We start from the raw sequence: 57,319 nt of genomic DNA, 5'->3' as shown, positions 1-57,319 counted from the left end.
TTTATCTTGAGGATGCCGTGTATAAAGACCCTGAAGGAGCGGAGTATTATTACAATAAAGCCCTTAAAATGGGTAAAAGTAAGTTAGAGAAGGCACGCATTTACTATTACATTTCTCAGCAATACAAGAATCGTAGTGAGGGCATAAACTCTAAGAGTGATCGCAAAAAGGCGGCGGCTCATTACAAAAAGGCGATAAGCCTTGCTGAAGAAGTCTTTGGCGCAGAGGCTTACGATCGCTTAGTGTCTATGTGTTGGGGGGATTTTGACGATACACAGCTTTTAGAATGGTGTTTAAAAGCCATAGAGCTGGCAACACGCATCTTTATGGCCATGTGGCAAAAAGGTATCTTACGGGCAGTGGGTGCGTCAAGGACGAGCAAAAAGCCCTAGAATACCTTAATAAGGCGATAGAGGTGAATGCTAGGGATTATACAGCCCACTTTAATTTAGCCGAGCTGTATTTTGAGGGCGGCGAGGTGGTGGGGCAAGACTACGCCAAAGCCCTAGAGCATTACAGCATCGTCGCCAATGAGGCAGATTGCGAAGAGCCTTGTTACGAGGAAACCTTTCGTCGATTAAGTAAAATCTACGACAAGGGCTTGGGCGTAACACCCGACCCCCTCAAGGCGTTTGAATACCTTAAAAAAGCTTTCGGAGAGTGGGAATGGGGGGATTAAAAATTCACTACATAATTAGCAAAGGCCACAATGTTGCGTTTGAGCACAGAGGAATTGTTGAGCAAAGAGGCAAAGAAGGGCAAAGAATTCTTACCGGCTTTGGTGATGAGATAGGGGTCTGTGATGAGCGGGATACGCACGCCGATCTCATAGCCTTGGTGTGGGGTGAATTGCCCTCTTAAGCCCGCATTGATGGAAATCTGTAAATGGACAGGGTTAAAATCAATGTTGCCACCCATGGGCTTGATGAGACCAGGAAGGGTTTTTTGCGCAAAATCGTTCATGGTTAAACAGCCACTGCTAGGGTCGCCAAATTCTTTAGTGGTCGCGCATACGCCATTGGTATAAACCTTGCCCAAGCGCCATTGGCTCGCGCCCACCACAGCTCCGCCAAAAATCCCAAAACTGCTATGGTCGTTGTCGTAAAAATTAACCATGGCATCCATGCCACCGCCGTAGAAATATTCAGCAGCAGAACTACGGATGTTGACGCCACCAGATTTATGTGTGCCGCCACCAGCTTGGGCACTTGCCATTGCGTAAAGGCGTAAGCCAAAAAAGCCGAAGAAATGCTTATAGCCAACTTCGATATCTCCACCAAAGATACTTCCCGGGACTTTTCCGGATTTGCCAAAGATGGGGAAGGCAAATTTAGAGTCGGTGGTGAAGTAAGAATACTGGAAACCTAGCCCGATAAAGGGAGCATTTCTCTCTGCATGTAAAGAAGCCACTGAAGAAGCTAAGGCCAAACCTAAACCATCCCCCTAACCTTAAAACCAAAAAACATAAAAACCTTTCAAAAAAACTAAAGGTTTTTACTCTAGCAAAAACTCTCAATTTTTGTCAAGTTTGTTAGGCTAAGAGTAGCTGCGAGATGGACTTACGCAAATGCAACAAGGGTTCAGAGCCATTGGCTAGGGCTTTGAGGCATAGGCTGAAGTAACCCTCGGGCAGTTTAGAGGCTAAAGTGCTGACCCCCACTTGCCCTTCAAAGTTCTCTAAAAAGCCGAGCAAGGTGTCCTTGTCTAAACGCTTGGTGAAAGCCACTAGGTTTAGATAGTGGGTGTAGTTGCCAAACATGCACGGGTTTTTTAAATCCATCTTGCTAGGTTCTAAAAGCGTGTTATCCACAAATAAAGGGTGCGTGCTGTTTTCTTGCGAATAGGCAATGTTGAGTGTGGAGTGCAAACGATTAAAGGCAAAGGCTTCGCCGTGCGCAATGCGTCCGGCGGTGATGATTTCGCTATAAAGCAGTTGGGCGTTTTCATGTAGCACGATTTGGCTGTGGTTTTGAAAATGCGCGTTAGCAAAGGGGATAATAGGCAGGGGGCTAAAGTCCAAAAGCGCATTTTCTCTAATCTCTATGCGGGTTTGGCGGCTGGCATAGCCATCTTCCGTGTCTTGGATTTTCTCAAAGCTTTGGCTTGAGAGTTTGAGCTGGCAATCTTGCCCCACTTCTATGTCTATCTCGTGCGCGTCCCCCTTTAGCATCCCTGGGCTCACGGCAATCAGCATGATCTCAGCGAGGCTATCTCTTGCGTAAAAGGGGGGCATGAGCTTAAAAGGCGGGGTGAAGTAGTTGTCGGCAATGACACACTTGCCATTCAGCCCCATTTTGGTTTTGAGCTTCAGCCGTGAGGCTTGGGCGTAACTACTCTTATGCTCCATTTTAATCTTCTAACAAGGCGTATTTTTGAATCCAAGAGATCACCTGATCTAAGCCGTCCTTGCTTCTAATGTTGGTGAATAAAAAGGGTTTGTCCCCACGCATTTTTTTAGAGTCGCGCTCCATCACGCCTAAATCCGCTCCGACATGGGGGGCTAGGTCAATTTTGTTGATGATGAGTAGATCAGAGCGGGTGATGCCCGGTCCGCCTTTTCTGGGGATTTTATCCCCTTCAGCCACATCGATCACAAAGATCGTAAAATCGGCAAGCTCGGGGTTAAAGGTGGTGGAGAGGTTGTCCCCCCCACTCTCAATAAACATCAATTCAATGTCGGGGAAACGATTATGCATTTCTTCCACCGCTTCTAGGTTCATGGATGCATCCTCGCGAATAGCGGTGTGCGGACAACCCCCCGTTTCCACCCCGATAATTCTTTCACGGGGCATCACAGAGTTTTTACACAAAAACTCGGCATCTTCTTTGGTGTAAATGTCGTTGGTGATCACACCTATGCTGTAATTCTGGCTCATTGCCCTTGTCAGGGCTTCGATCAAAGCCGTTTTTCCACTGCCCACAGGGCCACAAACACCGATTTTTACCATTTTGTTCCTTTAAGTAAGTTGGAGTTAAGACATATACAAGCGGGAGTAAAGTTGCTCGTGTTGCATCGCCTTGATGTCGTTTTGGACACTTGCCGCACATAAATGGCTTTCCTCCAAGCCCTCTAAAGTGGCGAGCAGGTCGCTAAAAGTTTCTTGCAAGGCGAGTAAAATCCTTTGCCCGTCATTTTGGGCGAGGGGGATGGTTTTGACGCAGTTGATCGTCATATTGGAGCTTTGGGCGTAAAGGTAGTGCTTTAAGGCGGTGTCTAAACTAATACCCATACACGCACAAAACACCCCATAGCTTGTGGCATGTGTGGGCGTGGTGGCTGCTTTGGCGTAGGCTCTAAAGAAGCGCACAAAGGGCAGGTCTAATTGCAAAATCGTTTTTAAAAAGCGATTACCCAGCTTTTGGTTCGCACTTCTTAACTCTAGTGGGGGGGTAGCTAGGCAAACCTTTTCTTCAATGTCTAAAATATGCCCCAAGTGGGGGTCTTGATTCTCTAGCCCTTTTAAGGCGTGCTGGTAGCTCAGTTTCAAGCTTAGCAGGTCGCTGTATAAAAACTGCGTGCCTAGATTGGCTTTTAAATACTCTAGCGCGCTCTCTTTGTCAAACACTTCTTTGTGCTGGATATAGGTTTCTAGCCCAAAGGAATGGGTGTAAGAGCCAATGGGAAACACGGCATCGTTGATTTGGAGCAGTAAAAAGTCGGTGTGCATAGAAATCCTATTTTTTAATCACAATCTGTAAGTCAGTGCTGTCAAAGAATTTGAGCGGAGCAGAGGTTTCGCTGTGGGGCGATGCACTTGCAGAAATGCGCTTAGAAGCGTCTAATTTGCTTTTTAAAACCGCATGTTTCACGCCCAGCTTTTCAAACAAGGCTTGTATAGGCTTTTCGTATGGGGTTTTAAAACTCAAATCTTCCTCACCATAGTATAAAGAGGCGTGGCGGTTACCCACTTCATAGCAGATTTTTGCCACTTCGTGCATGTTAGAGGCGTAGGCGCAAAGGACATCGGTGGGCAAAATGTTGATGGCGATGGTCGTTTGGGAATCTTGGAATAAAATGTCCCCATCGGACAACCCCATTTTAGGGGGATTTTCTAATTTCATCACCACTTCCTCCCCCCCTCTTGTCTTAAAACGCCCCATGCGCTTCTGGCTATCAAACCATTCTAGGTCAATGTAATCCACAGCCCCGCTTTGTGGGGCTCTAGTGTGGAGATTGCCTAAGATAGCCCTAGCGTGCATTTCTTACGCCCAGTGTTGGATGAAGAGAAGCCAAGCAGGAATCCAAGCTGTAACGATCCCTTCAACGATGGCGAGCCAGGGCACAAAATTGCCGAGTTTAATTTTAGCCACTTCCTCAATCCAACCGGTTAACCAGAGCACGCCCCAAGCAAGCCAAATGAACGCCCACCAGTCGCCCTCAGTGATTCCTAACATTTTGTGATCGTCTAGGGCATCAGAGTAGTGGGAGAGAATGGCTGCAGGGATGGTATTGATGGTAACAAACAAGCAATACCAACCATAGGCGCGCCAATCCAAGTTAAAGGTGTTGTTGATGGCAGCATAAAGGTAGGTGAAGCCAAACAACAAGCCAGTTGCAGGGCCATAGAAGTTAATCAGATGGTGCGCCACTTGTTGGATATTTTCTGCACCTTCCACAGGAGGAGTCATGTGGAAAGTGGAGTAAATGATCGCCACAATGTTGCAAACGATGGAGAGCCCGCCCACAAAGTAGTTCATCACTGCTTTGCTTTTGGGGTCTACGCCAGTGAGCCCACAAACGCCGTTGCTGATCAACACGATCGCAACATACAATAACACGAGTCCTAACATTCCTATCCTTATTGTGAAATAACCAGAGCGTTTATCGCTGCATAACGAAAAACCTCAAGGAGTCTTCATTATAAAACAATAAAGTAAATCAAACCCCCTAAACAACAAAAGCCCCGCTTAAAAAAGCAGGGCAAAAAATTCCCCCCCTTCGATCGACACTAGAATAGATTGTAGAGTTGCGCCAAGCTCAATTTGTCCGCAGCGTGGGAGGTAACCTCGTTGCCATCCACTTTCACTTTGTAGGTTTCAGGGTTGACTTCGATGTGTGCGGTAACATCGTTGAATTTGAGGTCTTTTTTGGTGATGTTGCGGCAGTTTTTCACAGGCAACACGATTCTTTGCAAGCCCAACTCATGTTTAATGCCGTTTTCATAGGCCACTTGAGACACAAAGGTGATGTTTGTATCAAATTTGGCTTTCCCGTGGTGGCCAAACATTTCGCGATAATAAACAGGTTGAGGGGTGGGGATAGAAGCGTTGGCATCGCCCATTTGAGAAAGTGCAATGAAACCGCCTTTGATGATCATGTTGGGTTTAATGCCAAAGAAGGCGGGGCTCCAAAGCACCAAGTCGGCGTATTTGCCCACTTCCACAGAGCCGACATACTCAGAAATGCCGTGTGTGATGGCGGGGTTGATGGTGTATTTGGCGACATAGCGTTTGATGCGGAAATTGTCGTTGTCGCCTTTTTCTTCAGGCAAGCGGCCAAATTCTTTTTTGTTTTTGTCCGCTGTTTGCCAAGTGCGGGTGATCACTTCGCCCACACGACCCATGGCTTGAGAGTCGGAGCTGGTGATGGAGAAAATCCCCATGTCGTGGAGTTTGTCTTCAGCCGCAATGGTTTGGGGGCGGATACGAGAGTCGGCAAATTCCACATCTTCTTTGATGTTTTTATCCAAGTGGTGGCACACCATCAACATGTCCATGTGCTCAGCTTCTGTGTTTTTAGTGAAGGGGATGGTGGGGTTTGTGGAAGCTGGGAGGATGTTAAATTCGCCCGCCATTTTGATCACATCGGGAGCGTGTCCGCCGCCAGCACCTTCAGTGTGGAAGGTATGGATGGTGCGGCCAGCGATGGCTTCTAGGGTGTCTTCCACACAACCGGCCTCATTCAAAGTGTCGGTGTGGATCGCCACTTGCACATCGTATTTGTCGGCGATGTTGAGAGCGTGGTGAATCGCTGAAGGAGTGCTGCCCCAGTCTTCGTGGATTTTAAAGCCAATCGCACCGGCTTCTAGTTGGTCAATGAGAGCAGGTTCAAAAGACACATTCCCCTTACCAAGGTAGCCAAGGTTCATGGCGTATTCTTCAGAAGCGCGGAGCATTTCTTTTAAATTCCAGCGGCCGGGAGTGATGGTGGTGGCGTTGGTGCCATCAGCTGGTCCTGTACCGCCCCCGATCATGGTGGTGATCCCGCTGGCAAAAGCTGTGGGGATTTGTTGAGGAGAGATGAAGTGGATGTGTGTGTCGATCCCACCAGCAGTAACGATCAAACCTTCCCCAGCAAGAGCTTCTGTAGCAGGGCCTACGCAGAGCCTATTGCAAACGCCGTCTTGTAGGTCTTTGTTGCCCGCTTTGCCGATGCCATGGATTTTGCCATTTTTAATGCCAATGTCGGCTTTGTAAATGCCGGTGTAGTCCACGATGAGGGCGTTTGTGATGACTAAATCCAATTCGTGGCTGCTAGGGCTGTTGGTTTGGCCCATCCCATCGCGGATGGTTTTCCCGCCCCCGAATTTGATTTCTTCGCCATAAGTGGTGTAATCGTGTTCAACTTCTAGGATTAGGTCAGTGTCGCCTAGTCTCACTTTGTCGCCCGTAGTGGGGCCATACATAGAAACATATTCTTTGCGAGAAATTTTTTTCATCGGTCTTCCTTTCCTTATTTATTGTCGCAACCGCAGTTGATAGTGCCAAAGCCGTGGGCTTTAGCGCGTTTTAGGGCGAGTTTTTTACCATCGTGGTCAGCTTGGCGATCCACAAGAGCGTTGAAGCCGTAGATGCGTTTGTTGCCACCAATGTCGATCAAATCCACGGTTTTTTCTTCACCAGGTTCAAAGCGCACGGCTGTACCAGAAGCGATGTCTAAGCGTTTGCCATAGGCTTTTTCGCGATCGAAATCCAAAAGTTTATTGACTTCAAAGAAGTGGAAGTGTGAGCCCACTTGCACAGGGCGGTCGCCTTTATTTTTCACTTTGAGTTGGATCGCGTGTTTGCCAGCGTTGAGGGTGATGTCTTCGTTTTTGAGGATCACTTCACCGGGACTTAGTTTATCACTGCCGGCCTCTACTGGGGTGTGGATGGTAACAAGTTTAGTACCATCGGGAAAGCCTGCTTCAATCCCCACTTCATGGATCATGTGCGCCACGCCGGGCATCACATCATCGGCTTTGAGTAAAGTCCTGCCTTCTTGCATCAAATCTGCCACGCTTTTTTTACCCGCGCGGGCTTCTTCCATTACATGCGCACTGATCAAAGCTACGGCTTCGGTGTAATTCAACTTAATGCCTTTAGCCTTGCGTTGTTTGGCTAATTCTCCCGCATAATGGAGCATCAATTTATCTAGCTCTTTAGGGGTAAGCTTCATCCTAAACTCCTCGTATAAAATGGTGTTATTGAATAGCGCAAGCTATCAACGGGGCAGATTTTAGTATCTTTTGGCTAACGATTGTTAATATTTTGTTATCCAAAGATAATATTATTTATTCTTTGTTAATCTTATTCACAGAAAACATTAAAAAGGGGGAAAATGGCGGAGAGAAAGGGATTCGAACCCTTGAAGGCTTGCACCTTACACGCGTTCCAGGCGTGCTCCTTCAACCACTCGGACATCTCTCCAAGAAAAGCTTTTATTCTAGCATATTTTGCCTAAAAAACCTAAAGCTCTAAAAATGCTCTAAACACCACCCCATCTATTCTCATTTTTAAGGCTTGCTCAATTTGCTCTTCATTTACAATCACCCACAAAATCCGCGAATCGCTCAAATAGTCGTCCGCTAAATTTTGGTAAGTCTTAGGTTCGCTCTCCACTAAAATATAGCGGGGCTTAAAATTCTCCATCAATGCCCACTCCAAAGGGTTAGCCACGAAAACGCCATATTTCACCCCGTTTTGGGTGCAGTGGCTAGACAAATTAAGGGCTTGCTCATCTGTGGCGTAAAAATACACAACCTCGTTAGCCAAAGTTTGGGCGATTTGGGCGACTTCTGTAACCCGCACAAAGGGGCTTGTGGCGATTTGTGGATGCCCGAAAATCAACATGTGCTCTCCTTTAAACACGCTTTGGAGCAATAGACACAGCCCTTAGCGTGGATGGCTTCTTGGCTTGTTACATAGGTCTTGCAATGGGCGCACTCGAGCATGTCTAGCCCTGTGTTGGGGTCGTTTTTGGGCGCGGGGGCTTTCACCTTAGGCCTTAGCCACAAAAACAGCCCCACGACAATGGCTAGCAATAATAACAATCTCAATTTGTCCTCTTGCGGTAAAAATACACCCGTTTTCCATAGGTGAAGCACTCCTCGGGCAAACAAGCGATTTCAGTGCTTAAATGGCTCCCCTTGTAAAAAAGAAAATGCCCGCCTTTCTCCAAAAAGGGTGCGCTCAAGCTCAATAATTCTTGTGCGCCCATCAACGCTCTAGAAGTGATTAAGTCCACTTTTAAGGGGGACAACTCTTGTATCCTCAAGCGTTTCAACACAACATTTTTTAAATCTAAATGCGCCTTTACATGGTGCAAAAACGCCATTTTTTTAGCATTTGGCTCAAGCAAGATAAAATGAGCACTAGGGCAGGCTAGGCTTAGGGGGATCGCAGGAAAACCCGCCCCCGAGCCTATATCTAAACAACTTTGAAAGGGCTTGATAAAATCCAAAACTTGCAAGCTATCTGCAATGTTGCGCTCTATGTCTTGGCGGTTTTTCACTCCGCTCAAATTATGCACCCCGCCCCACTCTAAGAGCAAGTTTGTAAATAAGTCTAATTTAGCCCTCATAAAATCAACATCCCATCGCCATAAGAATAAAAGCGGTAGTTGTGCTCTATGGCGATTTGATAGAGTGCTAAACATTTTTCTAGCCCCAGCATAGAAGCGACCAGCATGATTAAAGTCGATTCAGGCAAGTGGAAATTTGTCAGCAGTGCATGGGCGTGTTTCACGGGGTTACCCGGGTGCAAAAAGAGATGACAGGGGGCATTGCCAAAGCCTCTTTTGTAATGCTCGATTGCCCTTAAGGCGGTCGTGCCGACACATAAAATATAGGGGGAGTTGTCTAGGGCGTTTTGTGCCTGCGGGGACACTTCTACAAACTCGGCATGCATGGGGTGTTTTCTAATGTCTTCACTCTCCACGCTTAAAAAAGTCCCCGCCCCCACATGCAAGGTGATGAACGCATACTGATAGTTGCTTAAAAGATAATCTTTTGCCTCTTGGGAAAAGTGTAAAGAGGCGGTGGGGGCAGCGATCGCGCCTAGATTTTTGGCAAACACGCTTTGGTAATCCTGTTGATCTGCGTTTGTGTCGGGGCGTTTTAAATAGGGGGATGGGCATATGCCCTAGTAATTCAAGCATCACAAGCACCCCGCCCCACTCCAACACTTCCCCCTTGTGCCTAAATTCCAGCACCCTTAAGCCTTTTTCTAGCACTTCTAAGACTTCGCAAGAATAATCTTGCCCTAGCTCAAGCATCAGCCCGGGGCGCACACGCCCACGCATTTGGGCTAGGCAAGTCGTGAGGCTATGGGCGTGGTGGAGCAAAATCTCTACTTGGCGTTGGTGGGGCGTGTGGGCGAATAAGCGGGCTTTCATCACCTTCGTGTCGTTGAGCACCACTAGGGCATCTCTTGGCAAAAAGCTAAAGATTTCTTTAAAAGTGGTGTGGGTGAGCTTGTTGCTCGAGCGTTCATAGACCATTAATTTAGCATTTTCTTTGGGCTGTATGGGGTGCGTGGCGATCAAATGCGGGGGCAAGTCGTAGGTGTAGCTGGTACGCTTGAACTCTTTGGGGATACTAGGCACTTGGGGTGTCATCGGGGGCTTCTTTAGGGGCGGGATTTACCATTTTAGCGATTAAAATAGACAAGCCATACAGTCCGATTAAAGGCAGGGCCATTAAAATTTGGCTCATCACATCGGGAGGGGTGATGATCGCCGCCACAACGAAAATCACCACAATGGCGTATTTGAAGTGGGCTTTAAGCGTGGCATCGGTGATCAAACCCACTTTGGCTAAAAAGAACGCCAAAACGGGCAACTCAAACGCCAAACCAAAGCCCAAGATCAGACGGGTAAAAAAGCTCACATAGCTAGAAGCCGAAATGTTCGCCTCAAACATCGTCCCCCCAAAGTTTGCCAAATAGTGCATCACAAAGGGGAAGACCACGAAGTAGGAAAAACACGCTCCTGCTGCAAACATCACGCTCCCAAAGAACACAAAGGGCAAAACAATTTTTTTCTCATTTTTATACAGCCCGGGGGCGACAAAGAGCCACGCTTGCCAAAAAATCACAGGCATAGACACGGCTAGGGCGGTTAAAAAGCTCACTTTAATGGCGACCATCACCCCCTCAATGGGCGAGATTTGTATGAGTTTGCCATGGTAGGACGCTCTGATCCACGCGAAAATTTCTTGCCAAAAGCTAAAGCACAGTCCAAAGGCAAGCACCAAACAAGCGACAGAAATAATGAGTCGCTTGCGCAGGTCTTGCAGATGCGGTTTTAGATCTTCAAGCATCGGGTAGGGCTTTTGGGGGTTTTTGGGGTTTTTCTAGACTCACTTTGGGTTTTTCTACCTCTTCTGTTTTTTCTTCTTCGGGGGCATTTAGGCTCTCTAGGGGGTTAGATTTAGCGATGCTCTCCACGCTTTTTTGCAATTCTTGCACTTCGGGCATTTGGGGGATGTTTTCTAATTCTTGCTTCAAATCCCCTAGGGGTTTGGCTTGTTGCTTAAAAAGCTCTTGGTATTCAAGAGCTTCTTTTTTCAACTCTTCTAAGTGGATTTCTTTATCTAGGCTCTCTTTGGCTTCGTTTAAACTCTTTTTCACCGCCCTAAAAAGGCGGGCTAAATTCAACATGGCTTGGGGGAATTTGTCTGGCCCCAAAAAAATAATGGCAACCACCACAATCACCACCAACTCAAAAAAACCCATCCCAAACATCGATCGGCCTACCTGTAGTAAAAATCCCCATTATAGCACAGCCAATTTTTAACCTTTTATGCGTTTATAAGCCACATTTTGCTATAAAGACCAGTTCCTAAGTGCTCATCCAAGTTGTAATCCATTTTTAAAGCGAGGATCTCATGGAAAATAAAGACAACAAAGTTCAAAAACCCTCAAAAAATTCCACCAAACGGCCGAGTGCTCAAGAAGAGTTAGAACAACTTTTTAAAGAAGAGCAACCTAGTGTTTCTTACGAACGCATCATTGAAATTTTGCAAAAAATCCCTAGCACTTCTCAGCTTAAAAAACTCAAAGAGTGGGCGCAAAAATACCATAAGACCTTTATCCACTCCTCCGAGTACGCCCACACTTCGTTATCCTCTTTGGAGCGCAGGGCGGGGCGTAAAAAATCCAAGCAAATTGAGGAAGAGCCCGAAGAAAACTTAGACTTTAAAGAAAAAGAGTTGCCCGAGTGGTCCAGGAGCGATAGCCCCGTGCGCATGTATTTGCGTGAAATGGGCGAAATCCCCCTTCTTAGCAAAGAAGAGGAGGTGCATTTAAGCAAGCAAATCAAGCTTGGCGAAAACATTATTTTGGATGCAATTTGCTCTGTACCTTATCTCATCGACTTCATTTACAATTACAAGGACGCGCTCATCAACCGCGAAAGACGAGTCAAAGAGCTGTTTAGGAATTTTGATGATGAGGGGAGCATGCCCAAGAAAGATGAAGAGGGTGAAATGGAGGAGGGCGAGAGCGAGGAGGAAGACAGCCTTGAAATGAAAAAAAATGTGTCCGAAAAAGACAAAAAGCGGGTGGAAAAAGTCCTAGAGAGTTTTAAGGCCCTCAGCAAGGCGAAAAAGGATTGGCTCAAATCCTTAAACACCCCCAAAGAAGAGCAAGAAGACTCGCTTTTACACGAATTGACTTTAGCCTACAAATGCCGCATTTTGAAGGAAAAGCTTTATGACCTAGGGCCCACAAGTAAACTCATCGGTGAATTGGTCAAGGCGATGGAGACTTCACTCAAAAGCGGAGATGGCTTTGAAAAAGAATTAAAACGCTTGGAGTACAAACTCTCTCTTTTCAATGAAAGCTTGATTGAGAACCACAGAAATATTTTAAAAAACATCACCACCATGAGTCGTGAAGAGATCGCTGCGATGGTGCCCGAGTCTACAATGGTGAGTGTTTATATGGAAATCAAAAAACTCTTTCAGACCAAAGAGGCAAGCGAGGATGGCTTCAACTTAGAACCCACCAAATTGAAAGAGATTTTAAACCAAATCAAGCGAGGTAAGCTCATCTCGGATAAAGCTAAAAATAAAATGGCGCGCTCCAATTTACGCTTGGTGGTAAGCATCGCTAAACGATACACTTCAAGAGGCTTGCCTTTCTTAGACTTGATCCAAGAGGGCAACATTGGCTTGATGAAAGCGGTGGATAAGTTTGAGCATGAGAAAAACTATAAATTCTCCACTTACGCCACATGGTGGATCAAGCAAGCCATCAGTCGTGCCATCGCCGACCAGGCCCGCACGATCCGTATCCCCATCCATATGATTGACACGATCAACCGCATCAACAAAGTCATGCGTAAGCACATGCAAGAAAATGGCAAAGAGCCGGATTTAGACCTCGTGGCTAAAGAAGTGGGCTTGCCTTTAGATAAAGTGAAAAATGTGATCAAGATCACCAAAGAGCCCATCAGCTTAGAGTCGCCCGTGGGCAATGATGACGATGGCAAATTTGGGGATTTTGTGGAGGACCGCAATGTCGTAGGCTCCATGGATCACATCATGCGCGAGGACTTAAAGGCACAGATTGACGGCGTGCTTGACCAACTCAATGAGAGAGAAAAGTCGGTGATTCGCATGCGCTTTGGGCTTTTAGAAGATGAGAGCGACCGCACGCTTGAAGAGATTGGCAAAGAGCTCAATGTAACTCGTGAAAGGGTGCGCCAAATCGAGAGCAGTGCCATTAAAAAGCTAAGAAGTCCCCAATACGGGCGTTTGCTTAGAAGTTATCTACGCATATGAGCCTTTTGTTTTTATGTCTGGGCAACATTTGTCGCTCTATGCTCGCACGGGGGATCGCCACCCAAATTATCCAAGAGCAAAAATTGCCCTTGATCGTGGATGGGGCGGGCATTTCTAGCTACCACGAGGGCGAGTCAGCCCACCCGCCCATCATCGCCCTAGCCAAGAGGCATGGCATCGATTTAACCCCCTTTAGGAGCAAACCCATTAGCCAAGAGCTTGCCAGCCGATTTGATTGCATTGTTGCGATGGATGAGAGCAACATTAGATCCTTAAGAGAGCTGGGCGTTTTGCACCCCAATGTTTGCAAACTCGGGGATTTTGGCCTACAAGGTGTGGATATTCCAGACCCCTACACCTATACACAAGAAAAGGACTTGGAAGAAGTTTATGCCTTGATCGATTTGGGGGTGAAAAATCTCCTAAACAGCGTGCATGCTTAAAGGCACTCTTGCCCTTTTAGCCCTCTTGTCCCTTTTAAACGCCACTTCTTTAAAATTGCTAGGTTTGCCCCAAGAGGCAGGGCATTATCTGCCCCACCACACCCTGCCTGTCCCGTCTAAAGCCAAACTGAAAAAATCTTATCTACAACAATGGTACGCCCCGTGGACAGACATGCAAGCGATGGAGGACTTAGACGAAGTTTTTTGGATGCAAGACACCTTACGCAAGGTGGGCTACGACAAAAACCTACAGCCCTATAGCTTAGAAAAATTGCAAGAAATCCTAAAAGACATGGACATCCCCCACTACCCAAGCGTGGGGCTTAGGGCGGTGGTGATCGCCGATGCCAATGTACGGGCTGTGCCTAGCGATGCACCCTATTACCTAAAAGATGGGCAGCCCTTTGACCGCTGGCAAAACTCTTTGATTTTTGCCGGCACACCCGTTTTGATCACCCACTACAACAAGGCAAAGACCTACGCCCATATCCAAAGTTCTTTTGTCTTTGGCTGGGTGCGCTTGGACAAACTCGCCGCTATAAGCTCCGAACAAATGCAAACTTTTTTACACTTCAAACACTACTTAACCCCCACAAAGGATAAAATCCCTTTAGCCAATGGCAGCACAGCACACATGGGTGAGATTTTCATCAAAGTCCCCCACCACTTTAGACAGGTCTACACCTACGCCAAGGACTCTAAAGGCTTTGTGCGTTTTGTCAAAACCCCCTTAAACTCCCCACACTTCACCTCCTTCCCCCGCCCCTTCACGCAAAGGGCGATGGCGGTGGTGATCGATGCCATGCTCGGCCAACCCTATGGCTGGGGTGGGGCAGAGCAAAAGCGCGACTGCTCGGCGTTTACAAGGGATAGCTTTGCAAGTTTTGGGATATTGCTGCCTAGAAACTCTTTAGCCCAAGTGCGCTACGCCAACAACATGGTGGATTTAAGCCGCTTACCCCCTAGAAAAAAGGAAGCCTACATCATCAAGCATGCCACGCCCTTTGCCACGATTTTATGGCTCAAGGGGCACATCATGCTCTATTTGGGCGCAAAGAACCACAGGGCGATTGTGGCGCACAATGTGTGGTCTGTAATGGTGTCTAAGAACAACGCTTACGACATTAGAAAGACAGCGATCACGAACCTAGACATCGGGCATAAAAACGCCAAAAACCCCCCTACCTTCTCACTTTTAGCTCGGATTTTAGGCATGTCGGATTTGTACCACTATGCGTTCAAACCATCTCAGCACTTGTGAAGGGCTTAAATGCGCCAAGACTTTGGGCTCGCTTGGCTGGTGTTGTCCAAAGGGGGGAGTCTGATGCCCACTCTATGTCCCTACAGGCGGGGTTTGACAGAGTTGAAGCCTCTCCTGCATTCTGCAGGCCGCACACATCGTCTGTCCCAAGGCGTAACTTTTGGCACTCTCTACGCTCGATATAAGCGCATGCGGACACCACACCACACCTTAGAGGCATCCGTTCCACCCGCTGAAACAAACGGGTTGCGTTTGTTAAGGGAGATTTTTTGCCAAAGAGGTGCTAAAGCGCTTAAAGGTTTTCATATATAAATGTGCTAAAATCGCCCTTTACTGCTGGTAAAAAAGGATAAGAATGAACCATGAATTTGATGTGGCGATCATCGGGGGTGGCGTTTCTGGCTGTGCTGCTTTTTGGGTGCTTAGCCAATACACCGACCTTAAGAGAATCGCCATTATAGACAAGAAAGAAGCTTTGGCAAGGGTGAGTTCAAGCGCAAAGGCAAATTCGCAGACCATCCATGATGGCTCGATTGAAACCAACTACACTGCCCAAAAAGCGCGCAAAGTCAAGCTGTCGGCGGATAAAGTACGCCATTACGCCCTCAATAAAGGTTTGCAAAACAAGGCGATCTTTGAGTGCCAAAAAATGTCGATCGGCGTGGGCGATGTGGAGTGTGCCTTCATCACCCAAAGGCATGAAGAGTTTCAAGAAATCTATCCAGGCTTAACTTTCTTCGACAAGAAAAAAGTCAAAGAGATCGAACCGCAGGTGATTTTAGAAGACCACGGGCTAGAGCGCCCCGAAAATGTCGTGGGGAGTGGGTTTGAAAAGGACTGGTGTGCCATGAACTACGCCTTGCTGAGCGAAAGTTTCGTCCAAGAAGCGATGGCGATCAAGCCTAATAACCAAGTCTTTTTGAACTTCCATGTGGAGACCATTGAAAAACGGCTGGGCGATTGGGCGTTGATTTCCACTGAAACCGATGAGATTTACGCCAAATACATTTTAGTCAATGCGGGTTCTTACGCCTTGCCCCTAGCGCAACAAATGGGTTATGGTTTGGATCTGGGTTGTATGCCTGTGGCTGGGAGTTTCTATTTTGTACCTGATTTACTGCGGGGAAAAGTCTACACCGTGCAAAACCCCAAACTCCCCTTTGCCGCTTTGCATGGCGACCCTGATGTGGTGATTAAAGGGCGCACCCGCATAGGACCCACTGCCTTGGCCATGCCAAAACTCGAGCGCAACAAACACTTACTCAAGGGCATTAGCTGGGAATTGATCAAAATGGACTGCAACACGGATATTTTTAGCATTGTCTTTGACTTGTTCGTGGAGCGGGACATCCGTAACTATGTCTTTAAAAACATGGTCTTTGAAGTCCCCTACATCGGTAAACGCAAGTTTTTAAAAGATGCCCGTAAAATCATCCCCTCCCTTTCTCTAAGCGATTTGCATTACGCACACGGCTTTGGAGAAGTGCGCCCTCAAGTGCTGGATCGCACTAAGAAAAAGCTCATTTTAGGCGAGAAAAAGATCAAAACAAATCAAGGTTTGACTTTCAATATGACTCCCTCCCCCGGAGCGACAAGCTGTTTACAAAACGCCCTTGTGGATGCTTTGGACATCACAAAATATCTAGGTGTGGATTTCGCACTTGAGCGCTTTTATGAGGATTTATCCCCAGAAGAGCTAGATACGCTCTAGGGCTTTGCCCTGGGGCTAGTGGTAGATACAAACCTCTTCTTCTAGGGCGATGCCAAAGGCGTCAAATACCCGCTCTTTGGCTAGGGCGATGAGTCTTAGTGCCTCTTCAAACCGCCCCCCTCCTAAATTGACTAGAAAATTCGCATGCTCTCGGCTAAAACCCACCCCCCCTAAACTAAAACCTTTAAGCCCCACCGCTTCTAAGAGCCGCCCGGCAAAATCCCCCACGGGGTTTTTAAAGCAACTTCCAAAGCTGGGCTTTTTAGGGTGGCAACGCATGCGTTGGCACTCTTGAAAAACGCCATGTCTAAAACCCTTGCGCTTTTTTAAACGGGCTTTAAACACCACACCTCTCACCCCACTTGTGCGGTAACCAAAGCCCAAGTCTTTTGCCTCCACCCATTCCCCATTGATGTTTAAAGCCTCCACGAACTCTTTGATCTCATAGGCTTTCATGCCGGCGTTCATTTTGACGAGTCCGCCCAAACTCCCGGGCAATGCGCTTAAAAACTCCAAACCTTGCAAATCGTGGTTTTTGTAGTAACTGAAGAGTTTTTGGGCGTTTGTCTTTGCCCCCACTTCTAAGTGCGTGCCTAGATCGACGATGTAATCAAAGCTCTTAGACAGAGTGGCTAGGTTTTTAGCTTCAGGGGACACCAAGAGATTACTAGCTAAGCCCACCATCTGTACGCCCACATAAGGGGCGCATGTGTCAAGTACCCGCACCTGTACGACTCCCCCGATTTTCACGCTAGAGTAGCGGCCAAAGTCGATCAGCACTAAGAGATCACCTTAGGGATGAGTTTAAAGAGCATGTGGGTGTAGTCTAAGAGCATGTTAAGCATCCAAGGCATGGTGAAGATGATCACGGCGATCACGGCTAAAATCTTAGGCACAAAGGATAAAGTCATCTCATTGATTTGGGTGGTGGCTTGGAAAATGCTGACCAACAGCCCCACCACTAAACCCACTAACAGCACGGGCAAAGAGATCATTAAAGTGATTTTATAGGTTTCAATGGCAAGTTTCATCAGTTGCGCCTCCATCAAATCTCCTTACATGAACTCTTGCAATTTGTTTGCCCGCCCCATCCAGCCTTCTAAAGCATCCCAGTCCTCATTTTCTAGAAAGCCTTGTACCACGCCCATTTCCTCCAAAAATGCCTCCATCGCTTTTAGCACCTGTGCCTTGTTTTGCTTAAACACACTGCGCCACATCACGGGCGAGCTTTTAGAAAGGCGACTCATGTCTTTAAAGCCCCCGGCGGCTAGGGATAGAATCGTCTGCGGGCTTTTTTGCGAGAGGACCACATTTGCCAAAGCATAGCTGAGAGCGTGGGGCAAGTGGCTCACAAAGGCGATGTGTGCATCGTGGCTCTTTGCATCCATTCTGACAAGTTGCATGCCAATGGCGCTAAAAATTTCTTTGGCTTTCTCTACATGTTCGGGTGCGCTCTTTTCATCGTCCACGAAAATCACAATTTTGTGTTGATAAAGCCCTTTAAGAGCGGCTTTGGGGCCATAAAACTCTGTCCCACACATGGGGTGTGTGGCGACCACCTGGGGGCGTGTGCTTAAGGGGATCGCGTTGATGATTTGCTCCTTTGCCCCCCCGATCTCAATGATGGTTGTTTGCAAGCTGGGCTTGAAGGTTTGTAAAATGTCCACAATGCCACCCAGCGGAGTCGCTAAAAACACCACGGCGCAATGTTGCAAAGCGTGCAGGTCCACGCATTCCTCCACAAGGCCTAAGCTTAACGCCATTTGGGCGTGCAAGGGGTTGCTATCACAACCCAAAATGCGCTTAATGCCTAAACTTTGACGCACCTCTTGCAGAGCAAGCCCTAAAGACCCCCCCATCAAACCCAGCCCAACGATGCCAACTTGCATTAGGGCACCAACGCCGCACCGAGCACATCTTCAATCGTTTGCACCGCCTTGATTTCCATGTGCTCTTGCACCTCTTTAGGGATGTCTTTTAAATCCCTTTGGTAGTTTTTCTCGGGGATCAGGGCGGTTTTAATGCCCGCCTTAAAGCTGGCGATCAGCTTTTCTTTAAGCCCGCCTATGGGTAAAACCCGACCGCTCAAGGTCAGCTCGCCCGTCATCGCTACATCCGAGCGCACTTTTTTCTCACACAGAATAGACGCAATGCTGGTCGCCATAGTGATCCCGGCACTGGGCCCATCTTTAGGCGTAGCCCCCTCTGGGACATGCAAGTGTATGTCGTAGAGATTGTAGATTTTCTCTTTCTCTTTTTTCTCGTCTTTCTCTTTAAGCTTCTTTTTCTTGCTTATCAGCACTTCTTCATCTAAGAGGGTTTTCACGACTGAGTGGGCGATTTGGGCGGACTCTTTCATCACTTCGCCTAAAGAACCTGTGAGTTTTAAGTTGCCCTTGCCCTTGATTTTCACCGACTCGATTTTCAACACATCTCCACCCACACTCGTCCACGCCAGCCCGTTCACAATGCCCAGCGCATCCTCTTTATCCACAGGGTCAATCTCGAACACGATTCTGTCTAAGAAGTCGGGGACATTGTCAGTGGTGATCGTGATTTTGCGGTTACGCTTTTTACCCTCCTCTTGATTGTTTACGATGTTCCTAGCGCATTTGCGCATGATGCTCGCAATCGTGCGCCTTAACCCTCTAACCCCTGCCTCTCTTGTGTACTTCTCAATGATGAGTTGCACCGCTTCTGGTGTAAAGACCACTTCCGTAGGCTTTAGAGCGTGCTTTTTCAACTCCTGGGGGATCAAGTAGTTGATGGCGATTTGTTCCTTTTCTTGGGGGGTGTAGCTGGACACACTGATAAACTCCATGCGATCTCTTAGAGGTGGGGGGATCGTTGAAATGTCGTTGGCCGTGGCGATGAAGATCACCTTAGATAGGTCAATGTTGAAGTTTGTGTAATAATCCCTAAAGCTCGTGTTCTGCTCGGGGTCTAAGATTTCTAAAAGCGCGCTGGCGGGATCGCCACGCATGCTTTTATCCACTTTATCGATCTCATCAAGCACCATCACGCAGTCCATTTTCTTGGCCTCGATGAGGCCCTGCACAATGCGCCCGGGCATAGAGCCTAAGTAAGTACGCCGATGTCCTCTGAGCTCATTGACATCCTCTAATCCCCCCAGCGCAATCCGCACCAAGGGGCGCTCTATAGCTTTAGCGATCGAGTTGGCCAAACTCGTTTTACCCACCCCAGGAGGGCCATAAAAGCACAGAATCGTACCCTTGGTTTCTTTGTTCTCTTGTTTGCGTAGACGCATCAACTCCATTGTAGCGAAGTACTCTACGATGCGCTCTTTGGGCTTTTCTAGGCTGTAATGGTCGGCATTTAGCTGTTTCTCCACCTCTTTAATGGATAGGATTTTGTCGCTGTATTGCCCAAAGGGGATGTCTAGTACCCACTCAATATAGTTTTGCAAAATCCCCACATCCGAGCTGTCTTGATGCACACGGCTTAGGCGTTCAATTTGCTTTTTGATCTCTTTGTAGACCTCTTTGGTGATGAAGGGCTCAATGTCGCTGAGTTTTTGAAAGTACTCTTGTATCTCCTCATCTTTCTGCTTGTCGATGCCCAGCTCTTTTTGGATCTGTTTGAGCTGTTCTTTGAGGAAGTACTCCTTATTCACTTGTTCCATTTTGCTATGGACTTTGCTCTTGATCTCTTTTTGGAGTTTTTGGGTTTTGATCTCCTCCATGACTAAGTCAATCAGTCCTAGCAATCTTTCTTCGATGTCATCGCTTGCAAAGAGGGTGTAGGCTTGGTCTTTTTTTAAGTGCAGGGCGGACGCAACCAAGTCCACAATGCGGTTGGGATCGTTGTTGTCCTCAATCGCCTTTAGCAGATCGGGGGGGAAGAATTGACTGATGTTAGCTAAATTGCTGACCTTCTCTTTAAGAATGTCAATGATGGCATTGATTTTGTCGGTATCGTATTCCTTATAGGTGATGACATCCACCATCGCCTCTAGGGGGTCTGTAGACTCGATGTTTAAAATCCGCCCCTTACAAATGCCTTGAAATAAGACTTTCATGCGGTTATCGGGCAGGATCACTTTACGCACAATCGAGCCGATCACCCCCACATCGTAAAACTTGTCCCTATCCACCACACCCGATTCACCCTTAGAGCAACTCACAAAAATTAGGTCGTTGCGCTCTTGAGTAGCTTTGTTGACCGCCTTGGTATTAGCCTCATTGTTGATAAAAATGGGGGCGATCATAAAAGGGTACATAAAAGCCTCTTCTTCTATGATCACAGGTACAACACTTGGAAACTTGTCTGTCATTTTGTCCCTCACCAGTTAAAGATAGCCACATACCAAGGCATGTAGGATTTTTTGGGGTGGGTTTCCTTCTCCAAAACCTCATCTACCCTTTCCAAATAGCGTTTCACCCCCTCTTTCTGGTGGCGTTTTTTATAAACATTGGCGATCGCCCGATTGAGCTCATTTTGCCCTAAAATGAATTTAACCTGCATGTACTCCACTTGGTTTAAAAACCGACTATTTGGGTATTTGTCCACAAAGTCGTTTAACATGCCTATAGTATTAGCCATAAACTCTTGGTCCTTACTGTGGTTTTTAAAGGCGTAGTAGCGGGCCTGCAATTTCATGAACTTCAAATAGTCAATGTTGTCTTGATTGCCAAAGCGCTTAATGTACTCATCAAAGTAGTATTCTGCCAAAACAAATTCTTTCTTTTTTAAGTGGGCTTGCCCTAAAGCCAGCATGGCATCGGGCACCAAAGGCGAATTGATGTGCTCGCTTTGCAAGGAAGAATAATAGTTGTCCGCTGTCTCTAAGTTCAAAAACAAAATTTCACGCAAAATCCCTTGATACCAAAAAATCGCCGGTCGGTTGTAAATAGACTCTTTTGTCTTTTTAGTACACCCAAAGAACAGGGCTAAAACCACCGCCGAGAATAAAACTACACGCATCCTTATCCTTAAAGCTAAAGCCACTATTATACCAAAAACCCCTGAATTAATTGAATTGATTTTTTGGAGTAGTTTTAGTAAAATCAGCTCCTTAAGTTACACAAATTCAAGGGTTTGTATGGTTTTTAGTGTAAAATCCCCCATTTTGGGGTTTGAAGAGGTCTACCAAATGGAGCTAGAAAAAATTGACGAAATTTTTATGCGCCTACGCAACGCCGATGCCCCCGCCCCCACTTTCACCCTAGTGAATCCCTTTGCCCTGCGTTCTTATGAATTTGAAATCCCCCTAGCTTTACAGACCCTTTTAAATTTAGACCAAGCTCAAAATATTTTAATCGCCAATATCATGGTGATCCAAAACCCCCTCAAAGAATCCACCATCAACTTTTTAGCACCTCTAGTCTTCAACTTCGATCACAAACTCATGGCGCAAGTGATCTTAGACAGCGCAAAATACCCCAACTACCAAATCTCGGAGAAAATCTCCAGCTTCTACCAAGAAAGGCAACCCGTCCATGACAAATAAAATTTTATTCATCGGCTACGGCCAAATCACTAGGGCGATCTTAAAGGGCATGCAGGGTGCGTTAGCGGGGCGGTCGGTTAGCATTGCAGGCAAAGACCCTAGCAAGATCGCCCCTTTTTTAAAACAAGAAAGGCTAGACTTCATCACTTTGCAAACTTGTGATAAGAGCATTGAGATCACAGACAGCGTGGTGTTTCTCACCCTAAAGCCCCACGCTTTAGGGGCATTTAGTTACACAGGGCAGGCCAGCGCCATTTTAAGCGCGCTTGCCGGCGTGTCTATACAGTTCTTGCAAGCCCACTTGCAAGCCCCCCATTTTGTGCGTTTCATGCCAAATGTCGCCGCCTTTTTGGGGCTTTCGGCCACAACCTACTTTAGCCCCACCCCTATACCCAAAGAATTAACAGACTTGCTCGCTAGCTTTGGCACAGCCGTGCAAGTGGATAAAGAAGAGTTGGTGGACGCTTCTATGGTTACAAATGGAAGTACACTCGCTTTTTTGAGCCTGTTTACCCAAGCTTTGATCGACTCTGGGGTGAGAGCGGGCTTACCTTACGCCCAAAGCAAAGAGCTGGTGAGTCAAAGCTTTAAAGGTTTTAGCGCTTTGCTTGCCACAAAAAGCCCTCAAGAAATCAGCCAAAGCATCTGCACCCCCGCCGGGGCAACCATCGAAGGCTTGAGCGTGCTTGAAGAGAAGGGCGTTAGGGGGGCGATCATGCAAGCCTGCCACGCCATAGCCCGAAGATACAAACCTAAATCTTAATCCCCTATCTGTTACAAAATGTAAAACTCTTGGCCTTTTTTCAACCAAAATCCCTTTTTTGTTAGCACAACAGTGTATATTTCTGTGTAATAATACCCCTACAACCAGAATGAGGAGCGAAAATTATGCATAAAGTCCACATTTACAGTGCCAAGCGCACCCCGATTGGGTCTTTCAACGGCACTCTCTCTAGTGTTCCTGCCACGAAGTTAGGGAGTTTGGCGGCCATAGAAGCTCTAAAGACGAGTGGGTTTGACCCTAGCCTTGTAGACAGTTGCGTTGTCGGCAATGTGTTGAGTGGTGGGTTAAAACAAGCCCCCGCCAGACAAGTCGCCCTAGGGGCAAACTTGCCTAAGTCTATTGCCTGTTGGTTAGTCAATGAGGCTTGTGGATCGGGCTTAAGAGCCGTGATGCTTGGGGCGAATGAAATCGCTTTAGGGCGTGCTCGGGTGGTCTTAGCGGGAGGTATGGAAAACATGAGTCTTGCTCCGCATTTGTTGATGAAAAGCCGGGCAGGCTTTAAAATGGGCGACACTGCCTTAGAAGACAGCATGCTCAAAGACGGCTTGCAAGATGCCTACAAGAAGGCGCGGATGGGCGACTTTGCCGAAAATTGCGCCCGTTTAAACCACTTAAGCCGTGCCGAGCAAGACAACTTCGCCAAAGGCAGCTACGAAAAGGCTTTAAAAGCCGTTGAAAACCACGCCTTTAAACCCGAGATGATCAGTGTGTCTATGCGGGGGCGCACAGGCGAGATTGTGGTGAGCGTGGATGAAGAGCCCACAAGGGTGAACTTTGACAAGGGCTTAAAACTCAAACCTGTCTTCGATCCGGAGGGGACAATCACTGCTTTTAACGCCAGCAAAATCAGCGATGGGGCGAGCATGCTCGTTTTAGGTTCGGCTGACTTGTCTAAAGAAACCCACACTAGGGCCTTGGCTAAGATTGTAGATTATGCGACATTTAGCCACGACCCCCATCTTTTCACCACCGCTCCTGCCCCCGCCATTAGAAAACTTTTAAAGAACAACAACAAACAGCCCGGCGACATTGATTTATACGAGATCAGCGAAGCGTTTGCGGTGGTGGGGGTGTTGACCCAAAAGGATTTGGGTTTGAAAGACAGCCAAGTCAATGTCAACGGGGGGGCGATCGCTTTAGGCCATCCCATCGGGGCGAGCGGAGCTAGGATTTTGACGACTTTGGTACACGCTTTGCACACCTATGACAAACACTTAGGTGTGGCGTGCTTGTGCGTGGGTGGAGGCGAGGCTTTAGCGATTCTCATTGAGAGATTGTGAGGGTTGCCTGTGGAGAAAGTCGTTAAGAGTATCCAAGAGGCAGTCAGTGGCGTGCAAGATGGGATGACCCTGATGTTTGGGGGGTTTGGACTGTGTGGCATCCCCGAAAATGCCATTTTAGCCTTAAGCCAAAGTGGGGTGAAAGACATCACTTGCATTTCTAACAACCCCGGAGTCGATGATTTCGGTTTGGGCTTGCTCGTAAAAAACAAACAAATCAAAAAGATGATCGCCAGCTATGTGGGCGAAAATGCGGCTTTCGAGCAGCAATTCTTGGCTGGTGAAATTGAAGTGGAGTTCAACCCACAAGGCACTTTAGCCGAACGCATTAGAGCCGGGGGGGCGGGTATCCCCGGCTTTTACACACCCACAGGTGTAGGTACAATCATTGCTGAAGGCAAGGAGCATAGGGAGTTTGGGGGGCGCACTTATATTTTAGAAACCGCCCTGAAGGCGGACTATGCTTTCATCAAGGCACAAAAGGCAGACACCTATGGCAATTTGGTTTTCAACAAAACCGCCATGAATTTTAACCCGATGATGGCAAAGGCGGCTAGAGTTACGGTGGTTGAAGTCGAAGAGATTGTAGAGCTGGGCGCGCTTGATCCTAACTTTATCCATGTCCCCGGGGTGTTCGTGGATCGCATTTTTAAGGGGAACTTTGAAAAACGCATCGAACAACTCACACTGAAAAAGGGAGAATAGATGGAAAGTGGCTGGAGCAGAGAAGAAATGGCCAAAAAGGCGGTGGAAGACATCAAAGATGGCTACTCCATCAATTTAGGCATCGGCATCCCCACTTTAGTTGCCGACTACATTCCTAAGAACATTAAGGTCATGCTGCAGAGTGAAAACGGCTTGTTAGGCATGGGGCCCTTTCCCACAAAAGAGCAAGTGGATGCGGACTTGATCAATGCCGGTAAGCAGACCATCACCGAGAGTTTGGGGGCGAGCTATTTTAGCTCTGCCGAGAGCTTTGCCATGATTAGAGGCCAACACATCGACTTGACAATTTTGGGGGCGATGGAAGTTTCAGCAAACGGGGATTTAGCCAGCTGGATGGTGCCGGGCAAGTTAGTGAAGGGCATGGGCGGAGCGATGGACTTAGTGGCGAGTGCCAAAAAGGTCATTGTGCTGATGCAACACACGGATAAAAAGGGTAATTGTAAATTGGTCAAAGAGTGTTCTTTGCCCTTGACAGGCCCTAAATGTGTCTCAAAGGTGATCACCAACTTAGGAGTCTTTGAGATCCATGGGGGTGAGTTTGTACCCCTAGAGTTGGCACCAGGGGTTTCTAACCCCCCCCTGCCTTAAGTTAAGTGTGCGTAATGCATAGGTTTTTGGGCATAAGCAAACTAAAAAATTAAAAGGATACCCATGAAATATCTAATCAACCTGGACAATGGCGGGACTTTGACAGACATTTGCGTGGTGCAAGGCTCACAGGTGCGCTACACCAAAACCCTAACCACTCCCGTGGATCTCTCCGAGTGTTTTTTTAAGGGAATCACCAAGGCGAGTGAAGAGATTTTTGGCCCCGATGGCTTTGTCCAACTCTTACACAGCACGGACTTGATTCGCTATTCGTCCACACAGGGCACAAATGCCCTAGTGGAGCGCAAGGGTCCAAAGCTGGGCTTGATCACTAACGACACCTCCCTCATGCAAAAACTCACGCAAAGCGCGAACCAAAAAGAATTGTTCCAAAGTTTGGTGGGCGATCGGGTCTTTGTGATCAGGGATTTGGGGGGCGAAAACTTTGAGGCGGATTTAGCCAATGCCGTGAACACGCTAACGAACAAAGGAGCTGAGCGACTCGTGGTTGCCATTGAGAACCAGCACGATGAAAAGGCTTTCAAACACACCTTTTTATTGCAATTCCCACGACACTTGCTAGGGTCTGTACCTGTGCTCTTTTCTTGGGAATTCACCAACGACACAAGCCGCACCCGGCGTATTTGGTCGGCTCTTTTAAACAGCTTTTTACACCCCACTATGGAGCGTTTTTTATACTCTGCTGAACACCGCCTGCGCGCCCATAAGGTCAAAAACCCCCTGTTGATCTACCGCAACGATGGGGCGTCTTCGCGGGTGGCTAAATCTGTTGCCTTAAAAACCTACTCTTCAGGCCCTAGAGGGGGCATTGAGGGGACTAAAGCCCTTGCTAAGGCTTATGGCTTTAACCATGTTTTGATGGTCGATGTAGGGGGCACGACTTCGGATGTGGGTGAAGTGGAAGCGCACAAAATCAAGACGGAGCGGCGCGGACACATAGAGGGGGTGCAAATCTCCTTTGAGCTTAGCGATGTGAAATCCTTTGGTGTTGGGGGAGGGTCTATTTTTAGGCTCAACGATCGGGGCGAGATTTTAGTGGGCCCTGAGAGTGTGGGAGCAGCCCCCGGTCCGGCTTGCTTTGGTTTTGGAGGCAAAGAGGCGACCATCACCGATGTCAATGTTGCCCTAGGGATCATCGATCCAGACACCTATTTAAACGGGCAGCAAAAGCTAGACAAAGAGCGCGCGATCCAAGCCATTAAAGAGAAAGTTGCCAAACCTTTAGGTTTAAAGTTTGAAGAGGCCTTATTTAAAATGGAGGAAGCTTACGCTGACCGGCTTGCTGCATGTTTGAAAGAACAGGTACAACAAGACACGGTCTTAGCCGCTTTTGGGGGTGGAGGGCCCATGAGTGCGTGTTTGGCCGCCAAAAAAGCGGGCATTAAACGGGTGATTGTGCCTAAATTAGCGGCGGTGTTTTCGGCTTATGGGATCAGTTTTTCTGATGTGGCGCAAACTTTCGAACACGACATCACAGACTTGTCTAAACACGAGATTGAAAAAATCAAAACCCAAATGCAAGAGCGCGCCAAAAGACACATGTTCCAAGAAGGCTACGACTTTGAGGATTGCAAGGGTGCGTGGCGGGTGATTGTAGAAAACGCCGATGGCTCTGAGAGCCACAGCACGAGCCTAGAGGACACAGCCCAAATCAACAAGGACCAAAGGTGCATTTTGGTCTACCATATCCGCTACGAACTCTCACACCCCAATTTACGGGCGAGTTTGCCTAAGCGTAAAATCGGGGCTAGGGTGAGCGGAACGAGGAATGTCATGGGCTTAGATGGCGTGCATCAAGAGGTGGTGTTGGTGCTAGAAAAACAAGAAATGGGGGCTTACATGGAGGGGCCAGCCATTGTGGAGGGTCCCTTTTTCACCGCTAGGGTGCCCGAGGGCTGGAGCTTGATGGTAACCGACAACGGCGATTTGATTCTAGAAGACTTAAAAGCATAAGGAGAGCAACATGCGTGTGCCGATGACAGAATACTTGATGATTGATTTAAACAGCGAGCGGTGGCTGTGCCGTGTGTGTGGGCATGATTTTGGTGATGCCAGGGACACTTACAAAAAAGGCACGCTCATTTACGATCGCAACCCCGAGGAGATTCACCCTCCTATTTTAGACCCCAAACGCTACCAATACACCTTTTCACCCGACCCTAAATTTTGCCGCATTTACGAGTATTACTGCCCCACTTGCGGGACACAGATCGAAACCGAGTATGTCCCTCCAAACTACCCCCCCACCATCGACATGCTTTGGGACATCGATGACTTAAAAAGGCGGTGGAAAGAGATCGGCGAGGACCCCGAGACCAGCATACATTACGGGCCCGGCGAGAATGCCCAAGCCGACTTGCGGGCGAAATTTGACAAAAGTAAGGAGGGCGCATGAAACGCATTTCTGTAGACATTGGCGGGACTTTCACAGACTGCTTCTTTGCTTGGGATGGAAAATACATCGAATCCAAGTCCCTGACCACACACCATAATCTCTCTTTAGGTTTCAATGCAGCCTTAGACAATGCCTGCAAAATGGCGGGCTTAACAAGGGAGCAGGTGCTCAAAGAAGTGGACAGCGTGCGTTATGCTACCACCTTAGGTACGAACGCCTTGATTGAGGGCAAGGGTCCTAGGGTAGGCGCGATCGTTACCCATGGCTTTGAGGATACCATCCACCTCTCTAGGGGTAAGGGCTATGGGGAAGGGTTAGATGTTACCGAGCAGGGCAATATGCCCAATGCCCAGCGCCCCGACCCAATAGTGCCACGGCGCATGGTGCGCTCTGTCAAAGAGCGCGTGGATAGCGTGGGTGAAATTTTAGTACCCCTACAAAAAGAAGATGTGCGTAAGCAGGTACGCGATTTGGTGGACAATGGGGCACAGGCGATTGTGGTTGCCCTAACAAACGCCACCGAAAACCCCAGCCACGAGCAGCTCGTGCTAGAAACGATCTTAGAGGAATATCCCGCCCACGAATTGGGGGCGATCCCGGTGATTTTGAGCTCGCAGGTCTCTGGGCGCAAGGGGGAGTATGTGCGCGCCAACACCACAATCATTGATGCCTTCTTGTATGAAATCATGTTCCACGCCTTGGGGCAACTGAGCTCCAACCTTAGAGACAGCGGATACAGCAAGCCCATGCTCGTGATCCACAACAGCGGAGGAATGGCGCAGAGCAACTCCACAGATAGCCTGCAAACCATCCACTCCGGACCCGTGAGTGGGGTGAGTGCCTCCCAACACCTCTCAGAAACTACGGATATTGGCAATGTGGTTTGTATGGACATGGGCGGAACTTCCTTTGACATTGGGATTTTACCCAAAGGGGGGGTGAAGCACTACGACTTCCAGCCCGTGATTTGCCGTTGGCTGGTAACTCTGCCCATGATTCACTTAAACACTCTAGGAGCAGGGGGCGGATCGATCGCCACTTACGATCGCATCCACCAAGCCATTAAAGTGGGCCCCGAGAGCGCGGGCTCTGATCCAGGGCCTGCCTGTTACGATCGGGGCGGATTAAACCCCACGGTCACCGATGCCGACTTGCTCTTGGGCTATTTAGACCCAGAGAATTACGCAAACGGGGTGATCAAGCTCAATCCTAAGCGCTCTAAATTCGTGATCGAGGACAAGCTTTGCGACCACCTAGATTTAGATGTGATCGAGGTCGCTAAGGTCATTAAACGCTCTGTGGATGAGCAAATGGCGATCGGCATTGAAATGGAGCTACGCAAAAACGGGGGCAATGTGGACGAGTTTACCATGGTGGCCTATGGAGGCAATGGGCCCTTGCACGCCTGTGGGATCGCCTATCATGCGGGGATTTCTAAAATCCTCTTCCCCCCCTTTGCTTCTGTCTTTTCAGCTCTTGGGGCGGGCAATATGAAACCTTTGCACATCCACGAGCGCAGCGGCTATATCGTGCTTTACGAGCCCATTGAGCGCAAGCTCTTTGACGAATACGAGCGTATAAATGAATACATTGAGGAGTTGGAGATACGCGGCAAGGAGGATCTCAAAAGGCAGGGTTATGATATTTCGGGCGTGAAACACCGCTTAGAAATGGACATGCGCTATGGAAACCAGCGGGTAACGACCTCTGTGGTGCTGGACATCAACCGCTTTAACCATGTGGGTGATGTCTTACGGGCGATCCGTACCTTCTCCGATGTCTATGCCCAACGCTATGGCAAGGGGGTAGAGGCCCCAGAAGCGGGTGTGCGCGTACAGACCGTGCGCGTGGCCACTTTCATTGAAACCGATGTCGTGCATTTTAAGGAACTTTACACCGATCACAAACGCACCACTCCTCCGGCCAAGAGTATGCGTAAAGTCCATTATGTGGATGAAAAAGAGCCCATTGAAACCCCCATTTATGATGAAAGCGTGCTCACAGCTGAATATGTGATCCATGGCCCAGCCATTGTGACCACTAAGAGTACGACCTATTTGGTGGAAAAGAATTGGCGTATCGAGCCCACCCCACAAGGGGCGGTTTGGTTACTTAAAGACAATGTCAATGCAAAATAAGGAGAACCCCATGCCAAACAACAATAAAGGGAAAGGGACTCATGTCCACGCCCACAACCACCCACACGCCCACAACCACCACGCCCACGAAAAAGGGGGCGATAAAAAGGAATTGAGCGCTGAGGAACAAGCGTGGGTGGATGATTTTATGAACGAAACCACGCTGTTTTTAGGCCCAGACCCAGCGATCATGCGCCACCATTCCATTGCTAAACGCACACCCCTAGAGGATGAGGTGCTTAAAAAAGGGGGCGATCCGCTTCTATATGATAGGATTCGTCGCCGCTTGAGTGGCTCATTAGATGAAGCCTTCGAGATGTGCGAGAGCATGGGGGCGGCCCCGGGGGCCAAGTGGGCAGACTTGTCCGTGGCGGTTTATACGGCTAGTGGAGATGTGTGCTACATGTCTAACCGCGGGGTGATCGCTTTTGCTGCCGTTTTGCACCACCCGATCCGCTATATCATGAAGTATTGGAAAGATGAGCCCACTGTGGGGATTCACGAGGGCGATGGTTTTTTCCACAATGACGCGCGCTTTGGATGTGTGCACAACACAGACCAGTCCATGCTCACCCCGGTGATTCGCAATGGAGAAATCATCGCGTGGGTGGGCGCGACCATTCACGAGGGTGAAAACGGGGCGTGTGAACCCGGAGGCATGCCCTCAGGCTCTGAAACCCCCTTTGATGATGGCTTGCGTGGAAGTCCCATGAAAATCGTAGAGAGGGGTAAATTGCGCCGCGACTTGCTCACTTTTTTACAGCACTCCACGCGCGATCCAAAGCTGATGCTGGCTGACATTAAAGTTAAAATGGGGGCGGTGCGCCGGGTGATGGACATTGTGGATCGCATGATCGATGAATACGGCATCGATGCCTTTGTGGGTGCGATTCGCATGACAGTCGAAGATGTGGAAAATGAGGTACGCCGCCGCATCGCCGCTATGCCAGATGGCATGGTCACAGTCGAGCAGTTCGTGGATTCCACACTCAAAGAAAATATCCTCATCAAATTTGCCTGTAAAATCACGGTCAAGGGCGATCACATGACCGTGGATTTAAGGGGCTCTGGTAAAGAGATCATCAACCGCGCCATCAACTCGCCTCTAGCTTCCACAAAAGCGTTCTTTGCCCAAGCGATTTTAAACCACTGGTGGCCCGATCTGCCCCGCTCCACAGGTGCGCTTTCTCCCATTGAGATCATCTCCGATGAGGGCACTTGGGGGGATTGCTCTTATGACGCGCCCAACGGGCAGAATTTGCAGGCTTCCTTTAGGGCCTTTAGTGCCCTGCAAATCGCCTATGCTAAATTGCAATTTTCCATGCGCACCAAGTACGCCAATGTGCTCGCCCCTTGGTTTAATCAGATCAACGACTTCTTATGGGGCGGGGAAACCCAACATGGCGAACAGGTGGGCAATCTCTGTGCGGACTTAAATGGCATGGGCGGGGGGGCGAAGGCCTTTAGAGATGGCGAGGATGCAGTCGCCCCACTTTTCTGTGCGATGGCTGACATTGGCGAACAAGAGGTGATGGAAGAAGAAGTGCCCTTCTTGCAATTAGTCAGTAAGCGCGTGGTGCGCGATAATCAGGGCTTTGGCAAATACCGCGGGGGTATGGGCTATGAAATGATTGTGGCCGCGCGCAACACGCCCGAGTGGGGCTTTATGACCGTTACCTCTGGAGCGAAGTTCTCCAGTGTGCCCGGGCTCTTTGGGGGCTATGGATGCGCGACCTACCCTCTAGCAATGGTCAAGGGGATCAATATTTTTGAGATCATCAAAAAGAACCCCGAAGAGTTTGACCTCTCTATGGAGCGCGTGATGAATGAACGCCCCTTTAAAGGCGGGGTTTATACCACCTACCATATGGGTTTGCAATTTGACCGCTCCCAAGAGGGTGAGTTGTATATGATCGCGCAGGGCTGTGGGGGAGGCTATGGAGATGTGCTCGAGCGCGACCCGGAATTAGTCATGGAGGATTTGCAAATCGGGCGCATTTCAGAACATGTCGCCTCTGAAATTTATAAAGTCGTGTGGGATAAAGAAACCTTCGTGGTCGATGAAAAGGCGACTATGCAGCTACGCGCCAATGAGCGCAAAGCCCGCTTAAAAAGGGGCTTGCCCTATGATGAGTTTGTCAAAAAGCATGTCAAGGACGAACCCCCCAAAGATCTTTACTACTACGGCTCTTGGGGTGAACAAAACCCAGAAGAGCTCATCGCCACCGTGTGGGATCACCACGGACCTAAACGCATTAAAGGCAAACTTAAAGACATTCCTCTAGTGGTGATGCCCAACCGCCATGTGGTTAAAATCGCCCAACTCGAAAAACGGGTTGAGGAGTTAGAAATCAAATACGAGGGAGGCGTGCGGCCCAAGTTAGTTTAGCCCTTTTTGCCAAGTTGGTGAGCTTGGCGATTTAAAAGGGTGGGGTTAGTTTAGTGATTGGGCTTTTGATTCAAACACCAAGCACTCGCTTGGGTGTGGTTCAGGCCATGGTTATTTACCCGCTCGTGGTGCGTCAACCCCTAGCTTCGGAAAGCATCACCAAAGATAATCGCCTTAAAGTATGGGTTCGTATGATTTGTATTGCACACTACATGAAAGCTCCTATTCAGTACAAAACAAAGGCAACAACCATGCAGCCATTCGTTCATTAGCAACGCAGCAAATGCCTGGGACTTTACGGAATCTAAGCAGCCTGAGGATTCCATTAATGAAGGTTTGAATGTCTTGTTTGCCCTTATATATAAGCGGATCTCAAGTAATGCTGTAAGTTTGTGGCGTTTACCCATAGGTGTGGCAAATACAAGAGAGAAGCTAATGAGTGGGATACGCCCCTAGAACGCTCTAGGATTGCCTACAATCGATTTTGTGGATTTGATGGTGTTTCCCTACCTTATGTTATCTTTTTTGCGTTCTATAAGCCTTTTATAGGGCTAAAAACGCTATGTATTTTCTGGGTTGGTTGGCTGATTGTTTTGTCTTTTGCTCTTTTTCTTGGTTTTTGGCTCAATTTGGCTTGAGAAGATCATCTTGCCACGAAATACCATTCAAAAAGAACGGCAAGATTTAATCTTTCCATAGTTGTATAGCTTTTGGGAAACAGTCAAAAACTTTGACTCTGTCTTGGACCTTATATCGCCCTCAAAACCAAGTCTGTAGTGTTTTCTAGAACACTCATCTTTCTCAGCCTTTGTGCAGCGTTCTCTAGCTCTGCTGCCAGCCCCGCTAACTTACACCATGGCAGCCATTTGCCAATCTTCTCACTCTTCAATTTATTGATAATCAAACTTATTTTTGTAATTCTATGATTTATGCTCAAAGACACGGACAGCCCCTCATTACTGATATACAAGAGGTGCTAGAGCAAGCCAGCCAAGCACAACAAGAGCAAGCTAAAGCCCAAGCCCCTCATGTTTTTTATATAGGGCAATTATTGCTAGGATTTTTGGGTTTAAAACCCCATTGACCCTAAATTGTATGCAAATTCCTCGCGTTTTAGGGCTGGGGACAAAATCCACCACACATGCATAATTTAGGGCAAAGTCTTTGCCCTCTTGGTCTTTGACGATGAGCGCGCCTTGCATGCCAATGGTGTCGTTTAGGGCTTTGATGTCTTGTTTGGTGAAGCGTTTGGGTTTTTTGTGGGGCTCTTGCCCCTTTTCTAACTCGTTTGCTTGCTCTTGCTCGGGGGTGTTTAGGGTAACTTCAAAGGTGTAGCCCAGCACTTTTGCACCCTGCGCTTTGGCTTTATTTTTAATCACTTTAATGGACTTATAGGGGGGGGTGAAAGATTTTTTAGGGCTTTTTTGCGTGAGTTTTTTAATGGCGGGATTCAGCACATAAGCGTCTATATTGTCTTTTCTAAAATCTTTGGGCACGCCCATGAAGGCGCAAAAACCCTCTAAGTCGTTTTGGTACATATGCACTTGGAAAACGCCATCCACCGCCTCGTTTTTATACCGCTCCAAAAGCCTAAATAAATTCTTAGGGTATTTGCCGCTTAAGCTCATATAAGTACTTAAGCGCATGGCTGTAAAATTTGCACTTAGCTCATTAAGTAGATAGGTGAAATGAGGGGCATTGACCTGTACATTCAAAAACTCCACAACGCGATCCCTTACGCCCACCTCAAAAACGCTAAAAATGGTGGCGGTGCGTATTAATGTTAATTCGCCATCAACTTGGGCAATTTGTCTAAAATTTGCCTTGATGAGATTATCCACTAAATCTATGGATAATTTTAGCAAGTTCTTATTAGACATTTTGGGATCGCCTGCAAATGCTCTAATTTCTTTAGCCGTGTAAGTTACTAAGGTGTCTTGCTTGTCCTTTAGGCGGTGGCAAAGGTTAAAAAGTAAGTTTGTTTCAAGTTCGCTCAAATGCCCTAGATTCACCTTGTAGATGTTGTTATGCATGACGATTTGGCTTTTATTGGCGATGCTTAGGCTTTTGCCCGGGACAGATGGCGCATTTTGGGGGGCTAAAAGCCCTTGTTTTTGTAGGTCTTGGGGCTCTTGCACGATGGGCGCTAAGGCTGTTTGGGGCTCTTGGGCTACAACTTCTTTAGCCACTTCTTGGGGGGGCTCTTGTGGCTGGGGCTGTGGAGTGTTTTCCTCTTGTGGTTTTGCGCTTTGTGGCTTTGTGAACTCGGTGATGGGGATGGTGTCTTTGGGCTTGTCCTTGGGGTCTATCCACTCCGTCCATGCCGTCAGTGCCCCCTCCATTTTGTCGATGCAATCCTTGATGCCAAATTCTAGCCCCTCTTTGATGGTGGGGCTTGGGGCATTGTCTAGCATCTCTTGCAAGCTCGCCATGAGAGTGCTGAAGTGCTTTAGGGTGTCTTTGGTTTGTTGGGAAGTGTTGATGCTGCTTGTGTCATTGCTTTCCCACTCATGGGCTAGCACCACTTGCGCCAAATCCTTAATGATTTTCGCTTTAACGGGAAATAGTTTTTCAATGAGCTCGGGGTGCTCGGCACATTTGGCCTCTAATAAATATTTTGTAAGCCAAGCTTTGCGCTTGGATCTATATGCTCTTGGGGGCAAGCCCCCAAACCCCCAAGAGAGAGTTTTGAATTAAAACAAGAATTGCGTGTGAATGCCTCTAAAATCGCTTTGGAGAGTGCAAAGGGGGTTTTTATAGGTTAGGGGTATTGTGTTGATTGTGGGGCATTCTAGGGGGGTAGAAAGGGCATTCGTGTAGGTGGACAAAAAGGCTAAAGCGTTTGGGCGGGTGAAAGCGCGTCAAAATTGCGTTTTCTTGGCGGTTTTGCTACAATGCCGCCCACGATGGCAAAAGACAAGCAGGATAGACAAGAGTACAAGACTCGTGTTGAAACAATGAAGGACTTTTTGGCGTGCGCTCTTTGGCGGCGGTGGCTGAGAAATTGGGGCGGTCAAGGAAAACGGCGGCGACTTGGATAAGCGTGCAGAAAATCCCCAACAAGGTTTGGTATTCTTACCTCAAAATCGCCACAAGTGGGGATGCCAAAGTGCCCCCGCCTGTGCCGGATTTGGCAGATCGGGTGGCGGTGGATAGCGAGGGGTTTTGTGGCGCGTTTTTGGCATTTGTGGAGATGTTGAGGAAGCATTTTCACTTTGGCACTTGGCAAGAGATGGCCAATGCTGTAGGTGTCAGTGAAAAGGCGTTTTTGCTCTACATGCACAAACTCAAAAACAACACCGCGCCCTCCCTGAAGTTTGTGCGGGCTTTTGGGAAGCTTGTGGATGTGGATGCCTATTTTGTGCTGGGCGATGGGGGCGGGGGTGTTGCGCTTGCCGTGGCAAGCCCGTTTAACCGCTTCAGCGGCGGTTCAGATTTTTCGATGATCAATGCACTGAAGACGAGCTTGGCAAAAATGGAGATTTTAAGAGTGCATGGCGATGCGATGAGTCCACTACTAGTGAACGGCGATTTTGTGTTTGTGGAGAACACGCCGCCCAATAGCGGGGACATTGTGGCGGTGCATTATGGGGGCGAGATCATCATCCGCCGTTTGGGCAAAGACCACAACAGCCGTGCGATCACTCTAAGTGCCCATAACGAGGCTTATACGCCCTACACGATCGAGGGCATTGAGCTCTTGCAACTAGTGGGCGTGGTGCGTGGAAAGTTTGTAGGCGTTTAACGTGGAGCTTTGGACATGCATAGCGGTGTTTGTGGGGGCGCTGGTGTCTTTGTGGGTCCTTCTGAGAGGGGGGTATTGCGGTCGACAAAGACCACGAAAAACGCAAATTTTTTATTTTATTTTGGGGTGGCATGTTGCCATCAAACCCCCTATTTTAGGCACTTTGCGCTCTTTTTGCTTGTTTGCAGCGGGCTTTAAACCACTCCCCAGCGCCCCTTTTTCTCGCTTGATGTTTGCTGAATTTGCTTTAAAAGCGCCCCCCTGACATGTTGCGCCCCACATGTCCACAAAGCCCTAAAATAGGCACTTTCAGCTAAAATGCGGGTGCGTGCGCCCTAAATTTTGTCAATGACTTTTAAGAGCTTTGCCGCCGCTAAATTGAGCACAAACAAGTCCAAGCCCTCATTGCGCTCGCGGACTTTGACCCAGCGGTAAGTCTTGTAGCCATTAGGCGTGGTGGTTTTAACGATTTTCTCTGAGGTCAGTTGCTCAAAATACTCAAAAGGGTACGATTTTGGGAAATGGCAATACCCCGACATGTCCTTTTTCTCCACAGACAGCAGCCGAAACACCTCCGCCTTGCCCGTGTAAGTGCCGATCACACACAAACTAACGCCTTTAGCAATGCGCTTTAGGGGGCTTAAAAACTCCTTCTTAGAGGTGGTTTCGCTCGCCCCCTTTGTGGCGATAAAGCGTTTGTCTAGCCGCACAAAATTATACACCCGCTCGGTGTTAAACCCGCTATCCACGAGATTAAGTGTGCTTTGCAATTTGCGCCCACTTGTGGTGTAGAAAATCGCCTTCAGTTCGCGATACAGCCGCCCCCAAATCTCGCTCTCAGCCGTGTTGCCCTGTAGCACCACATGCTTCACGCCCCAATTTTGATAACCCGACCCCCACCCTTTAAACTCAATCTCCACCCGGTTGCCCTGAATGTCCGTGGCGCTGGTGATGAAAATGATGGCATCGGGCAAAGTCGTGGGCGTGTAACTTTCCCCCCGCTCAAAGAGTTCCTGCTCTCTAAAGGAGGTGCTCGGCGGCTCGTAGGGCTTAGCCTCGATGGTGTTGGTGAACACCTGCAAGCTCTGGGCATTGTCCTTAGCGGCGGTGTAGTCTTTGATGATCTGTTGCATGCTAAAAAAAGGCGAATATAGGGCATTTAGATAAAATCCCGCCTTGTCCTTATTGTGCTCGTTGGCGTTTGTAGCCCGCCACTCTCCTATGGACACGGCGTTGTTCTTTTGCTTCTCATCCCACAGCCCCCCGCATTCAAGGCACTTGTAGCGCACACTCTCCAACACGACCGCCCCATGCGACTCTTCGCAAGACAATCCCTCAAAGTCCAAAGTCTGCATGAACCCACAATGCGGGCATGGCACAAAAAACATCCGCGCATCGCTGGCTAAAAATTCTCTTTCTATGTAGCTCGAGCCCTTGATCGTGGGCGTGGAAACTTTCACGATTTTGCGGTCAAAATAAGTCGCCGTGCGCTTTTCGGCCAAAACGATGCTATGGCCTTCTTTCGTGTTTTCGCAGCGGTCGGCTTCATCCACAATCAACACCTTAATGGGCTTGCTCGCCAGCTTAGAGGGGCTGTTCGAGCCCACTAAAGCCAAATTCCCGCCCTTGAAATTCTTGATTAAAATCGTGTTGTTTGAATCGCGGGCGTTGATGAGCGCGCCCACTTCGGGCACATCTCGAAACATCGGGGCGAGCCGGCGTTTCGAGTAGTCTTGGGCCAAGTCCTCTGTGGGCAGTAAAAAAAGAATGTTGCTCGGGTCTTGGTGGATGTAGTACCCAATCGTGTTATTCAAAATCTCGCTTTTGCCCAACTGCGCCCCCCACATTAAAACGACTTCTGTGTAGCGGGGGTCGCTGATGCACTCCATCGGCTCTTTTTGGTAGCTGATGGTTTGCCATTTGCCAAACAATGCGCTCGATTCTTTGGACAAAACGCGGTATTTTTGTGCCCACTCATAGAGGTTCAAACGGGGTTTGATGAAAATGGATTTGGCAAAAACCGCCTTTAACCGCTCAATTTGGCTTAGGCTGTGGTCCTCAAATCCCTCCACCTAAGCCCCCTCATCCTCTACCCCCTCAAACAGCCCTAAATCCTCTTTTTCTTTGCGTTTTTCTTTGAGCTCTTGGGTTTTGTCAGCCGCACGCTCGTAGATGGCGGGGTCTTGCAATTCCTCTAAAATTGCTTCAATTTGGGCGCACAAAAACCCCTCCAATTCTTGGGGCATTGCGCATTTGCGTTTTAAAATTTGAGGCAGGCTGTAGAGCTTGTTGCTGATGGTGCTGGCGATGTCTTGCAAAGCCTTAGCGATCGTGTCAAAGTCCAACAACTCGCCCATTTTCTGCTGATAATTGAGCTCCTTAATCTTGGCATCGGCGAGTTCTTTTCTGGCCCGCGCGCTTTGTAGGTCTGTTTTCTCTGTTTCGAGCTTGTAGGCGATGTAGTTGCGCACGCTCGCCACCAAATCCCAATCATCCTTAGAGTTCTTGATCGTAACCCCCGCTGGGGCGAGTTTGTAAATCCTAGAAGGCGTCACGCCTAAGATGTTTGAGAGTTGATCTGTGCTAGCACTGCTGGCATCTCTTGTGCCCGCTTCCTCTTTGGCTTTCAATGAGGTGTATTCGAGCATGGCGATGGCGCTTTTTTGCAAATGATACAAGTTATCCCCCTCGGCCACAATCGCCCCCTTCGCCCGCAAGTAGTAAAGCGCATTCTCAATGCCCCCGCCCTCATCCTCTATGCCAAAAAAGCGCGCGCACTCGTGCACATCCACAACATAATTAGCGTGCCTAGCTTCTTTGTCTTTGAGCTTGCGCCACGCCCTCGCATCCTTATCCACTTCTTTGAGCCGATGCCGTAAAGCCCGGTTGCGCTCTAGCAGCTTAGCCTCCCGCTCTAGTGCCCGCTTATACTTCTCATTGGAGTCTTGCAAGGCCGTAAGCTCGCTACGCAATTCCCGATCAATGGAGATGAGTTCATTGTTGAACCCCCTAAGTTTGGCCAAGTCCTCCTGGGCCATCTCTTTAGAAACTTGCAAGTAGTGCATGTAGTTCAACACCGACTCGCGGGTGTAATAGTGGATCTCTTGGATTCTTTGGGTTTTGTCTTGTTTGTCTAGGGTGTAAAGTTGTAGGTCAATGGGCGCAAACACGCCCTTTTGCTCTAAATAGCGAAACTGCGCCGTGTCTAGCCCCAAAAGGGCGCACAATTCCGCCCGTGTGGCGGTTTTGCGCATGAAATCCCTATCAACGCTAAGACCTATGACCTTTTCAACAGCCCCCATCACTTCATTTAACCGCCTTGACCTTTGAGCTAAACATAGGATGCGGCGCGCCCGTGAAAGAGCAGGTGCACTGCCCCGTAACCACGCCATCTAGGGGGGTGGCCATAGAGCCGCCCAAAGTAACATCGGGCGCATCCACAACCACAGAATTTGCCTTGATTTTAGCCGTTTGCGCCTCTAAATTTAGGGCATTTTGCGCCTTCACGCTCGCCTCTTGGCACTCCACTTTAACGATTTTTTGGGCTTTAAGCGTGGCGGTCTGGCACTCTACAATTAAGTCTTTAAGGCTTTCGACCTTCAACACCCCATCGCTGTAGGTGATGGTCGTGCCGTCCTTGTACTTGATTTTTTGGACTTTTTCGTCTTGATCGTCCTCCACCTCTTGTGGGAGTATTGAAGTCCCCAACACCAGTCCAAAATGCCCCATTTTCAAATACAAAACAGTTTCACCCACTGTGGGCGGGCTGTAGCTGGTTTTGAATTGATTGTGGACTTGCGTGTAGGGCACAAAATCGCTCGTGGTGTTGTTGTAGCGCACCTTCACACTAGACTTTTTGACTTCGACAATGGTCGCCAAAAAAAAGCGGATTGCGCCGTAATTAGCCGCCATTTTTGGCCTTGAGGGGCGAATTTTTAAGCACCTTAGCCTCTTTTTTGAGCTCTTGCATGTGGCTGTCAAACTCCCGCCCCTGCTCTCTTAAAATTTGGCTTAAAGTCTTTTGCCCCGTATCTAAGGCGACCTTGTTGGCGTTCATCTCCTTGAATGGGTCGATGTACTCCCACCCTTGCGGTTTAAAGGCAAAATTATTAAGGATGGTTTCAAACAACTCCACCCTAAATGCCCCCCGCTTGATCTCATTTGCCAGCCACGCCTTAAAGACTTTGTTGTGTAAATGCCGGATGATGAAGTTTTGCAGACCCCTAAATTGCCGCCGCTGCTCGCTGGCCCCATGCCGTATGGAGCTGTAATTGACCTCGTTTAAATCGCCCGTGAGCGTACTGTAACTGATGCCAAGAGCCTTGGCGATCTCTTTGTCTGTTTGCTTGATGAAAAACTCAATGTTCGTGGCGTTGTGGCTTTCTGTGAAGTAGGGCTTAATGTTCTTGTCAATGTAGGTCATCTTGCCCACTTCTGCGTGCTCTTGAATGGTGGTTTGGGGCTTTTGCTCTTGATCTTGATCTTGAAAAATGCCCGGGATGTCTAAATCATCTTCTGTTTCATTAGGCACTAAAAAGCCTGTGATCTCGCTTTGCAGCCGCGCCCTTTTGAGCTCGGCGCTCTTGAAGTGGTCTTTTTGAAAGACCGGGTAAATCACGGGGGCCAAAGCGCTCACCCCCCTTGTTTGCAGCGCATTGAGCCGCTTAAAAATGTGCAACACCCGATCTGCGGGGATTTCTTGCAAATTTTCGTTCTGATCCCTGATGAAGTAAGCGATAGGCGCGTGGTTTTCATCCACCTTGACCCCCTTTTTCACCAAACGCCCATCATCTTGGGTTTCATCCACATTGACCGGGTCAATGACTTGCACGCTCAATCCTGCGGGGGTCTCGTTGAGATAAACAAACGCCTCCCCATCCCGCTTGAAATGCAGCAACACCAAACTCTCCACTTCCCAAAAGCTCAAGGCACTAAAAGGGATGTCGCCACGCCACTTCAAAAACGCCTTTTCCACCGCCCCATTTAGGGTGGCATCGGGGCTGGCCATGTCTAGCGTGATCCCATTGTCTCCGAAAATCTCGCTATCTAGGGTGTCGAAAAATCCCGCAATCAAGGGGGAGTTCATCGCAATGCTTCTGGCCTGCGCCCTTAAAGGCGCAAAATGGGCATCGGCTTGGGTGTTGTTGAGCAGTCTAAAGAGCTCTTGCCTTTCTAACTGACTAGGGTCTAAACTCGGGGGCGTGGCAAAAAAATTAACCCTTTTTGTCTTGGGAGTTTGTTTTTTGAACAACCCAAAAAAGCCCATGTTGTGCCTTTAAAAATAAAATTGCATGTATTTAGGGCGTTTGCGTGCCATGAGCGCCCACTTAAGTTTTTGCAGTTCTTTTATGAGGTCAATGGGGTTGCATTTTTTCACCCGCAAGCCATCAACTTCATACTCACTAATCTCGACCCCATCTTTAAGGCCCTCCAAAACGCGCGCAATGGCGGCATCAATCGCATAAATCTTTTCGCTCAAGCTAAGCATGTAGCCTCCTTAGTAGAGCAAGAGGCGCGCTCACAACCACCCCCCCCAAGATAGATCGCATGCGCTTTTGGGCGATTTGGGCGTATTCTGGCGATTTCTCAACGCCGATGTAGGCCAGCCCTAACGAGGCCGCCGCCTCCAACGCCGACCCACTCCCACAGAAACAATCCAGCACCACAGGTGGGGTGTCGCCCTTAGGCACAATTTGTAACAAATGGTTTAAAAGTTTCACGGGCTTTTCTGTGCTGTGGATTTTGTCTTTGGGGTGCAAATTGCCATGCACATAATTGATCGGCGCGTCAATGTAGCCGTAGTGGTAGGTGGGCTCTAAGGGGCGGGGCAGATCGCCCTTAGTGCCCCACAGGATAAACTCGCATTGTTGCTTAAAGGCATTGGCAAAAGGGCGGGCTTGATTGCCCTTGTTCCACACCACAATCCCCCGCCATGCCAAGTCCGCTAATTGGATCGTGTCGCTCAAAGCGGGCAACGCCCGCCAATCGATGAAGCTGAAAAAGTACGAACTAGGCTTAAGCACCCGCTCAAATTGCCGAAACACGCTTTGAATCCAAAACGCCCACACCCGCTGGTCTTTGCCATCGCCCACAAAGTGGTGGTACGCGACCGCCCGATCCGTGCCGTATTTGGCGGTGGTGTTTTTGTTGCGGGAATTCAAAGATTTCGCCCCCCCGCTGCAATAAGGCGAGTCGATCAGCACACAATCGATGGAGTTAGATGGCAGTTTCACCAAAAACTCCAAACAATCGGCGTTGATGACTTGATTGAGGCAGGCGGCTAAATCCACGCACACTCCAATTTAGGCGCTTTGGTCTTTTTTCTCATCCAAAAAATGCACCCCTAAGCCTAATTTTCTTAACGCTTCTAAAAGCCAAGACTCGCCCTCTAAAGCGGGCAATTCCACGCCCTTAGACTCGGCAATAATGGCTAAAGTGTCTTTGAGCTCCGCTACATTGCCATCTTCTATCACAGCGTTAAGATACAACATGCGTATCTCATCGGTGTCTAAAAACTCAGAAGCTTTAAAAGGGTGGAGCGTGATTTTCATGGCAACTCCTTTAAAGGACATCGAGTCCACAGGCATTGATGGGCAATTTGTGCTCAGTGCCTTTGAAAAGCCCGATGAGGAGCATGCCCAAGGGGCTGCCCTAGAAGCCATCAAAGCCTTTAAGAAAGTCGAGCAAGAGCATAAAATCCGCCCTAAATTCTTTCTAGCCCCGGGATATGATAGTGCGGGCGTGGGCGTGGCTTTAAATGACATTGCGGATCAATTTAGAGGGGTGTTTGCCCTAGCCTTGAAAAGCAAAACCGAGGATGCCCTTAAAACCGAGTTGTCCACCATCACCACACATAGGGGCATTTTGACCTTCCAAGATGTGCGGCGGATGGACAATGAAGTCCGCCCGCTCAATGGGTTTTTAACCGGGCTTTATGCCAAAGTGATGGCCGAGGGCGAGTTTGGCTTTGCCAAGACTTATTCAAACCGCGCCATTGCTGGCGTGGTGGGCATTGTAGACACCATTGAGTACCTTTTAGGGCAAGATTGTGAAGCGGATCGCTTAAGGGGGCTTGGCATGTCTGTGTGTTTCGTGGATGATGGCATTAGAGCGTGGGGGCGCGAGACTAGAGACCCCGATCTGGGCATCGACAGCCTGCACTCCATCGTGATTTTTGATACAATCATCGAGAGTGTGCTGCAAAGCCAAAAGCGCGCCATTGACATGCAACTCACAGACGCGCTCAAAGAAGTCACGGACAATCTAGATGCCTTTTACCGCCGCCTTGTGGCGAATAATGTTGTCTTGGGCTACAAAATGAGCGTGCCTCAAGACATAAACACGAATGAGAGCATCATGGCCGGCGTCTTGCATGTGTGCCAAGAAGTGCAGGAGATGCCGCTTGTGGGGCGGATTGTGAATAAAATTTACCGGGTGTCCAACTACGGCACAGAGTTAGTCAAAACAGTCAATGGAGCAGCGTGATGAAGAGAGTTAAGGCGCAGGCATTCACCGGCGGAAATGTGTTCATCGATGGCAATGGATACGCGGGGATTTTAAAAGATAAATTTGGATTCTAGCACTTCTTTTTTCATGGATGGCTAATGGGGGCCAGTCAAAGCCCCTAAAACCCCAAAATTTTTTCTCTAACCCCCTCGATGATCCAGCCGGGGGTGGAGGCACCGGCGCTGATGCCACAAAGTTTTTTGGAGCGAAACCACGACTCTTCAAGGTCGTTAAAATCCTCCACTAAATAGCTATCTTTGCAAAACTCTTTAGCGATGTTGAAAAGCTGTTTGGTGTTGGATGAAGTTTTGCCCCCCACAATCACCATAATGTCCACTTCTTGGCTCAGTTCCCTCACCGCCTCTTGGTTGTCAAAGGTGGCGTTGCAAATGGTGTTGAAAATCCGCACCTCAGCGCAACGGGCGATTAAAAAGCTGGCAATTTCCAAGAGTTTGGGGGTTTGTTTGGTGGTCTGCGACACGAGGGCAACCCTCTTGGCAAGCTCTTTATCTTGCAACTCTTCTAAAGAATTGACAATCAAAGGGGGGGTGCTGGAGTAGCTGATCACGCCCTTGACTTCGGGGTGATTTGCGTCCCCAAAAATCACAATTTGATAGCCCTTTGCACTCATTTTTTCCACGATCTGTTGCGGTTTGATCACATACGGACAAGTCGCGTCAATGATATGCGCCCCCTTGTTTTTTAGCAAGACGAGGTCGTGCTTGGGGATTCCATGCGTGCGGATGATGACGCTCTTGTCTGCCTGCACACTCTGTACCTCCTCTTGCACCCGCACATTGTAATCTTGCTCCAAGCGTTTGATCTCTTTGGGGTTGTGGATTAAAGAGCCTAGCGTTAGGCTGTTCTTGTTTTTTTGGGCGATCTCAATTGCCCTTTTCACACCAAAGCAAAAGCCGTAATTCTTTGCCATTTTCACGCGCATGGGCACTCCTCCATCAAAACCCTAAAAATTAGAGCAACTCCAAAACTTGTTTGGCCACTAAAGCTCCTGAAGCGGGGTTTTGCCCAGTAACGATGCGCTGATCTGTGAGGGCAAAGGGTGCCCAATCCGTTACTTTTTCATATTTGGCCCCCCTTGCGATGAGCGCATCCTCAGTCAAATAGGGGACGAGTTTGTCTAATTGCACCGCCTTTTCCTCCGTGTTGGAAAACCCGGTTACCCTTTTGCCTGCAATCAAGTAATTCCCCTCTTTATTTTTAATGTTTAAGAGCCCTGCTGCGCCGTGGCAAACAGAGGACACCACCCCGCCGTTGTTGTAAATGTCTAGGGCGACTTGGGCCAATGCAACATTGTCTGGGAAGTCCCAAACCACGCCATGCCCGCCGGCATAGTAAATGGCGGCATAGTCTTTAGGATTAAGCGCAGATACGGGGAGCGTGTGCCCCAACAAATCCATGAAGGCTTGGTTGGTGTAGTACTGCCAATCTATAGGGCTCATAAAATCCCTCTCTAGGCTGTGTGGGTCAATGGGTGTGTAACCGCCTTTAGGGCTGGCATAATCTACAGAGTAGCCAGCCTTTTCAACCTCGTGCACGAAGTGGACAGCTTCGCCAAGCCATAAACCCGTGGGTCTCTCATCATTGGGGTACTTGGAAACATTCGTGACAATAACTAACATTTTCTTCATTGATTCTCCTTGTTGTGCGTAAAACGCCTTGATTACCCCCTCTTAAACATCCTAGCATATTTTACTAGATTGTCAAAAGCCCTAAGCAACAAGACGCTTAAAGAGGTCTAAAAAGCGAGGGAAGGAAACGCTTGCGCACTCTATGCCCTCTAAAGCCCCCCCGCAAGCCAAGAGTGCCACCACAAAGCTAAGCGCGATGCGGTGGTCTTTAAAGCTCTCTAGGGGCTCTTTGGGGCGCTTGAAAGCACCTCCCACGATTTGAAAACCATCCTCTAGAGCGTGGCACTCAATCCCTAATTTTTCTAAGTTGGTTAAAGTCGTGGCGATGCGATCGCTCTCTTTAAAGCGCAACTCTTTGGCGTTAGCCACCACGCTAACCCCCTTGGCCACGCTCATAGCCACGGCTAAGGCGGGCAGTTCGTCAATCAAGCTGGCGATGTTTTCGCTGATATGCACCGCCTTTAGGGGGCTGTGTTTTACATAAATATCCCCCACAGGCTCTGTCCCCATTTGCCCTTTTGGCACATAATGCACCTTTGCGCCCATTTGTTCCAAGACCTTAAAGGCTTCTATGCGGGTGGGGTTGAGCAGCACCTCTTTTAAGAGCACCGCACTGCCCGGCACCAACAGCACCGCTAAGGCAAAGTAAAACGCGCTAGAGGGGTCGGCGGGGATGTGCCAAGAAAAGGACTCTAAGGGTCTTTGCAAGGGTTCCAGCGTGAGTTTGGGAGGGGCGATTTTGATAGGCGCGCCTAGAGCGAGCAGAGCCCTTTCGCTGTGATCGCGACTTAAATGTGGCTCGCTAAAATGCAAAGGGTCTTTGGCTTGCAAGGCGGCTAAAAGTAGGGCACTTTTGACTTGAGCGGAGGCGATGGGGCTAGCATAATTCAGCCCATCTAGTGGCGCACTAAGAACACTTAGAGGGGCTAAATTTTGCGCCCTTGCGTGGATGTGTGCGCCCATTTGTGCCAAAGGCTTAATCACCCTACCCATAGGTCTTTGGCTTAAAGATCGATCCCCTATGAGGACATAGTGGTTTTGCTGGTGTTGGCTAGAGCTTAAAAGTCCGCTAAGAAGGCGCATGCTGGTGCCCGAGTTGTTGCAATTGAGGGGTTTAGTGGGCTCGTTGAAGTGTAAAAACTTTTGAGGCGGGGTGAGTTTTAAGCAGTTTGCGTCCTGTTTTTGTACCTTAAGTCCCAAAGCCTTAACGATATTTAGCGTGCTTAAACAATCCGCCCCCTGCAAGAAGTTTTTGACAAAACAAGGCTTTTGACACAAAAGTGCAAAAATCAAGGCGCGGTGGCTCAAAGATTTATCAGCGGGCAAGCCCTCTAATTCTAGGTTAAAGGGCTTGGCAACCTTGATTTCTAGCTTCATTTGAGTTTAGCCTCTAAGCGTGTTTCAAGCACGCCCAACGCCTGTTGCACCACTTCTTGCAGTTCGTGGTCGGTTAGGGCGGTGTTAGACTGGATTTTGAGGCGCACGCTCAGGGCATTTTGGTTGGCGTTTTCGGCATAAAGGTCAAGGGCTATGACCTCTTGCAAGTGGGGGATGTTTGCCTGCATCAAAACCTCTTGCAAGGTGCTAAAGTGGCAATCTTTGTCCAAAATCAAAGTCAAATCCCTAAAGCTGGTGGGGAGCTTTGAAAATCCTTTGGCCTTGTAGGGCTTGGGACTTAGTGCGTTGCCCTGTATTTCGGCGATGAAGCCCTCTAATAAATCCCTCTCTTGCACCAAAATAGGGTTGATCGCCCCGATGACCCCCACTTTCTGCCCCCCCACAATAAGCCACGCACTGGCATAGGGGTGGTAGGTGGTGCTCAAATAGGGTTGGGCCTCTTGTTCTGTGGGGCTTATGGCTTGTAAGTTAAAACTGCCTACAATTTGGCTAAGGGCGGTGGCAAAGCTGTAAAAATCCCATACAACGCCTTTTGGGTGGGGGTAGTGGGGTGGGCTTTTAAGCCCGCTGGCAACAAAAGCCCATTGTTGGCTCTCAAGTCTATCGGCATTATAAACGCTGCCCAGCTCAAACAACGCCACGCTTTTAAAGCCCAAGTTTTTATTATGCGCCACCGCCTGCAACAACCCGGGGATTAAGGAGGTGCGTAGGGTGTTAAGGTCGCTGTTGATGGGGTTTTGCAGGTCTAGGGGGTCTTTTAGGGTGGGGTAGCCCAGTTGTTCTAAATGTTCTTTTTTAGCAAAGAGATAATGCACCACTTCTTTAAAGCCTAGGCTTAGGGCTTTAGTGGCGAGTGTGTGCTCAAAGCAGTAGCGGGTGTAATGAGGGTTGTGGCTGGTCTGCTCGTTTAGCTCAAGCAAGACAGAGGGGATGTTTTCAATCCCCACAAAACGCAACACCTCTTCAGCGATGTCGGCAATTTGGGCGATGTCGTGCCTGAATAGGGGCACTTGGACGCTAAAGTGTTCCCCTTGCACTTGGACACTAAAACCCAAACTCTCTAAGATGTCTTTAACTTGGTCTGCGCCCAGCTCAAGCCCTAAAAGGTTAGTGATGTCGGTTAAATGAAACTCTATGCACCTTGCCCCAAGCCCACTATAAAAGCTCTCAATCTCTAAGGCAGGGGCGTTTAGGGTTGGCAGCACTTCTTGCAACAAACGAAGGCCTAGCAAGACTTGCACTTCGCTCCCCCTTGTGGTGCGTTGCGTGAGAGCGGGGGTGTGCTCGGGGGCGTGGGTGCTTAAGCGGGTGGCGGTGTAGGTGGGGTCTAAAAAGCTCGCCTCAAGCAAGGCATTTAAGCCTGTGCTTTTGGGAGGGTTAAAGGCGATGTTGCTAAGCTCCACACCTTGAGAGTAGGCTTTGACAAAGCCTAGTTTATCCTCTTTGATTTCTAGGGGCGTGTCGGGGTAAGCGTGCAAGATGACCCCACTAAGGTGCGTAACATAGGCTAAGAGATTGTCTAGGGGGCTTGGGCTTAGCGTGTTTTGCGAGGCTAGACTTAGGCGCATTTCTAGGGGTAGGTGTAGGCTAGGGGCACTAAAGTGGGCATAGGCTAGGGCTAAATGTTCTTGGCTTTGTTTGAGCTCTAGGGGGGGTTTTTTGTTGGGAACTGGCGTGCTTGGGGTTTTTAGGGGCAAGCCATAAAGCGCACTGATTTCTCTAGCCACGCCCAAAACGCTGGCGCAATCCCCCCGATTAGGGGTCAAGCCGATGTCTAAAAGCGTGCCGGCAAAAAAGGCCAATTCTCTTAAGGGTGTGCCGAGTTTCAAGGGCTTGTCCGCATTGATGCTCTCATCTAGCACCAAAATCCCCTCTTCTAATTTAGGCAGCCCCAGCTCAAGTGCAGAGCAGAGCATGCCAAAACTTTCCACGCCCCTTAGTGTGCTGGGCTTGATGGTAAGATCACAAGCGGGCAAATGCGCCCCCTCTAGGGCTAGAGCTACAAACTGCCCTGCCTCTACATTTTTCGCCCCACACACAATTTGTAAAACCTCTGTGCCATCATCCACTTGACACACGCTCAACTTTTCAGCGTTGGGGTGTTTCTCTTTAGAGAGCACTTTTGCCACCACGACTTTTTCAGGCAAATTAAAGGGGTGTTGCTCTTCCACTTCTAAACCGATGCGGCTTAAGTCCGCGCAAAGGGTGGGGATGGACAAGCCAGCGGTGTCTAAAAAATACGCCAAATGGGCGGTGTGTAGCAGCATCAAAATGCCTCCAACATGCGTAAATCCGTTTCAAAGAAACTGCGTAAGTCGTTGATTTCACAAGAGAGCATGGCAAGCCGCTCAATGCCAAGGCCAAAGGCGTAACCCTGCACGCCCTCTAGCCCGACATTTTTAAAGACTTGCGGGTGCACGAGCCCCGCACCCAGCACCTCCAACCACCCCGTGTTTTTACACACCTTGCACCCCTTTTGAGCACAAAAAACACAGCTAATGTCCACCTCTGCGCTAGGCTCGGTGAAGGGAAAAAAGCTTGAACGCCAACGCACCTCCACCGCACCAAAAAAGGCGTGCAAGAACTCTTCTAGTACCTGCTTTAAATGCCCAAAATGCACGCCTTTATCCACGACTAAGCCCTCTACTTGGGAGAACATGGGGGTGTGCGTGGTGTCGTAATCGCGCCTAAAGGTGTGGCCTACGGCGATCATTTTGATGGGCAATTCTTGTTCTTGCATGGCGTGGATTTGGGTGGGAGATGTGTGGGTGCGTAGCAACTTGTGGTCTTTAAAGTAAAAGGTGTCTTGCATAGCACGGGCGGGGTGGTGGGGGGATGTTGAGCGCGCTAAAGTTGTGAAAATCGTCCTCTATGAGCGTACCTAGGTGCAGTTTAAAGCCCCGTTGGGTGAAGTGGGCGATGATGCGCTCTTTGGTGTAATTTAGGGGATGTCCTAAGCTGGCACTAAAATGCGTGTGGGCTAGGGTGGGGTCTAGCTTCTCAGCTTGCAATCGTTCTTGCAATTCTAAAGCTTGTAAGGTTTGCTTTTTTTGGGCGTGCAGGGCACTGAATTTGTCTTTAAATTGGTTAAGTTCTTGCGCGTAGCTGGTTTTTTCCTCTTGAGTGAGGTCTTTTAGTCCTGCAAAGGCGTGGGCGAGCAAGCCCTTTTTGCCTAGTACAAGTAGGCGCACTTCCTCGAGTGCGTGTAAATCCCTAGCCGCCTCTAGCTTTTCTAAAGCCACTTGTAATGCCTGCATGCCTGCCTTTCTATTGTTGTGGGTTTTGGATGTCTATTTTGAAGGTGTGGGTTTCGTTGTGTAGGGTAACTTTCACCACAAGAATGCCCGGCTTGATGGGTTTAGGATCGATCACCACAAAGCCCCCCTTAGCCTTGCCATTGGGTTTTAGGGTGGAGCGTTTAAGGTAGTTGATCGCCATGATTTTAAAGGCTTGGCGCTCCTCTTGCATGATCTCTTGAGTCTGCACATCGTCCATCATCATGAAGGGCATGCCAAACATCATGTCGTAAGCCAAAAAGCTGCCCTGTCCGTAGTAGAACATGGACGGGCCGATGCCGTCCTCCACAATGTTGCTGTTGGGGGTGGCGATGTTGAATTTTTGCAACACGGGTTCAAAGTCGTAGCTGGACTTCATCATTGCCTGGAAACCCAACACGGGCAAAGGACTACCCTTCTCGCTCACAGAGATGTTAGAAGTGTCGAAGTTCACAGGGGTGCCGCTCAAAATCTGCGCTCCCACATAGATCACTAGGGGCGGATTGTCTAGGCCTTTTAATTTCTTTTGGGCAACCTCAATTTGGACTTTGGAGTCGGGCTTGGCTGAGGTTAAAACCTGTATACCATTATTGTAACTGGTGATTTTTTCAGGTTTGACTTGGTAGCTCACACAACCTGTCAGTAAACTTAGAGCGAGAAAATACGATGCAGATCGGGCTTTCATGGACTCTCCTTTCAATCTTCTTTGGACTTAGCTTAGAATTCGAAGCGATTCCCAAAGAAACTATAATCAGCTGCCTTTTCCTTGTGAAACACCTTTTCTAACTGCTCCTTGATGTCATAGTAGCTAAAACTTTCTTTAAAGCCCTCAATTTTGCCCCCGCTGGCGTTTTTATGCCCGCCCCCATTGAAATATTGCTTACTTAAGTTACTCACATCACACTTTCCATTAGATCGCAAGCTCACAGACCCCTTGGGACTCACATCCATATAAAAGTCAAATTCAGGGTTTTGCTCTAAGAACAAATTAGCCAACACGCTAATGCCCCCCATGCTGTAACTTAAAAACCCTCTCTTGCCCTCACACTCTAGAGTGCACTCCTCTTTTTTCTTTGCAAGTAGGGCGACTTGGGCGTTGGAGGCGATGTTGTCCATCGTTTCTAAATCCGGGTTGCCCCCCAAAGCGATTTTTTTGAGCCTGAATAAATCGTTGTCAAAGGCGACCTCGCCCCTCTCTTGGTGCAGGTAGTCGGGTACTTTTTCTAAAAGGGCGAATTTATACGCCCTGTGCTCCTCATCAAACATGAAGCGGTTGAGCTCGTGGGTGCTAGAGATCATGCGCATACACACCTTACCAAACTCAAAGCCAAAGCCCCCCTCTTGCCAAATGTCTATAGAATCGATCATCTCCACCATTGGAGCTAAACTTTCTAGGCTTTTTAAAGGCGTGTGGAGTTTTTGCAAAGTCTCAAAGGTGATCTTAGAGGCACTGCGCTCGGTGTCTAGGTGGTACCAATGGTAGATTTTAGCCGCGTCTTGGCCTGTGGCGTGGTGATCTAAGAGCAACACCTGCACCTCAAGCCCTTGCAAACGCAAGGCATCGCTTTGTTCTTGCAAAAACTGCGCCTCATTGAGGGTTAAATTCAAATCTGTAACGAGGATTAAAATCTTGCGTTTAGGCTCTAAGGTTTTGTGGATGTCGTCTAAAATTTCGTGCAGCCTTGCGCTCACCTCCCGCCCATAATTGGCGTTGTAAAACTTGATGTCTTTGAAAAAATGGCGGCTGATGAATTGACATCCATAGCCGTCTAAATCAATATGGGATAAGTGGAAAACTTGCATTCTTGTCCTTAAAAATTGATGTTGATGGTGCCGAGCACTTCGTATTTAGCGTTCGTGTCTAGCTCGGCGTGGCTTAAAACCACAATGTCGATTTTAAACTGCTCCATTTTCGTGGAGAGAGGGCGGCGCAGTTCGGGATCGACAATCAAAATCACGGGGGCGATCCCTCGTTGCAAGATTTTCATCGACTCGGCGGACACATGCTCGATGAGTTGTTGCATTTCTGTAGCGTTTAAAAGCAAGAATTTACCCGAGGCTTGATCCTTGAGCTTATTGAGCAAGTACTGCTCGGTGGCCGTGCCTAGCGTGAGTAATTTTAAAGTCCCATCCTCAGATTTAAAAATATTGGTGATGACCCTAGAGAGCCTTGCGCGCACCTGTTCGGTTAAAATGGTGATGTCGTTTTGCACGCTAGGCGCGATGTCGGTGATGGTTTCTAAGATGGTGAGCATGTCCTTAATGGGGATTTTCTCATGCAAGAGCTCTTGCAAAACAGAGCGGATCACCCCTGTGGGGATTTTCTTAGCCTCTTCTACAATGGCGGGGTAGTCGTTGCCTAGCCGCTCTAAGAGAGATTTCACCTCATCTTTGGTGATAAACTCTTCGGCGTAGTTTTTGACCAATTCGCTGGTGTGCGTGGCGATCACGGTGGAGGGGTCGATGATCGTATAGCCTTGGATGATCGCCTCCTCTTTGTCCTTAGGCTCGATCCACAGTGCGTCCATGCCAAAGGCGGGTTCTTTAGTGGGGATGCCCTCGATCTCTTTACCCGCAAACCCCGTGTTCATGGCTAAAAAGCGTTCAGGCATCACGCTCCCATCCCCGATGGCGATCCCCTTGAGCTTGATTTCATAATGCGTGGGGGGGAGTTGCAAATTGTCGCGGATACGGATTTGGGGCATTAAAAAGCCGTAATCGCTGGCAATTTTCTTTCTAATTCCGCGGATGCGCTCGAGCAAATCCCCCCCCTGTTTGACATCGGCTAGAGAGATGAGCTGGTAGCCTAAAGCGAGCTCTAAAAACTCGATTTTCAGCACTTCATTGATGGCTTGCTCTTCCTCTTTTTTGATTTCTTCAGCACTCTTTTGGGGGCGGGCAGTGGGGGCTTGGTCGGTGGGGGCGGCGGCTTTGTGGCTCAAGTCAATGCCTGTTTTTTTACTCAGCCACGCCTCAAATTTGGAAAATAAATTGTCCTTACCCTCCCTTGAAATGAGCCACGCAATGAATAAAAACAAACTCCCCACAAAGGCGAGCGAAAAGGTGGGAAGCCCCGGCACGCTGGCAAAGAGCAAGAGAATAAAGCCCACAATGATTAAGGTTTTGCTCTTGTCAGTGAGCTGGGTGATGAGCTTGCTGGCGAAGTTTTCTTCCTCGTGCTGGGTGGTGCGGGTGGCGACAATGCCCGTAGCCGTGGCGATGATCAAAGCGGGGATTTGGCTCACTAACCCATCGCCGATGGTTAAAACCGTGAAAGTCGAGGCGCTGTAAGCCATCGTCATGTCCCTTTGGAACACCCCGACCAAAAAACCTCCGATGATGTTGATTAAGGTGATGATGATGGAAGCGATCGCATCGCCCTTGACAAACTTGCTCGCCCCGTCCATCGCGCCGTAAAAATCCGCCTCTTGGCTCAAAGCCGCCCGCCTTTTTTTGGCCTCTTCATTGTCAATCAGCCCCGAGTTTAAATCCGCATCGATCGCCATTTGCTTACCGGGCATCGCATCCAAAGCAAAGCGCGCACGCACTTCAGTAACGCGGGTGGAGCCATTGGTAACGACCAATAAATTCACCAAAACCAAAATGCTAAAAATGATCGTCCCGATCACATAGTTGCCGCTCACGGTAAATTCCCCAAAAGCACTGATGATGTCGCTCACGGCACTGGGACCCTTGTAGCCTTGCGTTAAAATCATGCGGGTCGTGGCGACATTGAGTGCAAGGCGGTAAAGTGTTACGATCAAAAGCAAGGTGGGGAAGGCGCTAAAGTCTGTGGGCTTGGTGATGTAAAGCCCGATTAAGATGATCAACACTGACAAGGCAATGGAGATCGTCAGCAAGAAGTCGAGCAAAAAGGGGGGCAGGGGTACGATGATGATCGCCAAAATGGCGATCACAAAGGCGACAACGGTCAAGTCCTTGGACTGGGTGAGTTGTCTTAAAAAGGGGAAAGTCCGTTTTAAAATGCTCTTTTGCTTGTTGCGCGCCACTAAATGCCTTGAATTAAACTGCGTTAAACCTGCATTTTACAATTTTTCATGTAAAATTTGACTTTTTAGGTTATAATACGCGCTTATCTAAATTTCCTATTAGGAGGTCTTCATGGCTTTAAGTACGGAGAAGAAGCAAGAGATCATCAAGCGCTTCGCCAGACAAGACAACGACACGGGTTCATGTGAGGTGCAAATTGCCCTCCTGAGCCAAAGGATTGCGGATTTAACCGCCCATTTAAAAAACAACCCCAAGGACCACTCAAGCCGTCTAGGGCTTTTAAAACTTGTGGGGCACCGCAAAAACCTGCTCAAATACCTCAAAGACACTAAGCACGACCGCTATGTAGAGCTCATCAACACACTAGGCATCAAGAATCGTTAAGTTCCCTGCATGGCTCTCTTTGGATCGCCACAAGGTGGCGACCCTTTTTTTCACTCTCTTCTTTATCTTTTCGTTTAAAAAACCCATCCCCCAAATTCTCATGGTGGCGTTGGCACTAGGGGCTTTGCTCTACTACAAAGCCTGCAAACCCCCGCTGCGGCTAGGACCCTTTAAATGGCTCATCGCCTCCATGCTCACGATGTTTCTAGTGGTGTTGCCAAATTTATTTGTGGGCGGGGATTTAGAAGCATGGCATTACAATTTACGCTCTTTAAACATGCCCTTAGTCTATGTGCTGGGCGTGGTTGCGCTCATTTGTCTTAGCAGCATACAAATACGCCTCCACACAAAAATCTTGTTTTACAGCATGGCTTTTGCCTGTTTTTTCAATGGAGGGTTTGCCCTCGTGCAAAAGGTCTTTTTGGGCATGGGGCGGGTGGTGGGCCTTAGCACGGTTGTGGGCTTTGTTACGCTCACTTCTATGGCGCTCTTTGGCTGTTTTATCTACGCCATCTATACCCACAACTCTAAAGAAAGGTGGCTTTTTAGCGCAGCGATGGTGGTGGGTTTTTTAGTGGTGCTTTTTAGCGCCACCAGAAGCGCCTCCATCGCTTTTGCCATCACTTTTATAGCTCTATGTGTGTTCTTAAGGCGCACCAAACAATGGCGCTATATGGGGCTGATGGCGCTGTGCTTTGGGGGCCTGTTTTTCTTAAACCAAGTCCTAGAGCAGCATGCCCTCTTGCACACTGCAAGGACGCAAGATGAAAATTTTAGCCACGACCTACAGCTTTACACGCAAAAAAACCCCAAATCCAGCATCGGCCTGCGCCTTGCTCGCTGGCAAGAAGCCCTAGCCATCGCCAAGCTTTCACCCCTCATTGGCATGAGCCTTAGCACGAAATGCAGGCGACTAGATCAAATTTTAGCCCTGTCGCACTCCTACCGCAAAGCCGACCAAATCGATTGTGCCGAGAAATACGACAATGAATTTTTCAACACTTTAGCGCATCGGGGGATTTTGGGGCTAGTGGCTTTGGCGTGGTTTATATGCGTGCTGTGGTGCTTTTTTGCCAAACGAAAGGACACCATCGGAGTGTTCATGCTCTCTATGCTGGTCTTTTATGTGAGTCTTGGAATTGGTTTTGATCCCTTTGATTTTTTCATTGAGGGGAGCTTTTTTGTGGGGATGGTGGTGATGGCAGCAATGGCAGAGCGACTGCCCGCAGAGTTGCTAAAGAGCGAATGGGCAACAACCCACAACTAGGGGCTAGCCAAAGTACTTAGCGGGCTTTGCCCACTTTCACCATTTTATTGCGCAGCTGGGCTAAAGTGCCTTGCAGGGGGATTTGTTTGGGGCAGGTGTCGTGGCAACCAATGAGACTCATGCACCCAAAAACCCCATCGTCATCGCCGACCAATTCGTAGAAGTCGTCATCGCTGCGCTCATCGTGTGAGTCGATCAAAAAGCGCATGGCGCGGTTCATCCCCGCTGCCCCGATGAAGTTTTCCCGCATTAGTTTCGTACCGCAAGCCGCGATGCAACACCCGCATTCAATGCAACGATCGAGTTCAAAAACGCTCTGGGCTTCGTCTGGATCAACGCGCTCTTCAGGCTTAGTGATGTCCACTTCCTTTTTGTGGTGCGCCCAACTTTCCACTCTTGCATTCATGCCAGCAAACCACTCGCCCGTATTCACGCTCAAATCCTTGATCAAAGGGAAAGAGGGCATGGGCATGAGCGTGATGACATTTTCGCTAAAGCTAGAAGTGAGGGTTTTGCACGCAAGGCGTGGCCGCCCATTGATCATCATCGCACAGCTGCCACAAATGCCCGCCCGACACACAAAGTCAAAGCTCAAATCCGGGTCTAGCTGTTCTCTAATCATCCCCAAAGCGATGAAAAGAGTCATTGAGGGAATCTCCTCTAGTTGGTAATCTTTAAAGTGGGGTTTAGAAACCGCGCTTTGGGGGTCAAATTTTAAGGCGCGGATGGTGATCTGCCGTCCCATTTATTCTCCTTGTCTTTGATCATCTAGGCGGACATTGCGCGCCTTGTATTTGGGTTGTAAATCAAAGGGCATTAAAGCCTCTTGCAAATCGTAGCGATCCCCCCCTTGCGCTTGGATGCGTTCTGTGATTTCTTTGATCTCAGCGTCTCTTTGCTCTTTCAAGGGATGGGGGATGAAGTTGCCCTTTGCCCCATAGCCCCTAAAGTCGGGGCTAAGTTCCATTTTCATGATGTCTAGGGGCTCGTATTCTAAAGTTGGCAGAGTTTGGTTAGGATCAGGCCAAGAGGCAAGGGTACGGTTCAACCAATTTGCATCATCTCTTTTGGGGTGGTCTAAGCGAGTGTGCGCGCCCCGACTTTCAGTGCGATCTAGGGCCCCCTTAGCGATGCAAAGGGCGATTTTGAGCATTTTTTGGGTGCGGTAAGCGTCCTCGAGCTCGGGGTTGTTGTGGGTCTTTTTGTTTTTCACATGGATGTGTTTGGAGCGTTTATAAAGCTCTTCTAATTCGTTCACGGCGGCTTCTAAGGTGTGCCCCTCTCTAAACACTCCGACTTTTTCGTCCATGATTTCACGCATGCGCTCGCGGATTTCATAGACATTTTCCTTCCCATCGTTGTGTAAGAGTTCTTGGATGTGTTCGTGGCTTTTTTGGATGAACTGCTCCACAATGTGCGTGCTGATGTCTAGCTCTGCACTTTTACAATACGCGGCGAAATAATCCCCGATGATCATGCCCGCCACGACCGCCTCGCTCACAGAGTTACCCCCCAAGCGGTTAAAGCCGTGCAAGTCCCAACAAGCCGCCTCACCCGCACAGAACAAACCTTTTAAGTGGCTATGCCCCTTGTAATCGGTGCGTAGTCCCCCCATAGAGTAGTGCTGCATGGGCTTGATGGGGACCCAACCTTTTTGTTTGGGCGCACCGGGACCAAAATCGGGCTCATCTGTGGGCATGCCCTTTAAATTCTCCTCTGTTTCTAGGCTGTCATCGGCGGCATCGACACCCGCAAAGGTCTCGGCAATTTCATGGACATCCCTTAGGTTTTTCTCCACATGTGCGCGCCCTAAAATTGCGATGTCTAGCCACACATGGTCGCCATAGGGAGAGTTTGCCCCATAGCCTCTTTTGATGTGCTCTAGAATGCGG

Annotated in this window: 54 protein-coding genes, 1 tRNA gene and 2 pseudogenes (2 of these 57 running past the window's edge); 19 read left to right on the top strand and 38 right to left on the bottom strand. The window is 48.7% G+C overall.

All coding sequences use genetic code 11. From position 1 onward, the window contains the following. On the top strand, nt 1-392 hold the 3' end of the coding sequence (locus tag K6J72_RS01855; RefSeq protein WP_221280139.1) for a tetratricopeptide repeat protein. The gene continues 778 nt to the left of window position 1, outside the view; 392 of the gene's 1,170 nt are visible here — the last part of the coding sequence; its start codon lies off the left edge, out of view; the stop codon is at nt 390-392. After that, on the top strand, nt 335-679 hold the full coding sequence (locus K6J72_RS01850; protein WP_221280137.1) for a tetratricopeptide repeat protein: 345 nt from the start codon (nt 335-337) through the stop codon (nt 677-679). Before K6J72_RS01855 ends, K6J72_RS01850 begins: the two co-directional genes overlap by 58 nt. Here K6J72_RS01850 and K6J72_RS01845 read toward each other — a convergent pair. The 15 genes and pseudogenes from K6J72_RS01845 to tatB form a co-directional block, all read right to left on the bottom strand. After that, a complete protein-coding gene (locus K6J72_RS01845) occupies nt 676-1,410 on the bottom strand; it encodes an outer membrane beta-barrel protein (RefSeq protein ID WP_221280135.1) in 735 nt (244 codons plus the stop codon). The two genes, K6J72_RS01850 and K6J72_RS01845, sit on opposite strands and share 4 nt — an antisense overlap. Nucleotides 1,411-1,531: 121 nt before the next feature. Further along, the gene (locus K6J72_RS01840; RefSeq protein WP_221280134.1) at nt 1,532-2,347 is read right to left on the bottom strand and encodes an urease accessory protein UreD; all 816 of its coding nucleotides are present in this window, start codon (nt 2,345-2,347) and stop codon (nt 1,532-1,534) included. Nucleotide 2,348: 1 nt separating this feature from the next. Further along, on the bottom strand, nt 2,349-2,948 hold the full coding sequence (gene ureG, locus K6J72_RS01835) for an urease accessory protein UreG (RefSeq protein ID WP_221280132.1): 600 nt from the start codon (nt 2,946-2,948) through the stop codon (nt 2,349-2,351). A 24-nt stretch (nt 2,949-2,972) separates the two neighbouring features. Continuing rightward, the gene (locus K6J72_RS01830) at nt 2,973-3,668 is read right to left on the bottom strand and encodes an urease accessory protein UreF (RefSeq protein ID WP_221280130.1); all 696 of its coding nucleotides are present in this window, start codon (nt 3,666-3,668) and stop codon (nt 2,973-2,975) included. 7 nt (nt 3,669-3,675) lie between these two features. Next, entirely contained in the window at nt 3,676-4,200 is a 525-nt protein-coding gene (locus K6J72_RS01825) for an urease accessory protein UreE (RefSeq protein ID WP_221280127.1), read from the bottom strand. Nucleotides 4,201-4,203: 3 nt separating this feature from the next. Beyond that, a complete protein-coding gene (locus K6J72_RS01820) occupies nt 4,204-4,791 on the bottom strand; it encodes an AmiS/UreI family transporter (protein ID WP_221280125.1) in 588 nt (195 codons plus the stop codon). Nucleotides 4,792-4,949: 158 nt separating this feature from the next. Further along, nucleotides 4,950-6,659, bottom strand: a complete 1,710-nt coding sequence (gene ureB / locus K6J72_RS01815) for an urease subunit beta (protein WP_221280122.1) — start codon at nt 6,657-6,659, stop codon at nt 4,950-4,952. 14 nt (nt 6,660-6,673) lie between these two features. Continuing rightward, nucleotides 6,674-7,378: an urease subunit alpha gene (gene ureA / locus K6J72_RS01810; RefSeq protein ID WP_221280119.1), complete on the bottom strand. Its 705-nt coding sequence runs from the start codon at nt 7,376-7,378 to the stop codon at nt 6,674-6,676. A 163-nt stretch (nt 7,379-7,541) separates the two neighbouring features. Next, nucleotides 7,542-7,629, bottom strand: a tRNA-Ser gene (locus K6J72_RS01805). Between the two features lie 39 nt (nt 7,630-7,668). Then, a complete protein-coding gene (locus tag K6J72_RS01800; protein WP_221280117.1) occupies nt 7,669-8,052 on the bottom strand; it encodes a hypothetical protein in 384 nt (127 codons plus the stop codon). After that, nucleotides 8,046-8,258, bottom strand: a complete 213-nt coding sequence (locus K6J72_RS01795) for a PP0621 family protein (protein WP_221280116.1) — start codon at nt 8,256-8,258, stop codon at nt 8,046-8,048. The genes K6J72_RS01800 and K6J72_RS01795 overlap by 7 nt, the downstream gene beginning before the upstream one ends. Then, nucleotides 8,255-8,782: a 16S rRNA (guanine(527)-N(7))-methyltransferase RsmG gene (gene rsmG, locus K6J72_RS01790; RefSeq protein ID WP_221280114.1), complete on the bottom strand. Its 528-nt coding sequence runs from the start codon at nt 8,780-8,782 to the stop codon at nt 8,255-8,257. The genes K6J72_RS01795 and rsmG overlap by 4 nt, the downstream gene beginning before the upstream one ends. Beyond that, nucleotides 8,779-9,817, bottom strand: a pseudogene (queA, locus tag K6J72_RS01785) (tRNA preQ1(34) S-adenosylmethionine ribosyltransferase-isomerase QueA). The gene rsmG and the pseudogene queA overlap by 4 nt, the downstream one beginning before the upstream one ends. Next, nucleotides 9,798-10,520 (bottom strand): twin-arginine translocase subunit TatC, encoded by a 723-nt coding sequence (gene tatC, locus K6J72_RS01780; RefSeq protein WP_221280112.1) that lies wholly within the window; start codon nt 10,518-10,520, stop codon nt 9,798-9,800. Before tatC ends, queA begins: the two are co-directional and overlap by 20 nt. After that, entirely contained in the window at nt 10,513-10,944 is a 432-nt protein-coding gene (gene tatB / locus K6J72_RS01775; protein ID WP_221280110.1) for a Sec-independent protein translocase protein TatB, read from the bottom strand. The genes tatC and tatB overlap by 8 nt, the downstream gene beginning before the upstream one ends. A 143-nt stretch (nt 10,945-11,087) precedes the next feature. Between tatB and rpoD the strand changes: the two genes are divergently transcribed. The 4 genes from rpoD (at nt 11,088) to K6J72_RS01755 (ending at nt 16,401) form a co-directional block, all read left to right on the top strand. After that, on the top strand, nt 11,088-12,986 hold the full coding sequence (gene rpoD / locus K6J72_RS01770; RefSeq protein WP_221280108.1) for an RNA polymerase sigma factor RpoD: 1,899 nt from the start codon (nt 11,088-11,090) through the stop codon (nt 12,984-12,986). Beyond that, nucleotides 12,983-13,429, top strand: coding sequence for a low molecular weight protein-tyrosine-phosphatase (locus K6J72_RS01765; protein ID WP_221280106.1), 447 nt, complete (start codon nt 12,983-12,985; stop codon nt 13,427-13,429). The genes rpoD and K6J72_RS01765 overlap by 4 nt, the downstream gene beginning before the upstream one ends. Next, nucleotides 13,422-14,690 carry a C40 family peptidase gene (locus K6J72_RS01760; RefSeq protein WP_221280104.1) on the top strand — a complete coding sequence of 423 codons (1,269 nt, stop codon included), beginning with the start codon at nt 13,422-13,424 and terminating at the stop codon, nt 14,688-14,690. The genes K6J72_RS01765 and K6J72_RS01760 overlap by 8 nt, the downstream gene beginning before the upstream one ends. Nucleotides 14,691-15,045: 355 nt before the next feature. Continuing rightward, nucleotides 15,046-16,401: an FAD-dependent oxidoreductase gene (locus K6J72_RS01755; RefSeq protein WP_221280103.1), complete on the top strand. Its 1,356-nt coding sequence runs from the start codon at nt 15,046-15,048 to the stop codon at nt 16,399-16,401. Between the two features lie 15 nt (nt 16,402-16,416). On the opposite strand, the gene K6J72_RS01750 is transcribed toward K6J72_RS01755, so the two are convergent. The 5 genes from K6J72_RS01750 to bamD are packed head-to-tail and all read right to left on the bottom strand — an operon-like array spanning nt 16,417 to nt 21,345. Beyond that, complete coding sequence (locus K6J72_RS01750; protein WP_221280101.1) at nt 16,417-17,181, bottom strand: UDP-N-acetylmuramate dehydrogenase; 765 nt, start codon at nt 17,179-17,181, stop codon at nt 16,417-16,419. Next, nucleotides 17,181-17,447: a flagellar biosynthesis protein FliQ gene (gene fliQ, locus K6J72_RS01745; protein WP_053941326.1), complete on the bottom strand. Its 267-nt coding sequence runs from the start codon at nt 17,445-17,447 to the stop codon at nt 17,181-17,183. Before fliQ ends, K6J72_RS01750 begins: the two co-directional genes overlap by 1 nt. 9 nt (nt 17,448-17,456) lie before the next feature. Next, a complete protein-coding gene (locus K6J72_RS01740) occupies nt 17,457-18,290 on the bottom strand; it encodes a prephenate dehydrogenase (RefSeq protein WP_221280098.1) in 834 nt (277 codons plus the stop codon). After that, nucleotides 18,290-20,695: an endopeptidase La gene (gene lon, locus K6J72_RS01735; RefSeq protein ID WP_221280096.1), complete on the bottom strand. Its 2,406-nt coding sequence runs from the start codon at nt 20,693-20,695 to the stop codon at nt 18,290-18,292. Before lon ends, K6J72_RS01740 begins: the two co-directional genes overlap by 1 nt. 8 nt (nt 20,696-20,703) lie before the next feature. Further along, the gene (gene bamD, locus K6J72_RS01730) at nt 20,704-21,345 is read right to left on the bottom strand and encodes an outer membrane protein assembly factor BamD (RefSeq protein ID WP_221280093.1); all 642 of its coding nucleotides are present in this window, start codon (nt 21,343-21,345) and stop codon (nt 20,704-20,706) included. Between the two features lie 118 nt (nt 21,346-21,463). Between bamD and fliW the strand changes: the two genes are divergently transcribed. The 9 genes from fliW (at nt 21,464) to K6J72_RS01685 (ending at nt 32,192) form a co-directional block, all read left to right on the top strand. After that, on the top strand, nt 21,464-21,871 hold the full coding sequence (fliW, locus tag K6J72_RS01725) for a flagellar assembly protein FliW (RefSeq protein WP_221280091.1): 408 nt from the start codon (nt 21,464-21,466) through the stop codon (nt 21,869-21,871). Beyond that, on the top strand, nt 21,861-22,634 hold the full coding sequence (locus tag K6J72_RS01720; protein ID WP_221280089.1) for a pyrroline-5-carboxylate reductase: 774 nt from the start codon (nt 21,861-21,863) through the stop codon (nt 22,632-22,634). The genes fliW and K6J72_RS01720 overlap by 11 nt, the downstream gene beginning before the upstream one ends. 125 nt (nt 22,635-22,759) lie before the next feature. Further along, on the top strand, nt 22,760-23,935 hold the full coding sequence (locus K6J72_RS01715) for a thiolase family protein (protein ID WP_221280087.1): 1,176 nt from the start codon (nt 22,760-22,762) through the stop codon (nt 23,933-23,935). Between the two features lie 9 nt (nt 23,936-23,944). After that, entirely contained in the window at nt 23,945-24,640 is a 696-nt protein-coding gene (locus tag K6J72_RS01710; RefSeq protein WP_221280084.1) for a CoA transferase subunit A, read from the top strand. Then, entirely contained in the window at nt 24,641-25,249 is a 609-nt protein-coding gene (locus tag K6J72_RS01705; protein WP_221280083.1) for a 3-oxoacid CoA-transferase subunit B, read from the top strand. 63 nt (nt 25,250-25,312) lie between these two features. Further along, a complete protein-coding gene (locus K6J72_RS01700) occupies nt 25,313-27,223 on the top strand; it encodes a hydantoinase/oxoprolinase family protein (protein ID WP_221280080.1) in 1,911 nt (636 codons plus the stop codon). Between the two features lie 10 nt (nt 27,224-27,233). Then, nucleotides 27,234-27,665: an acetone carboxylase subunit gamma gene (locus tag K6J72_RS01695; protein ID WP_221280079.1), complete on the top strand. Its 432-nt coding sequence runs from the start codon at nt 27,234-27,236 to the stop codon at nt 27,663-27,665. Continuing rightward, the gene (locus tag K6J72_RS01690) at nt 27,662-29,803 is read left to right on the top strand and encodes a hydantoinase/oxoprolinase family protein (RefSeq protein ID WP_221280077.1); all 2,142 of its coding nucleotides are present in this window, start codon (nt 27,662-27,664) and stop codon (nt 29,801-29,803) included. The genes K6J72_RS01695 and K6J72_RS01690 overlap by 4 nt, the downstream gene beginning before the upstream one ends. Before the next feature lie 10 nt (nt 29,804-29,813). Beyond that, the gene (locus K6J72_RS01685; protein ID WP_221280075.1) at nt 29,814-32,192 is read left to right on the top strand and encodes a hydantoinase B/oxoprolinase family protein; all 2,379 of its coding nucleotides are present in this window, start codon (nt 29,814-29,816) and stop codon (nt 32,190-32,192) included. Between the two features lie 1,010 nt (nt 32,193-33,202). Here the strand turns inward: K6J72_RS01685 and K6J72_RS01680 are convergent. Then, complete coding sequence (locus K6J72_RS01680; RefSeq protein ID WP_221280073.1) at nt 33,203-34,717, bottom strand: replication initiation protein; 1,515 nt, start codon at nt 34,715-34,717, stop codon at nt 33,203-33,205. 449 nt (nt 34,718-35,166) lie between these two features. Between K6J72_RS01680 and K6J72_RS01675 the strand changes: the two genes are divergently transcribed. After that, entirely contained in the window at nt 35,167-35,937 is a 771-nt protein-coding gene (locus tag K6J72_RS01675; protein ID WP_221280072.1) for a S24 family peptidase, read from the top strand. 335 nt (nt 35,938-36,272) lie between these two features. Here the strand turns inward: K6J72_RS01675 and K6J72_RS01670 are convergent, their stop codons facing one another. The 7 genes from K6J72_RS01670 to K6J72_RS01640 are packed head-to-tail and all read right to left on the bottom strand — an operon-like array spanning nt 36,273 to nt 42,488. Continuing rightward, on the bottom strand, nt 36,273-38,009 hold the full coding sequence (locus K6J72_RS01670; protein ID WP_260320630.1) for a phage terminase large subunit family protein: 1,737 nt from the start codon (nt 38,007-38,009) through the stop codon (nt 36,273-36,275). Next, nucleotides 38,010-39,239, bottom strand: coding sequence for a DUF1441 family protein (locus K6J72_RS01665; RefSeq protein ID WP_221280070.1), 1,230 nt, complete (start codon nt 39,237-39,239; stop codon nt 38,010-38,012). Nucleotides 39,240-39,243: 4 nt separating this feature from the next. Next, nucleotides 39,244-39,849, bottom strand: a complete 606-nt coding sequence (locus K6J72_RS01660) for a hypothetical protein (protein ID WP_221280067.1) — start codon at nt 39,847-39,849, stop codon at nt 39,244-39,246. Beyond that, a complete protein-coding gene (locus K6J72_RS01655) occupies nt 39,839-41,203 on the bottom strand; it encodes a phage portal protein (RefSeq protein ID WP_221280066.1) in 1,365 nt (454 codons plus the stop codon). Before K6J72_RS01655 ends, K6J72_RS01660 begins: the two co-directional genes overlap by 11 nt. 9 nt (nt 41,204-41,212) lie before the next feature. Beyond that, nucleotides 41,213-41,425 (bottom strand): hypothetical protein, encoded by a 213-nt coding sequence (locus tag K6J72_RS01650; protein WP_221280064.1) that lies wholly within the window; start codon nt 41,423-41,425, stop codon nt 41,213-41,215. After that, the gene (locus K6J72_RS01645) at nt 41,418-42,227 is read right to left on the bottom strand and encodes a DNA-methyltransferase (protein ID WP_221280062.1); all 810 of its coding nucleotides are present in this window, start codon (nt 42,225-42,227) and stop codon (nt 41,418-41,420) included. Before K6J72_RS01645 ends, K6J72_RS01650 begins: the two co-directional genes overlap by 8 nt. Before the next feature lie 12 nt (nt 42,228-42,239). Then, nucleotides 42,240-42,488, bottom strand: a complete 249-nt coding sequence (locus K6J72_RS01640; RefSeq protein ID WP_221280060.1) for a helix-turn-helix domain-containing transcriptional regulator — start codon at nt 42,486-42,488, stop codon at nt 42,240-42,242. On the opposite strand from K6J72_RS01640, the gene K6J72_RS01635 reads away from it, so the two are divergent. Then, nucleotides 42,487-43,422 carry a phage tail sheath protein gene (locus tag K6J72_RS01635; RefSeq protein ID WP_260320629.1) on the top strand — a complete coding sequence of 312 codons (936 nt, stop codon included), beginning with the start codon at nt 42,487-42,489 and terminating at the stop codon, nt 43,420-43,422. The genes K6J72_RS01640 and K6J72_RS01635 overlap by 2 nt on opposite strands. Nucleotides 43,423-43,561: 139 nt before the next feature. Here K6J72_RS01635 and K6J72_RS01630 read toward each other — a convergent pair whose 3' ends face one another. From K6J72_RS01630 to flhA, 8 genes and pseudogenes are all read right to left on the bottom strand, one after another. Continuing rightward, on the bottom strand, nt 43,562-44,386 hold the full coding sequence (locus tag K6J72_RS01630; RefSeq protein ID WP_221280057.1) for a 4-hydroxy-3-methylbut-2-enyl diphosphate reductase: 825 nt from the start codon (nt 44,384-44,386) through the stop codon (nt 43,562-43,564). A gap of 28 nt (nt 44,387-44,414) precedes the next feature. Continuing rightward, the gene (locus tag K6J72_RS01625; protein WP_260320628.1) at nt 44,415-45,083 is read right to left on the bottom strand and encodes a type 1 glutamine amidotransferase domain-containing protein; all 669 of its coding nucleotides are present in this window, start codon (nt 45,081-45,083) and stop codon (nt 44,415-44,417) included. Nucleotides 45,084-45,173: 90 nt separating this feature from the next. Next, entirely contained in the window at nt 45,174-46,469 is a 1,296-nt protein-coding gene (gene aroA / locus K6J72_RS01620) for a 3-phosphoshikimate 1-carboxyvinyltransferase (RefSeq protein ID WP_221280053.1), read from the bottom strand. Next, the gene (gene ytpR / locus K6J72_RS01615) at nt 46,466-48,757 is read right to left on the bottom strand and encodes a YtpR family tRNA-binding protein (RefSeq protein ID WP_221280051.1); all 2,292 of its coding nucleotides are present in this window, start codon (nt 48,755-48,757) and stop codon (nt 46,466-46,468) included. Before ytpR ends, aroA begins: the two co-directional genes overlap by 4 nt. Continuing rightward, nucleotides 48,757-49,747, bottom strand: a pseudogene (gene pheS / locus K6J72_RS01610) (phenylalanine--tRNA ligase subunit alpha). The gene ytpR and the pseudogene pheS overlap by 1 nt, the downstream one beginning before the upstream one ends. Before the next feature lie 10 nt (nt 49,748-49,757). Further along, entirely contained in the window at nt 49,758-50,450 is a 693-nt protein-coding gene (locus tag K6J72_RS01605; RefSeq protein ID WP_221280049.1) for a hypothetical protein, read from the bottom strand. A gap of 32 nt (nt 50,451-50,482) precedes the next feature. Next, the gene (locus K6J72_RS01600) at nt 50,483-51,568 is read right to left on the bottom strand and encodes a DHH family phosphoesterase (protein ID WP_221280046.1); all 1,086 of its coding nucleotides are present in this window, start codon (nt 51,566-51,568) and stop codon (nt 50,483-50,485) included. A gap of 8 nt (nt 51,569-51,576) precedes the next feature. After that, complete coding sequence (gene flhA / locus K6J72_RS01595) at nt 51,577-53,775, bottom strand: flagellar biosynthesis protein FlhA (RefSeq protein ID WP_221280044.1); 2,199 nt, start codon at nt 53,773-53,775, stop codon at nt 51,577-51,579. A 112-nt stretch (nt 53,776-53,887) separates the two neighbouring features. Here flhA and rpsO point away from each other — a divergent pair, with 112 nt between their 5' ends. Both rpsO and K6J72_RS01585 read left to right on the top strand, forming a co-directional pair. After that, a complete protein-coding gene (gene rpsO / locus K6J72_RS01590) occupies nt 53,888-54,160 on the top strand; it encodes a 30S ribosomal protein S15 (RefSeq protein ID WP_221280042.1) in 273 nt (90 codons plus the stop codon). Between the two features lie 19 nt (nt 54,161-54,179). Further along, nucleotides 54,180-55,427, top strand: a complete 1,248-nt coding sequence (locus tag K6J72_RS01585) for an O-antigen ligase family protein (RefSeq protein WP_260320627.1) — start codon at nt 54,180-54,182, stop codon at nt 55,425-55,427. 16 nt (nt 55,428-55,443) lie between these two features. Here K6J72_RS01585 and K6J72_RS01580 read toward each other — a convergent pair whose 3' ends face one another. Next, entirely contained in the window at nt 55,444-56,172 is a 729-nt protein-coding gene (locus K6J72_RS01580) for a fumarate reductase iron-sulfur subunit (RefSeq protein ID WP_221280040.1), read from the bottom strand. After that, nucleotides 56,173-57,319 carry the 3' portion of a fumarate reductase flavoprotein subunit gene (locus tag K6J72_RS01575; RefSeq protein WP_221280038.1) on the bottom strand. The gene runs 917 nt beyond the window's last position, so 1,147 of the gene's 2,064 nt are visible here — the last part of the coding sequence; its start codon lies beyond the right edge, outside the window; the stop codon is at nt 56,173-56,175.

The organism is Helicobacter sp. NHP19-003, from assembly GCF_019703305.1.
In the GTDB taxonomy this organism is placed as follows: domain Bacteria; phylum Campylobacterota; class Campylobacteria; order Campylobacterales; family Helicobacteraceae; genus Helicobacter; species Helicobacter gastrocanis.
This window is presented reverse-complemented; position numbering and strand designations above follow the sequence as displayed.

Excerpts from the sequence above, each read along its gene's own strand:
- K6J72_RS01840 (WP_221280134.1), bottom strand. The coding sequence starts at position 2,347 with ATGGAGCATAAGAGTAGTTACGCCCAAGCCTCACGGCTGAAGCTCAAA.
- ureG (WP_221280132.1), bottom strand. The coding sequence starts at position 2,948 with ATGGTAAAAATCGGTGTTTGTGGCCCTGTGGGCAGTGGAAAAACGGCT.
- K6J72_RS01830 (WP_221280130.1), bottom strand. The coding sequence starts at position 3,668 with ATGCACACCGACTTTTTACTGCTCCAAATCAACGATGCCGTGTTTCCC.
- K6J72_RS01825 (WP_221280127.1), bottom strand. The coding sequence starts at position 4,200 with ATGCACGCTAGGGCTATCTTAGGCAATCTCCACACTAGAGCCCCACAA.
- K6J72_RS01820 (WP_221280125.1), bottom strand. The coding sequence starts at position 4,791 with ATGTTAGGACTCGTGTTATTGTATGTTGCGATCGTGTTGATCAGCAAC.
- ureB (WP_221280122.1), bottom strand. The coding sequence starts at position 6,659 with ATGAAAAAAATTTCTCGCAAAGAATATGTTTCTATGTATGGCCCCACT.
- ureA (WP_221280119.1), bottom strand. The coding sequence starts at position 7,378 with ATGAAGCTTACCCCTAAAGAGCTAGATAAATTGATGCTCCATTATGCG.
- K6J72_RS01800 (WP_221280117.1), bottom strand. The coding sequence starts at position 8,052 with ATGTTGATTTTCGGGCATCCACAAATCGCCACAAGCCCCTTTGTGCGG.
- rsmG (WP_221280114.1), bottom strand. The coding sequence starts at position 8,782 with ATGAGGGCTAAATTAGACTTATTTACAAACTTGCTCTTAGAGTGGGGC.
- tatC (WP_221280112.1), bottom strand. The coding sequence starts at position 10,520 with ATGCTTGAAGATCTAAAACCGCATCTGCAAGACCTGCGCAAGCGACTC.
- tatB (WP_221280110.1), bottom strand. The coding sequence starts at position 10,944 with ATGTTTGGGATGGGTTTTTTTGAGTTGGTGGTGATTGTGGTGGTTGCC.
- rpoD (WP_221280108.1), top strand. The coding sequence starts at position 11,088 with ATGGAAAATAAAGACAACAAAGTTCAAAAACCCTCAAAAAATTCCACC.
- K6J72_RS01765 (WP_221280106.1), top strand. The coding sequence starts at position 12,983 with ATGAGCCTTTTGTTTTTATGTCTGGGCAACATTTGTCGCTCTATGCTC.
- K6J72_RS01760 (WP_221280104.1), top strand. The coding sequence starts at position 13,422 with ATGCTTAAAGGCACTCTTGCCCTTTTAGCCCTCTTGTCCCTTTTAAAC.
- K6J72_RS01755 (WP_221280103.1), top strand. The coding sequence starts at position 15,046 with ATGAACCATGAATTTGATGTGGCGATCATCGGGGGTGGCGTTTCTGGC.
- fliQ (WP_053941326.1), bottom strand. The coding sequence starts at position 17,447 with ATGGAGGCGCAACTGATGAAACTTGCCATTGAAACCTATAAAATCACT.
- K6J72_RS01740 (WP_221280098.1), bottom strand. The coding sequence starts at position 18,290 with ATGCAAGTTGGCATCGTTGGGCTGGGTTTGATGGGGGGGTCTTTAGGG.
- lon (WP_221280096.1), bottom strand. The coding sequence starts at position 20,695 with ATGACAGACAAGTTTCCAAGTGTTGTACCTGTGATCATAGAAGAAGAG.
- bamD (WP_221280093.1), bottom strand. The coding sequence starts at position 21,345 with ATGCGTGTAGTTTTATTCTCGGCGGTGGTTTTAGCCCTGTTCTTTGGG.
- fliW (WP_221280091.1), top strand. The coding sequence starts at position 21,464 with ATGGTTTTTAGTGTAAAATCCCCCATTTTGGGGTTTGAAGAGGTCTAC.
- K6J72_RS01720 (WP_221280089.1), top strand. The coding sequence starts at position 21,861 with ATGACAAATAAAATTTTATTCATCGGCTACGGCCAAATCACTAGGGCG.
- K6J72_RS01715 (WP_221280087.1), top strand. The coding sequence starts at position 22,760 with ATGCATAAAGTCCACATTTACAGTGCCAAGCGCACCCCGATTGGGTCT.
- K6J72_RS01705 (WP_221280083.1), top strand. The coding sequence starts at position 24,641 with ATGGAAAGTGGCTGGAGCAGAGAAGAAATGGCCAAAAAGGCGGTGGAA.
- K6J72_RS01700 (WP_221280080.1), top strand. The coding sequence starts at position 25,313 with ATGAAATATCTAATCAACCTGGACAATGGCGGGACTTTGACAGACATT.
- K6J72_RS01695 (WP_221280079.1), top strand. The coding sequence starts at position 27,234 with ATGCGTGTGCCGATGACAGAATACTTGATGATTGATTTAAACAGCGAG.
- K6J72_RS01690 (WP_221280077.1), top strand. The coding sequence starts at position 27,662 with ATGAAACGCATTTCTGTAGACATTGGCGGGACTTTCACAGACTGCTTC.
- K6J72_RS01685 (WP_221280075.1), top strand. The coding sequence starts at position 29,814 with ATGCCAAACAACAATAAAGGGAAAGGGACTCATGTCCACGCCCACAAC.
- K6J72_RS01665 (WP_221280070.1), bottom strand. The coding sequence starts at position 39,239 with ATGGGGGCTGTTGAAAAGGTCATAGGTCTTAGCGTTGATAGGGATTTC.
- K6J72_RS01660 (WP_221280067.1), bottom strand. The coding sequence starts at position 39,849 with ATGGCGGCTAATTACGGCGCAATCCGCTTTTTTTTGGCGACCATTGTC.
- K6J72_RS01655 (WP_221280066.1), bottom strand. The coding sequence starts at position 41,203 with ATGGGCTTTTTTGGGTTGTTCAAAAAACAAACTCCCAAGACAAAAAGG.
- K6J72_RS01650 (WP_221280064.1), bottom strand. The coding sequence starts at position 41,425 with ATGCTTAGCTTGAGCGAAAAGATTTATGCGATTGATGCCGCCATTGCG.
- K6J72_RS01635 (WP_260320629.1), top strand. The coding sequence starts at position 42,487 with ATGGCAACTCCTTTAAAGGACATCGAGTCCACAGGCATTGATGGGCAA.
- K6J72_RS01640 (WP_221280060.1), bottom strand. The coding sequence starts at position 42,488 with ATGAAAATCACGCTCCACCCTTTTAAAGCTTCTGAGTTTTTAGACACC.
- K6J72_RS01630 (WP_221280057.1), bottom strand. The coding sequence starts at position 44,386 with ATGCGCGTGAAAATGGCAAAGAATTACGGCTTTTGCTTTGGTGTGAAA.
- K6J72_RS01625 (WP_260320628.1), bottom strand. The coding sequence starts at position 45,083 with ATGTTAGTTATTGTCACGAATGTTTCCAAGTACCCCAATGATGAGAGA.
- aroA (WP_221280053.1), bottom strand. The coding sequence starts at position 46,469 with ATGAAGCTAGAAATCAAGGTTGCCAAGCCCTTTAACCTAGAATTAGAG.
- ytpR (WP_221280051.1), bottom strand. The coding sequence starts at position 48,757 with ATGCTGCTACACACCGCCCATTTGGCGTATTTTTTAGACACCGCTGGC.
- K6J72_RS01605 (WP_221280049.1), bottom strand. The coding sequence starts at position 50,450 with ATGAAAGCCCGATCTGCATCGTATTTTCTCGCTCTAAGTTTACTGACA.
- K6J72_RS01600 (WP_221280046.1), bottom strand. The coding sequence starts at position 51,568 with ATGCAAGTTTTCCACTTATCCCATATTGATTTAGACGGCTATGGATGT.
- rpsO (WP_221280042.1), top strand. The coding sequence starts at position 53,888 with ATGGCTTTAAGTACGGAGAAGAAGCAAGAGATCATCAAGCGCTTCGCC.
- K6J72_RS01580 (WP_221280040.1), bottom strand. The coding sequence starts at position 56,172 with ATGGGACGGCAGATCACCATCCGCGCCTTAAAATTTGACCCCCAAAGC.